Here is a 57,671-nt window from a genome sequence, read left to right as displayed (position 1 = left end):
GGATTGAGAATGGCCGACACATCGCGAACTTTGGTGAGTGTTTCTTCGAGGATTTCGCACAGAACGGAACACTGGCCCTGCAAGTCGTCGGGCAGGCGTCGTTTCAGCCATTCGCTTTGAAGTTTGGCGGCGGTCAGCAGTTGACCGATGTCGTCGTGCAGCTCGCGGCTGAGGCGATGACGTTCGTTCTCCTGGACTTCAAGCAAGCGATCGGCCAGTTCCTGAGGCTGGAACTTGATGGATTTACCCGAGCGTAAATATTGAATCCAGACGCAGATCATTGCCGCCAGATTCACCAGCACAAGCACCAATGGTAATTGGCGGGTCATGCAATAGGCCAGCAAGCAACCGAGTGCCGAAAGGGTGCACAGCAACAGCGTGAACTGACGTGCTTTTTTTCGGGAGGGTGGCCAGGTGGCGAAGGACTTGAGGCTGGCGTACATAGCGGATGGAGCCAATGGGTGTTCGCTGCGGGTAGACCGGTCTGGCAACTGACAGGTCTCTGTCTGGAAAACGGTGATTTGAATAGTTGGCCTGAGTCACGTGCAGATTTTTACCGGAATCGAATGCTTGGGATGTGCAATCTGAAATCACGGTGCCACTAAGTGCATCAACTAACAGGCGGCATACTACCACTTAAGATACCGTTGGTCGCGCTCGGTATATATGTCCTAAGAGTCAGGAAATGAGTAGCAGTTTGGACGCGGGTTCCAGTTTTTCGGTTTCTATGTTTATCGTCATCATGAGCAAAGTGTTTTTGGAAAATGTCCCTGTTTTTGCAATGCATAATTTGCCGGATACTGAGGGGAAATTATTAGTTACCAGTTAATTCAAAGCTGTCGCTATTGGATATGAGGTATTCAATTACGACCGGTTCAACGCAAGGCCCATTGTCCTGAGATCGCATTCGATCTTGGCTGTCGAGTTGCACAACTCAGGCTTGTCGCAGTGAAAAGCTATGCCGGGTGAATGATCGCGAGGGGGACGGCAACCGGGGCTGGTTCAGCCCGACCTGAGAAGCAAAGGCTTCGATCAGCGAGGTTTGCTCGCTTTCGTCCAGGCTCAGTTGGCCTGTGTTTGGGTCAATCAGCTCAAGTTGCCAGGCCATCAGTGTGAAGCAGTCCTTCAAGGCACCCAGTGCCTCTTCATGCAGGTCCATCTGGGGCGGCGCATGGCTCAGCAGGCCATGAATATGCCGCGAGAATTCGGATACGGCCCGCAATGCCAGTGCATCTGCCTTGCTGGCAAGCTTGAGTAACGTACTCAGCAGGCAATCGACGGCGTCCTTGTCGTTGCTGATGAGTTGCAGATGACACAGGCACTCTTCGGATTTGGCCAGTAATGTTTCGGCCTCGAGCAGGAACCCGGGAAGTCTGTGCTGCCAGTCATTACCGTCTTTCAGCATGCTTTTCTCCGCAACGTCATGTCGGGTGAGGGAATGTCGCGTGTGGCGAGTGACCCTGAGGCAGCGCCGAGGGTTGACCGGATGGTTTCGCGGGAGTTCGCGAGGGTCAAAGAGGCGTGATGCAGTTTGTTTGCAGTGCGCGCAGGGCCGGAAGTGGCGAGCGAGTGTGCGCAGCCTGTATCGAGCAAGCCGTGAATGGCCAGCCGCAAGGCTTGAATTGCGGAGGCTGGTAGGCTTGGGAAGGCGCCTGGCCACGATCCTGCGAGTACAAACAAAAGCCTGACTCCATTCATGCAATGAGAATGGCGTCACATTAATGGCTATTGGATATTGCGAACATCAGGTTGGACCTGATTGTGGGTAGGGGAATCCCTTACACAGAGGAACCTTGTGCTGCGACAGAGGTCGCGCAACGAGGGGATGCAGCTGATGAAATGACGTGGCCAGTAAACCATGATGTTAATGTGACATCAATGCCTTTGCGTGGCATTTTGTATGAGGGTCAAGGTCCGGCGATCACCGCCGATAACTTCTATTAGTGAATTCATCAGAACAAGCCCAGGAGTCATTAATGGCCGGCATTCTCGACACGGTAGATCAACGCACGCAGCTGGTGGGTGAGAATCGCCTGGAAATTCTCATGTTTCGCCTGGCGGGACGGCAGCTGTTCGCGATCAACGTCTTCAAGGTGCAGGAAGTCCTGCAACTGCCAAAGTTGACCCTGATGCCGCAGCGTCACCCGTTCGTGTGCGGCGTGGTGAACCTGCGCGGCCAGACCTTGCCGGTGATCGACCTGTCCCAGGCCATCGGCATGCGTCCGCTGGTGCCCAGCCCTACCAGCACCATCATCGTGACCGAGTACAACCGGTCGGTGCAGGCGTTTCTGGTGGGCGGTGTCGACCGCATCGTCAACATGAACTGGGAAGCGATTCTGCCGCCACCGACCAGCGCCGGTCGCCAGCATTACCTGACGGCCATCAGCAAGGTCGACGATCAACTGGTGGAAATCATCGACGTCGAGAAGGTCCTGGCCGAGATCGTTCCGTACAACGCCAAGGTGTCCCGCGACAAACTCGACGATCCGGTGCTGGAACGCGCCCGTGGTCGCGAAGTGCTGCTGGTGGACGACTCCAATGTGGCCCTGTCCCAACTGCGCGACACCCTGGGTCAGCTCGGGGTGAAAATGCACATCGCCAGCGACGGTCTGAAAGCGCTGAACATGCTCAAGGCCTGGGCCGATACCGGCGTGGTCATGACCGACAAGCTGCTGATGATCTTCACCGACGCGGAAATGCCGGAAATGGACGGCTATCGCCTGACCACCGAAATTCGCAACGACCCACGCCTGCGCGGACTCTACGTGGTGCTGCACACTTCGCTGTCCGGCAGCTTCAACGACTCGATGGTGAAGAAGGTCGGCTGCGACAACTTCCTCTCCAAATTCCAGCCGGACAAACTGGTCGATGTGGTGCGCCAGCGTTTGATGCTCGACGAAGTCCCGGCCTGACGGGACGCCTGAGGCCGGTATCAGACTTGCCCATCAGGTGCTTCTTTGATTCGTCGGCCGGCTCGTATATCGTGGCGTTTTTTGCCCACCAGGGAGCTGGCCATGTTGCGTCTGAGTGCGCTGTATCGATACCCGTTGAAGTCGGGCAAGGGTGAAACCTTGCAGCAGGTCAATCTTGACCGGTTGGGGCTGGACGGGGATCGACGCTGGATGCTGGTGGATGAGGCCAGCGGGCGTTTCCTGACGCAACGTGCGGTGGCGCAGATGAGTCAGTTGTCGGCGCTGTGGAACGCCGCAGGCGGCCTGACGCTCAGCGCGCCGGGCCACGGGCCGATTGACGTGGCGTTGCCCGCCGCCGATGCGCAACTGCGCGGCGTGACCATCTGGCGTGACACCTTGCGCGTACCCGACGCGGGTGACGCGGCAGGGGCGTGGGTCAGCCAGTTCATTGGCAAACCGACGCGTCTGGTGCAAGTGCCCGAGGCGCTGGCCCGAACCACTCAGGCCGGTTATGGCAAAGACGACGATAAAGTGGCGTTTGCCGACGGTTTTCCATTGTTGCTGATCGGTCAGGCGTCCCTTGAGGACTTGTCGCAGCGAGTGGGTCGGCCGTTGGAAATGTTGCGGTTTCGGCCCAATCTGGTCATTGAAGGCAGCACCGCGTTTGCCGAGGATGGCTGGAAGCGGGTGCGGATTGGCGATGTCGAGTTCCGTGTCGTCAAACCCTGCTCACGCTGTATCCTGACCACCATCGACCCGCAGACTGGCGAGCGCAGTGAAGACCGCGAACCCCTGGCCACGTTGCAGCAGTACCGGGCGCAAGAGGATGGCGCGATGTTTGGCCAGAACCTGGTGAACGACAGCAATGGCCGCCTCGAAGTCGGCATGCCGGTGACGATTCTCGAATGAACCAGGCGTATGCCTGAACGAAAAATGCCCGTGTCCATGGACACGGGCATTTTTTTGCATCGGTGAAACCCTTAGCCGCGGTATTCGCACAGGTAAGCGGTATCGACGGCAACCTTGAGCTGGAACTTGCTGTTGGCAGGCACATTGAACTGGCTGCCGGCGGCGAAGGTTTCCCAGTCGCTGCTGTCAGGCAGTTTGACGGTCAGGGCGCCGGAGACCACGTGCATGATTTCACGCTGGCTGGTGCCGAATTCGTATTCGCCCGGTGCCATGACACCAATCGTGGCCGGACCTTCAGCGGTGCCGAAGGCAATCGATTTGACGGTGCCGTCGAAGTACTCGTTGACTTTAAACATGGGCGATTCCTCGAAATGGGCTAAAAAGGCCGGCCAGTATGCACAAGGGGCTTTCAGTCGTCACCTCTGTGAACCGGAAGAATCAGCGGCAACAGGCGCGCTGTATTACGGGCATCTTCAAGAGCCCGGTGCTGCTGACCGTTGAATTGCATGCCGGCCAATTGCAGCGCGCCATTGAGCCCCAGCGGCCGCTCTAGCCTGCGGGCCTTGGCGAATCGTTGCTTGAGGTTCATGTGCGGGACGTGGTTCAAGGCACTGTGCAGGGCATGGCGTTGCCATTCCTGTTCCAGTTGCTTGCGGTCGTAATCTCCCCAACTGGCCCAGCCTTCAAGGCGTGGCTGATGTTGCGCGAGCCAGCGCTCGAACGACGCCCAGACGTCGGTCAACGGCTGGGCCGTGTCGATGCTGGCCTGGGTGATGCGCGTCAGTTCTCGGCAAAACGGTGTCAACAGCGGTCGTCGCAGGGGGCGAACGAAGCGCTGAAAGTGGTCCTGCTCGCGGCCTTCACGGTTGACCAGTGTGGCGCCGATTTCGATGATTTCCATCTCGGCCACTGGCCAGCCGCCTTCATCGGTTGTGGCTTCCAGATCAATTACCAGCCAGTGGGGCATCGCCGCTTTCCTGATTTGCACCTCTCAATGAGGCTGAGCGTAGCCAAACCCGGCGAATCCGCCTAGCGGCTTATTCAACCTCCAGGAGAATCTGGCGGTTTTTCACCTGATCGCCTGCGCCGACCTGCAAGCGTTTGATCACACCGTCAATACCGGCCTTGAGCGGATGCTCCATTTTCATCGCTTCGAGTACCACCAGCAGTTGGCCTTTGCTGACCTGGCTGCCTTCGCGGACCAGCACCTGGACGATGGCGCCATCCATCGGCGCTTTGAGGGTGCCGCCGTGCAGGCTGGCCTGGGCGGCGACCGGCGCCTGGGTCTGGTCTTCCAGCAGCAGACCGCCGGGACGGGTGAACAACCATAGCTGCCCGGCGTCGAGGTGGTAGGCGTAACGTCGGCAGATACCGTTGATCTCCAGCGTGGCGTGGCGGTCGTCCAGTTGCAGCGACTTGAGTTGCAGGGTTTGCCCGGCCACTTCAATTCGCAGGTGCCCATCGGGGTGGGCGGTCAATTCGCTGCTCCAGCGATCATCGCCACGGCCAAGGTGCTGGCGCAGCGGCACGCTGGCGTTGTTGCGCCAACCGGCCAGTGCCGTTGGGTGGGCCTGGGCTGCCTGCTGATAGAAGAGGGCGGCGGCAATGGCCAGTTCAGTAGGCGTGGGTATTTGCGGGTGCAGGCTGGGGTGATCGGCAAAGTACCGGGCAATGAACCCGGTGCTGAAATCCCCGGCGATGAATTGCGGGTGCTCAAGCAGGCCTGCCAGCAGCCGCTGATTGCTCTGCAAACCCAGCAACACGCTGTCTTCGACGGCGCGCAGCAACTTGCGCCGGGCCTCTTCACGCGTGGCGCCGTGGGCAATGATTTTGCCGAGCATTGGGTCGTAAAACGGGCTGACCGATTGGCCTTCCAGTAACCCGTGGTCGATCCGCACACCGTCCTGCAAGGCCGGTTCCCAGCAAGTCACGCGGCCGGTCTGGGGCAAAAAGCCTTGCGCTGGGTCCTCGGCGTACAAACGCACTTCGATGGCATGCCCGTTGAGCTGGACCTGGTCCTGGCGCAGCGGCAATGGCAACCCGGCCGCGACGTCCAGTTGCCAGGCCACCAGGTCCAGGCCGGTGATCAGTTCGGTGACCGGGTGCTCGACCTGCAAGCGGGTGTTCATCTCCAGAAAGTAGAACTGCCCCCGTGAATCGAGCAGGAACTCCACGGTCCCCGCGCCCACATAGTTGACTGCGCGGCCGGCCTTCAACGCCGCTTCGCCCATGGCTTGGCGCAATTGGGCCGTCATGACCGGGCAGGGCGCTTCTTCGATGACTTTCTGGTGGCGGCGCTGGATCGAACAGTCGCGCTCGCCGAGGTAGATCAGGTGCCCGTGCTGGTCGCCGAACAGCTGGATTTCGACGTGGCGCGGGTCGATCAGCGCTTGCTCGAGAATCAGCTCGTCGCTGCCAAAGGCGTGCAAGGCTTCGGAGCGGGCGGTACGGAGCTGTTCAGGCAGCTCGCTGGCGGAGTGCACGAGCCGCATGCCGCGTCCACCGCCACCGGCGCTGGCCTTGATCATCAGCGGATAGCCGAGGCGTTCGGCCTCGCGGCTCAGGGTGGCATCGTCCTGTTCGGCGCCCTGGTAGCCACCAATGCACGGCACACCGGCGGCAAGCATGGCGATTTTCGACAGGCGTTTGCTGCCCATCAGTTCAATGGCTTCGGGGCTTGGGCCGATGAAGGTCAGGCCGGCCCGGGCGCAGGCCGTGGCGAACTCGGCGTTTTCCGAGAGAAAGCCGTAGCCGGGATGGATGGCATCGGCCCCGGTGCGTAGCGCCGCGTCAATGATCGCGGCGCTGTTGAGGTAGGACTGTTGAACCGCAGCGGGGCCGATGTTGACTGCCTCATCGGCCATGCGCACATGCAGGGCACCGACGTCGGCGTCGCTGAACACCGCCACGGTGCGGTAGCCCAGGGCCTGAGCCGTGCGCTGGATGCGGCAGGCGATTTCACCGCGGTTGGCGATGAGGATTTTGCGCAGGGTGGGCATGATGTGATCCTTGGTGTTGTGCGGTGTTTTTGAGGGCCTCTTCGCGAGCAAGCCCGCTCCCACATTGGATTGCATTTCAACTGTGGGGGAGGGCCGGTCGACGCTCGATTGCTCGCGATGCTTTTAAGGCGCCCACCCCGGTTTGCGTTTTTGCACAAACGCCATCGTCCCTTCGACGCCTTCCGCGCCTGTCACCGCTTCGCTGAACCACTCGGCTGCCTGGTCCAGCAGCGGTCCCAGAGGCTGTTCGGCACTGGCCAGCAACAAGGCTTTGGTCGCGGCATTGGCGCCGGGCGCGCAACACATAACATGGGCGAGCACTCCATCCAGGCGTTCGGCCAGGGCCTGTGGGTCGTGTTCGACAAAATGCACCAGCCCCAGGCGCCGCGCTTCATGCCCGTCAAAACGCGCTGCGGTCAGGGCCAGGCGCCGGGCCTGAGTCAGGCCAATGCGCTGGACCACGAACGGCGCGATTTGCGCCGGCAACACGCCGAGGCTGGTTTCCGGCAAACCGAACTGAGCGTTGTGTTCTGCCAGGGCGATATCGCTGACACAGGCCAAGCCGAATCCGCCACCGAGCACCGCGCCTTGCAGCACCGTGATCAGTACTTGCGGCGCATGTTGGGCTTCTTCGAGCAGGGCGCCGAAGGTGCGGTTCAGTTCGCGGTAAGCCTCGGGTCCTTGAGCCCGGGCATTGGCCATGTCTTTCACATCGCCGCCCGCGCAAAAATGCCCACCGGCACCGCCGAGCACCAATGCCCGGATGCTTCGGTCATCGCGCACCGCCGCCAACACGGCGCGTAACTCGGCAACCATCTGCAAGCTCATGGCGTTGCGGCTGTCCGGGCGGTTCAGGGTGATGTGCAGAACGCCGTTGTGGGTTTCCAGCAACAGGGTTTCGCAAGCAGGCAGGCTGTTCATTTCTTTTTCCCCGGCAGGATGCCCATCAGTTTGCAGATGATCCCCAGCATGATTTCGTCGGCGCCGCCGCCAATCGACACCAGTCGCACATCGCGGTAAGCGCGGGCTACCGGGTTGTCCCACATGAAACCCATGCCGCCCCAATATTGCAGGCAACTGTCGCTGACTTCCCGGCCCAGCCGTCCGGCCTTGAGTTTGGCCATGGACGCCAGGCGCGTGACGTCCTGGCCTTTGACGTATTGCTCGGTCGCCTGGTAGACCAGCGCCCGCAGGCATTCGATCTCGGTGGACAGTTCAGCGAGGCGGAAGTGGATCACCTGATTGTCGATCAACGCGTTGCCGAAGGTCTGGCGTTCCTTGCAGTACTCGATGGTGCTGTCGACGCAGTACTCAAGGCCCTTGATCATGTTCGCCGCGCCGAACAGCCGCTCTTCCTGAAATTGCAGCATTTGCATCATGAAGCCGGCGCCTTCATGGCCGATGCGGTTGCGCTGTGGCACGCGCACGTTGTCGAAAAACACCTGGGCGGTTTCCGAGCTGCGCATGCCGAGCTTGTCCAGGTGCGAGCCGAGGCTGATGCCGGGGCTGTTCATCGGCACGATGATCAGCGACTTGTTGATGTGCGCCTTGTCGTCCGAAGTGTTGGCCAGCAGGCAGATGAAGTCGGCGCTTGGCGAGTTGGTGATCCACATCTTGCTGCCGTTGATTACGTAGTCGTCGCCGTCCTTGCGCGCCGTGGTTTTCAGCCCGGCGACGTCAGACCCCGCGCCGACCTCCGAGACGCCGATGCAGCCGACCCATTCACCGCTGATCGCCGGGCGCAAGAACTCTTCACGCAGCTCATCGGAACCGAATCGCGCCAGCGCCGGGGTGCACATGTCGGTCTGGACACCGATCGACATCGGGATGCCGCCGCAATGGATGGTGCCGAACTCTTCGGCGGCGACAATCGAATAGCTGTAGTCGAGGCCCATGCCGCCGAACTTTTCCGGTTTGGAGATGCCCAGCAGGCCCAGCTCGCCGGCCTTGCGGAAGATCTCGTGAATGGGAAAGCGCCCGGCCTTTTCCCATTCATCGACGTACGGATTGATTTCGCGGTCGACAAAATTACGGATGGTACGGCGCAGTTCTTCGTGTTCCTGGGTGAAGATCATTTTTATTGTTCTCCCTAAACCTGGTGGTAATCAGAGCCTCAAAAACGTGCGACCCCAAAACTGTTGGGTTGTAGCTGACGAACCTCGGCCTCGCGACAAATGTCCAGCAAATAACCGAGTAGCGTGCGGGTATCCCGTGGGTCGATCAGCCCGTCGTCCCACAGGTTGGCGCTGCCGTACAGCGCGGTGGACTGGCTGTCGAGTTTTTGTGCGGTGACCTGTTCAAGCATGTCGAGCATTTTCGGGTCGGGCACCAGGCCGTCCTTGAGCTGCTTGGCTTCGGTGACGATACGCAGCACTTTGCCGGCCTGGGCGCCGCCCATCACGGCCGTGTGGCTGTTGGGCCAGGCGAAGATGAAACGCGGGTCCAGGCCCCGCCCGCACATCGCGTAGTTACCGGCCCCGTAGGAACCACCGACCACGATGGTCAGCTTCGGCACCCGCGCATTGGCCACGGCCCTGGATCATCTTCGCGCCGTGTTTGATCACCCCGTGCTGTTCGGCTTCGGTGCCCACCATGAAACCGGTGGTGTTGTGGAAAAACAGCAGCGGGGTTTGGCTCTGATCGCAGAGCTGGATGAACTGCGCAGCCTTGCTTGCGCCTTGCGGGGTGATCGGGCCGTTGTTGCCGATGAATCCGCAGGGCTGACCCTGGAGATGCAGATGGCCGCAGATCGTTTGTTGATCGAACTCGCCCTTGAACTCAAGAAAACGTGAGCCATCGGCGATGTGGGCAATGATTTCGCGCACGTCGTAGGGCTTTTTGGGGTCAGCGGGGATCAGCCCCAGCAGTTCGTCGATGGGGTACAGCGGCTCGTCCCAATGTGGCGCCGTGCGCAGCGGTAACCGTGCATTCCACGGCAACAGGCTGACGATCTCGCGCACCAGCCGCACACCGTCGGCATCGTTCTCGGCCAGGTACTCGGCGGTGCCGGCAACTTGCGCGTGCATTTGCGCGCCACCGAGTTGTTCATCCGTGGCGACTTCGCCGGTAGCCGCCTTGAGCAGCGGCGGGCCGGCCAGAAACAGCTTGGCTTTGCCGCGCACCACCACCACGTAATCCGACAGCCCTGGCTGATAGGCGCCGCCCGCCGTGGCCGAACCGTGGACCACGGTGATTTGCGGCAGGCCCATGGCCGACATCCGTGCCTGATTGGCAAAGCTGCGGGCACCCTCGATGAAAATCTCCGCCGCGTAGTTGAGGTTGGCTCCACCGCTTTCGGCGAGGGTGATCACCGGCAGTTTGTTTTCCATGGCGATCTGTTGCAGGCGCAGGGATTTTTTCAGGCCGCTGGGGGAAATGGTCCCGCCCTTGATCGCGCTGTTGTTGGCCACCACCAGCACCCGCACGCCGGACACGTAGCCAATGCCGGCAATCAGGCCGCCACCGGCCTGACTGCCGTCCTTGTCGTCGTGCAGTTTGTAGCCGGCCAGGCTCGCCAGTTCGAGAAACGGCGCGCCGGGGTCGAGCAGCAGGTTCAGGCGTTCGCGCGGCAACAACTGCCCGCGTTGCTCGAATTTGGCTTTGGCCTCCGCAGCCTTGGCCAACAGTTGCTGCTCCAACTGGCTCAGGTGTTCGACTGACGCGAGCATCGCCTCGCGGTTCAGGGCAAACTGCGGGTGGTGCGGGTCGAGCTCGGATTCAATCACTGGCATGGGTTACTCCTTGTCCTTGAGCACGTCCGGCAGGTAAGCGCGGTGGAATCCGTTGAAGGGTTCGCTGCGTTGCGCCTTGTGGATCGGCCATGCGCGCCCGCCGAGGCTGGCCGCGCCGTCGATGCGCAAGGTGCTGCCGCTGATGAAGGCTGCTGCCGGGCTGAGCAGAAAAACAATGGCCGCGCTGACTTCCGACTCGGTGCCGATACGCTTGAGTGGCACATGCTCGCGCAGGGTCGGGATCACGGCTTTGAACGCACCTTCGTAAGTGTCCATGCCGCTGGAGGCGATCCAGCCTGGCGCCACCGCGTTGACCCGCACACCGGCATAACCCCATTCGAAGGCGGCGGTCTTGGTGAAGTTGTCCATGCCCGAGCGTGCGGCGCCGGAGTGACCCATGCCCGGCATCCCGCCCCACATGTCGGCGAGCATGTTGACGATGGCCCCGCCATGTTGGCTCATGGACTGGTTGAACACTTCCCGGGCCATCAGGAAACCGCCGACCAGGTTGGTCCGCAGCACGGTTTCAAATCCCTTCTGATTGATCGCCGACAGCGGTGACGGGTACTGGCCACCGGCATTGTTGACCAGTCCGTGGATGGGGCCGTGTTGGCTGATCAGTTGCCGGATCAGCGTGGTCACCGCATCTTCGTCGCGGATGTCGCAGGTCTGGTAGCTGGCGGTGCCGCCGTCCTGACGGATTTCCGCCGTGACGGTTTTGAGTTTGTCGACCCGGCGTCCGACCAACAGGACGTGGGCGCCAAGGGCGGCGAGTTCGTGGGCGGTGCAGCGGCCGATACCGCTGCCGCCACCGGTGACAATGATGGTCTGGCCGGCGAACAGGTCAGGCTTGAAAATGGAGTCATAGGCCATGGCGATACTCCTCTAGTTGACGTGGTCGGCGATGCCTTGCGGCACCGGGATCTGGATCTCCAGCAACTGCTGGGCGAACGCCTTGCCTTGCGGGTCGATCCGCAGGCTCGCAACGCCGCCGCCCCCCAGAGCATTCTCCAGCAGAAAGTTCAGGCTGTGGCTGCCCGGTAGATACCAACGCTCGACGCGCCCATGAATCGGGTCCAGGACGTGGCTCATCCAGTCGACGATGACCTCGGGCGTCAAGGCTTCGGCGATCCACGGCAGGTACTCGGGCGCGCGGGCCATGACGCCGATGTTGCTGTGATTGCCCTTGTCGCCGGAGCGCGCCACTGCCAGTTTCACCAGCGCCACACTGGCGTCGGCGCGGCCGTGGGGTTTGGGCAGGTCATGAGGACGGGGCAGGGTGGCGCTGTCGAGACGGTCGAGGGCCGGCAGGGTGCAGCGGTGGCGCTGGCCGAGCAGGTCGATGTCCAGGGTGCAGGTCGCCTTGTCGATCAGGAACGAAAACAGCCGGATCAATGGGTACACCGTCGGGCGTCCGCCGACGATGCCGGTCAGGCCCCGGCGCCATGCCGGTGGCGGCCTGGGCGATTTCACGGGAGAACAGAATCAGCGCGCGTTTGTCCGGATGACGCACCGCCAGTTTGATCACCACTTCACGGCTGTCCTGGCGCTGACCGTGAGGGCCATACGTGGCCTCGCTGCCCAGCAGTTCGATGTTCACTTCGCTGTAAGGCGCCCAGCCGCGCTGGCCGAACATTTCCGAGGTTTTGTCGATGATCGCCTGGCTGACGCGCCGGGCCTTGGCCACGGCGTCGATGCCGGCGATCAGGCAACTGGCGGTGCAGCGAAAACCGTCCGGGTAAGTGGCGCTGACCTTGTAGTGGTCGGTGGGCGGCAGGCCTTTGGCGCCATGGACCCGCACCGCATTTTTGCCCTGTTGCTGGAGTTTGACCTGACTGAAATCGCAAACCACGTCGGGCAACAGGTACGCGCGCGGGTCGCCGATTTCATAGAGCAGTTGTTCGCCGACCGTCAACGGCGTGACCAGCCCGCCGCTGCCTGGCGGCTTGGTGACGATGAACTGGCCGTCGGCACTGACTTCGACGATCGGGAAGCCGATGTGTTCATAGTCCGGCACGTCGCGCCAATCGGTGAAGTTGCCGCCGGTGCACTGGGCGCCGCATTCAATGATGTGCCCGGCCAGTGCAGCCTGGGCCAGTTTGTCGTAGTCCTGCCAGGACCAGCCGAATTCATGCACCAGTGCCGCGCTGACCACCGCACTGTCGACCACTCGCCCGGTGATGACGATGTCGGCGCCCAGGCGCAGGGCTTCGACGATGCCCGGTGCGCCCAGGTAGGCGTTGGTCGACACGCACAGGGGCGGTAATGGCGCGCCGCTGAACATTTCGGTCACGCCCGCGCTGCTCAGTTCCTTGAATCGCGGTTGCAGGTCATCGCCCAGCAGTACGGCGATTTTCAACGGCAGGGCGGCTTTATCGCAGGCCGCTTGCAGGGCGGCAGCGCAGGCCAGCGGGTTGATGCCGCCCGCGTTGCTGATAACGCGTATTCGTTGTTCGGCGATTTTCCCCAGCAGCGGGCTGAGGGTTTCAACGAAATCGGTGGCGTAACCGGCCTGAGGGTCCTTCATGCGGGCGCCGGCCAGCAGGGACATGGTGATTTCGGCCAGGTAGTCGAACACCAGGTAATCCAGACGTGCGCCGTCTACCAACTGCGCGGCGGCGGTCGAGGTGTCGCCCCAGAATGCACTGGCGCAACCGATGCGCAGGGTTGTGTTCATGGCGGGCCTTTCTCCTGAAAGCACTGCGGCGAGACTACCAAGCAAGCGCTTGGTTTGTAAACGCTGCAAATACTTCCGTCCAAGCGCTTGCTTGGTTCACCTCACCAGCATAAATTGCGCGCGCAAGCACCCGGTTGCCGGGCGCCAGACGGTAATCGTTTCAGGCAAGTGAAGGAGAGCGGCGTGGACGAGCAAAAAGCCCTGCAAGTGATGCGCGAGTTGGTGGACAGCGGGCGTATCACCGACCCCGACAGCGCCCGTGGCAAGTTGCTGCAAATGGCCGCTCACCTGTTTCGTAACAAGGGTTACGAGCGCACCACGGTGCGTGACCTGGCCAGTGCGGTGGGGATCCAGTCCGGGAGCATTTTTCATCACTTCAAGAGCAAGGATGAAATCCTCCGGGCGGTCATGGAGGAAACCATTCACTACAACACTGCGCTGATGCGCGCTGCACTGGCGGACGCCCACGATGTGCGCGAACGCGTGCTGGCGCTGATTCGTTGCGAATTGCAATCGATCATGGGCGGCAGCGGCGAGGCGATGGCGGTGCTGGTTTACGAATGGCGTTCGCTGTCGGTGGAAGGGCAGGTTCAGGTACTGGCCCTGCGCGATGTCTATGAGCAGATCTGGTTGCAGGTTTTGGGTGAAGCCAAGGAGGCCGGGTTTATCCGCGGCGATGTGTTTATCACCCGACGTTTCCTGACGGGCGCCTTGTCCTGGACCACCACCTGGTTTCGTGCCGAAGGCAGCCTGAGCCTGGACCAATTGGCGGATGAGGCCTTGATATTGGTCCTCGAAGAAAAATAGCGCGGGCGGCGCGATGGATTAAATAGCCAGTACCAAGTTGTCTAAGTGGGCGAAACCGCCTAGCTTAGAAGTAATGAATGTCTTTGCAGGGGTGGGTTTTGCTAATGGGTTCGCCAATTCGGACGATTTCGCGGGTATGGCTGATAGCGCTGGGAGCGTTGTTCGTTTTACCCGTGTCGGCCGCGCAACGGGTACAGGTCGGAGCCGCGCATTTCCCACCCTACACCGTCCGCCCGGAATCCGGTGCCGACACCGGGCTGCTGCCGCAGTTGGTCGAGGCGCTGAATAAGCTCCAGACCGAGTATGAATTTGTCCTGGTGCCGACTTCGCTACCTCGGCGTTTCGGTGACTTCAAGGAAGGCCGGGTCGACATGGCGATCTTCGAGAACCCGGAGTGGGGCTGGAAGGACATTGCGCACACCTCTGTCGACATGGGCCTGGAAGACGCAGAGATCTTTGTCGCGCAGAGCAAGCCCGATCGCCAGCAAAGCTATTTCGCCGATTTGAAAGGCAAACGCCTGGCGCTGTACAGCGGTTACCACTATGAGTTTGCCAACTTCAACGCCGACCCGAAATTCCTCGCCGATAACTACAACGCCACGCTTACGTATTCCCACGACAGCAATATCCTGATGGTGCTGCGCGACCGTGCGGACATTGCCCTGGTGACCCGCTCCTACTTGAGCGATTACCTGCTGCGCAATGACAAGATCGGGGAGCAGTTGCTGGTGTCCCAGCGCATCGATCAGGTCTATCACCATTACGCATTGATCCGCCCGCAAGCGCCCATCAGCGGCGAGGCATTCGGCAAATTGCTGCAAGGCCTGCGGGACAATGGCCAGATGCTGAAGATCTTCGACCCGTACAAAATTGCCATCGTGCCGGTGCCCAAAGGCTGAAATCGGCTGATCCGCCCCTGATTTCAATACGGCGCCTAAATTTCCCGCCCCGGCTCACGTCACATCGTTGAACTGTCGACGATTACGTGAGCCCGACCCATGTCCCATCTGAATGACCTGTCTTCCCTCGCGTTACCGCAGGGACGCCTGCTTGCAGGCGATGAAACCGAGCGTTACCTGAGCCTGAGCCTGGAAGGCCAACCGCTGATTCGCCTGCGCTTGACGCGTGAGCCGGCGCTACGTCTGCAAGTGGAGGCGTTTCACCGTCGTCCCGTCGGTCCGGCGCTATGGGCGGCGTGTTACTGGCTGTTTGCGCGAGACACCCAATGCCAGCGCCTGACCTGGCAGCTCGACGAATCGCCGACCGAAGCCTTGCTCAGCGGCTTACTGGTGGCGACGGAGGTGGCGGGGCAGTACGTTTGCGAACGCACGTTGTTCTGGCAGCAGCCGCAACCCTGGTTGGGCGAATCTGTCGGTAACGTCTACCCGCAGCAAATGATCATCAGCGCCGGCAAGCGTCATCCACGGCGCCCGATCAAACCTCGCGGCGAAGTCTATCGGCGATTTGATGCACGTCTTGGGGCGTGGATTTCATTGCGCACGGTTGAAATCGATCATGACCTTGAGCGTTTTCATCGCTGGCAAAACAGCCCGCGCGTGGCGAATTTCTGGGAAGAGAGCGGCAGCCTCGAAAAGCATCGCGCGTACTTGAATACCCTTGAAACCGACCCCCACACCCTGACGCTGATCGGCTGTTTCAATGATCAGCCGTTCGCGTATTTCGAAGCCTATTGGGCCAAGGAAGACCGCATCGCACCGTTCTGCGAGGCGGGCGACTACGACCGCGGGATTCACATGCTGGTGGGCGAGGAAGACCATCGCGGCCCGCACAAGGTTGCCAGTTGGTTATCGGCGCTGGTGCATTACCTGTTTCTCGACGATCCGCGTACCCAGCGGGTGGTGGTGGAGCCGCGTGCCGATAACGCGAAGATGATCGGCCACCTGCACAACCAGTGTTTCCACTGCGAGAAAGAGTTTGATTTTCCCCACAAGCGGGCGGCTTTGATGATCCTGGGGCGCGAGCGCTTTTTCGATCATTGCACCCTGGCTTGAGAGGGAGATATCGGGCAGGGCGGGGTGATCCCCTGGCCTGCCGGCTCGATACGTCGAGGGTCAGCGGCGGGCGAAGGTATCGCTGCGGCTGCCCGAGACTTTGCGGCAGTGAATCAGGGCATCGCGAATCATGAAGTTCACCAGGGTTGGCGAGACGCCGAGTTCCTTGGCGATGTCCTTTTGCGGGACGCCGTGCAGGCGGTACATCTCGAACGCATAACGTGTCCGGCTCGGCAGCTCGGTCAACGCGTCGGCGATGTTTTCCAGCGTCGAGAAGTTGATATGCGAGGTTTCCGGGGAAGCACCGTGGATAACCACGTTCAAACCCTCCTCTTCGGTGCCCGAGTACTTTTGTTCCAGCGCCTGCTTGCGGTAGTGGTCGATCGCCAGGTTGCGCACGATCTGGAACAGATAACTGAGTTGAGCCTTGAACGAGGACGTGATCTGCGGCGCCGATTGCAGCCGGAAGAACGCATCCTGAACCACGTCTTCGGCGCGCGACCGGCAACCGGTGATGCGTGCGGCAATCTTGACCAGAATCAGCCGGTTGTCGACGAAGGCCTGGAGTAACGGTGAGTCGCACCTGCTTGTGGATACTTGTTCCGTCATGGAAATCACCTTGCTACTAAAAGTTAGTCGGACGACAAGTGGTTCGGAGCCGTCCTACCTATCGAGCGACAAATTATGTTGAATGATAATGATTGTCAATTGAGAAAGAGAATTAATGATCCAAAAAAGTGCACTTTGCGAGCGGTGCCACACCGGGCGCCTAGCGTGGCTGCGGAGCGGGGCGGCAGAAGACTAATTATTTCAAGACGTCATCCGTTCTCATTGGTGAATGGTAGCGGCTGACAGCCCCCGCCAACCCAGCATTCCCAACGCCTTGCGCGGTCGGCCAAGACCGTGCCCAGCACGCGGCGTGACGCGTGTGACGTTTGAAAAACCGATTCCATTTGCAAGCCGAACTCAGGCAGGAAACCTCATGATCGACGCGTTCGAACTCCCCAGCACCCTGGTCCAAGCCCTCCAGCGCCGCGCGGCCCTGACGCCGGATCGGGTCGCCTTGCGCTTTCTTGCCGAAACCCGGGAACAGGGTTGCGTGCTGAGTTATCGCGATCTGGACCTTCGAGCACGCACCATCGCCGCAGCTTTGCAGGCCGAGGCGGGTCTGGGTGATCGCGCGGTGTTGCTGTTTCCCAGTGGCCCGGATTACGTCGCGGCGTTTTTTGGTTGCCTGTATGCGGGCGTCATTGCGGTGCCGGCCCTACCCGCCAGAGTCGACCCGTCGGCATCACCAGGAGCGGCTGTTGTCGATCATTGCCGACGCCGAGCCACGGCTGCTGCTGACCAGTGCCGGCCTGCGCGACGCGCTGCTGCAAATGAACGAACTCAACGCCGAACACGCCCCGCAACTGCTCTGCGTCGACAACCTGGACAGCGCCATCGCCCAGCGTTGGGTCGCGCCCGATCTGCGTGACGACGACATCGCATTTCTGCAGTACACCTCCGGTTCCACCGCGTTGCCCAAAGGCGTGCAAGTCAGCCACGGCAACCTGGTGGCCAATGAACTGCTGATCCGTCGCGGCTTTGGCATCGACCTCAACCCCGACGACGTGATCGTCAGCTGGCTGCCGCTGTACCACGACATGGGCCTGATCGGCGGCCTGCTGCAACCGATTTTCAGTGGCGTGCCGTGCGTGCTGATGTCGCCGGCGTACTTCCTCGGCCGGCCATTGCGCTGGCTGGAAGCGATCAGTGAATACGGCGGCACCATCAGCGGCGGGCCGGATTTTGCCTATCGCCTGTGCAGTGAACGCGTGAGCGAGACCGCCATGGAGCGCCTCGACCTGAGCGGCTGGCGCGTGGCGTATTCCGGTTCCGAGCCGATTCGTCTCGATACCCTGGAGCGCTTTGCCGACAAGTTTGCGAGTTGCGGTTTCAGCGCGAGCAGTTACATGGCGTCCTATGGCCTGGCCGAGGCCACACTTTTTGTTGCGGGCACCCCGCGTGGTCAGGGCATCCCGGCCTTGCAACTGGACGAACAGGCGTTGATGCAAAACCGCGCCGAGCCGGGCGAGGGCAGTTCGATCATGAGCTGCGGCATCAGCCAGCCGGAACACGCGGTGCTGATGGTCGACCCGCAGACACTCATGCCCGTGGCCGACAATCAGGTCGGCGAAGTCTGGGCGGCCGGGCCGAGCATCGCCCACGGCTACTGGCGCAACCCCGAAGCCACGGCCAAAACCTTCGTCGAACACGCTGGCCGTACCTGGTTGCGCACCGGCGATCTGGGCTTTGTGCGCAACGGTGAACTGTTCATCACCGGGCGCCTGAAAGACATGCTGATCGTGCGCGGGCACAACCTCTACCCGCAGGACATCGAGCAAACCATCGAACGCGAAGTGGAAGTGGTGCGCAAGGGGCGGGTGGCGGCTTTCGCGGTGACCGATCAGGGCCAGGAAGGCATTGGCATCGCGGCGGAAATCAGCCGTAGCGTGCAGAAAATCCTCCCGCCCGAAGCGCTGATCAAAGCCATTCGCCAAGCGGTGGCCGAGGCCTGTCAGGAAGCGCCGTGCGTGGTGGTGTTGCTCAACCCCGGCGCGTTGCCGAAGACGTCCAGCGGCAAATTGCAGCGCTCGGCGTGCCGCAATCGGCTGGCCGACGGCAGCCTCGACAGCTACGCGATGTTCCCGAGCCAGACTGAATCGTCGCAAGACAGCGCAGCATCAGCTTCCGAGCTTGAGGGGCTGATCGCAGGCGTCTGGTGCGAGCTGCTTGAGGTCAAGCAAGTGGCGGCACACGATCACTTCTTCCTGCTGGGCGGTAACTCCATTGCGGCCACCCAAGTGGTGGCGCGCCTGCGCGAAACACTGGGCCTGGAGTTGAATCTGCGGCTGTTGTTCGAAGCGCCGACCCTTGGTGCATTCGCCGCTGCGGTGGCCCTGCAACAACAGGACGGCGGCCTGGCCCAGGGCGCGATCAGCACCTTGTCACGCAGCGAAGCATTGCCGCAGTCGCTGGCGCAAAACCGTTTGTGGATCACCTGGCAACTGGACCCGCACAGCAGCGCCTACACCATTCCCGGTGCGTTGCGCCTGCGCGGTGAGCTGGATCAAGACGCCTTGCGCGCCAGTTTCCAGCAACTGATCGAACGCCATGAATCCCTGCGCACGCGGTTCTTCGAACGCGACGGTCAGGCCCTGCAACAGGTCGACAAAGCAGGCGAATTCAACCTGCAATTGATCGACATCAGCGACCTGCCGCTGGCCGAGCGTGAAGCCCGTGCGGTGCAGATTCGCGAAGACGAAGCGCGCACCCAGTTCGACCTCGAGAAAGGTCCGCTGCTGTGGGTGACGCTGGTGCGTCTGGATGATGAAGACCATCAACTGCTGGTGACTATGCACCACATCATCGCTGACGGCTGGTCGCTGAATGTGTTGATCGACGAGTTTTCGCGGCTGTACGCGGCGGCGTCCCAGGGGCAAGTCGCTGCGTTGCCGCCGCTGGCATTGCAATACGCCGACTACGGCAGCTGGCAGCGCCAATGGCTGGCGCAGGGTGAAAGTGAGCGGCAACTGGCGTACTGGAAAGATCGCTTGGGTGACGAGCACCCAAGCCTGGAACTGGCGACCGACCACCCGCGTTCGGCGCAACAACAGCGCAGCGCGGCCCGGCATACCCTGCGGCTGGAAGCGAGCCTGAGCGATGCGATTCGCCAGACCGCCCAGGCCCATGACGCGACCACGTTCATGCTGTTGCTGGCGGCGTTCCAATGCCTGTTGCATCGCTACAGCGGTCAGCGCGACATCCGCATCGGCGTGCCCAACGCCAACCGTCCGCGCCTGGAAACCCAAGGGCTGATAGGCTTCTTCATCAACACCCAAGTGTTGCGTGCGCAAGTCGACTCGCGCCAGTCCTTCGTTGAGTTGCTGGCCCACACCCGCGAAGCGGCATTGGGCGCCCAGGCCCATCAGGACCTGCCGTTCGAGCAACTGCTGGAAGCTTTCCCGCAAGCGCGTGAACAGGGTCTGTTCCAGGTCATGTTCAACCACCAGCAACGCGACCTCAGTGCCTTGCGTCGCCTGCCGGGGCTGCTCGCCGAGGAACTGCCGTGGCACAGCCGCGAGGCCAAGTTCGACCTGCAATTGCACAGCGAAGAAGACCGTAACGGTCGCCTGAGCCTGTCGTTCGACTACGCCGATGAGCTGTTCGACGTGGCCACTGTCGAGCGTCTGGCGGGACATTTTGTCAACCTGCTGCGGGGCATTTGCGAGCGCCCGCAGCACGCCATCGCGGACCTGCCGCTGCTCAGCGTCAACGAGCAGGACGCGCAGCAGGCATGGAGCGTTGCACCGTGCGTGGCGGCCAGCCAATGGTTGCCGGAACAGCTTGACCGGCAAGCCTGCCTGACCCCGGAGCGCACCGCGCTGATCTGGGAGGGTGGCCAACTCGACTACGCCGAACTGCACGCCCAGGCCAACCGTTTGGCGCATTACCTGCGTGACAAAGGCGTCGGCCCGGACGTGTGCGTGGCGATTGCCGCCGAGCGTTCGCCGCAATTGCTGATCGGTCTGTTGGCAATCATCAAGGCTGGCGGTGCCTACGTGCCGCTGGACCCGGATTACCCGGCCGATCGCCTGGCTTACATGCTGAGCGACAGCGGCGTCGAACTGCTGCTGACCCAGAGCCATTTGCTGGAGCGATTGCCGGCGGCCGAGGGCGTCAGCGCCATTGCCATGGACACCCTCAACCTCGACAGTTGGTCGAGCCATGCGCCGGGGCCTGCACCTGCACGGCGACAACCTTGCATATGTGATTTACACCTCCGGCTCCACCGGCCAGCCCAAAGGCGTCGGCAACACCCACGCCGCGTTAAGCGAGCGCCTGCAATGGATGCAGGCGACCTATTGTCTCGACGAAAGCGATGTGTTGATGCAGAAGGCGCCGATCAGTTTTGACGTGTCGGTCTGGGAGTGTTTCTGGCCGCTGATCATCGGTTGCCGGTTGTTGATCGCAGGCCCCGGCGAGCACCGTGATCCCCATCGCATCGCTCAACTGGTGCAAGCGTTTGGGGTGACCACGCTGCACTTCGTGCCGCCGCTGCTGCACTTGTTTATCGACGAACCGTTGGCGGCCGAATGCACCAGCCTGCGCCGCCTGTTCTCCGGTGGTGAAGCCTTGCCCGCCGAACTACGCAGCCGCGTGCTGGAACAGCTGCCGGCGGTGCAACTGCATAACCGTTATGGCCCGACCGAAACCGCGATCAACGTGACCCACTGGCAGTGCAGCCTCGGTGATGGCGAACGTTCGCCGATTGGCCGACCCTTGGGTAACGTGGTTTGCCGGGTGCTGGACAGCGAGCTGAATCCGCTGCCGGCCGGCGTGCCGGGTGAATTGTGCATCAGTGGTATCGGCCTGGCCCGTGGCTACCTCGGGCGTCCGGCGCTGACAGCCGAGCGTTTTGTCGTCGACCCGCTGGGTGAAAACGGTGCGCGGTTGTACCGCACCGGCGACCGCGTTCGCTGGACCGCCGACGGCGTGCTGGAGTATCTCGGGCGCCTCGATCAGCAGGTGAAGTTGCGCGGCTTTCGGGTCGAACCCGAGGAAATCGAAGCGCGCCTGCTGGCGCAGGACGGCGTTGCCCAAGCGGTGGTGCTGGTGCGCGAGACGGCGGCCGGTGCGCAGTTGATCGGCTACTACACCGCCACCCAAACCGATGAAGACGAAGGCGCCCAGACCGCACGCCTGAACACCGCGCTGGCAGCTGAACTGCCGGAGTACATGGTCCCGGCGCAGTTGATGCGCCTGGACGAAATGCCCCTGAGCCCAAGCGGCAAACTCGACCGCCGCGCCTTGCCCGAGCCGCACTGGCAGGTGCGTGAACACGTCGAGCCGGTCACCGCGCTGGAGCAGCAGATCGCCGGCATCTGGCGCGAAGTGCTGGGCCAGTCTCGTATCGGTCTGCGCGATGACTTTTTCGCCCTCGGCGGACACTCGTTGCTGGCCACTCAAATCATCTCCCGCACCCGTCAGGCCTGCGACGTCGAACTGCCGCTGCGCGCGTTGTTCGAGGCCAGCGAGTTGGGCGCGTTCGCCGAGCAAGTACGGCTGATTCAGGTCAGCGGCAACACCAACAAGCAGCCGCCGATCGAGAAGGTCGACCGCCGCCAACCGGTGCCGTTGTCTTATTCCCAGCAGCGCATGTGGTTCCTCTGGCAGATGGAACCGGACAGCCCGGCCTACAACGTGGGCGGCATGGCGCGGTTGCGCGGCTTGCTGGATGTCGGGCGTTTTGAAGCGGCGCTGCAAGCGCTGATCCTGCGCCACGAGACGTTGCGCACCACGTTCCCGAGCGTCGACGGCGTGGCCCGGCAACAGGTTCACCCGGAAACAGGCCTGCGCATGGCCTGGAAAGATTTTTCTGCGCTGAGTGCTGACGTCCGTGAACAACGGGTTCAGCAACTGGCCGACAGCGAAGCCCACACGCCATTCGACCTGGAAACGGGTCCATTGCTGCGGGCGTGTCTGGTCAAGACGGCTGAACACGAACACTACCTGGTGCTGACCCTGCACCACATCGTCACCGAAGGCTGGGCGATGGACATCTTTGCCCGTGAATTGGGCGCGTTGTACGAAGCCTTTCTCGACGACCGCGAATCGCCGCTTGAACCGCTGCCGGTGCAGTACCTGGATTACAGCGTCTGGCAGCGCCAATGGCTGGAGTCCGGCGAGCGTCAGCGCCAGCTCGACTACTGGACCGCGCAACTGGGCCGCGAACATCCGTTGCTGGAGCTGCCGGGCGACCGTCCACGGCCGTCGGTGCAGAGCCATCAGGGCGAGTTGTTCCGGTTTGACCTGAGCGATGAGCTCGCCGCACAGGTGCGTGCCTTCAACGCGCAACACGGTCTGACCCTGTTCATGACCATGACTGCTGCGCTGGCCGTGCTGCTTTACCGCTACAGCGGCCAGACCGACCTGCGCATCGGCGCACCGGTGGCCAACCGGATTCGCCCGGAAAGCGAAGGGCTGATCGGGGCGTTCCTCAACACCCAGGTGCTGCGTTGCCAGCTCGATGGGCAGATGAGCGTGGGCGAACTGTTCGAACAGGTGCGCCATACCGTGATCGAGGGCCAGTCTCATCAGGACCTGCCGTTCGATCACTTGGTGGAAGCCTTGCAGCCACCGCGCAGCGCGGCTTACAACCCATTGTTCCAGGTGATGTGCAACGTCCAGCGCTGGGAGTTCCAGCAAAGCCGTGAACTGGCCGGCATGACCGTCGAGTACCTGGCCAACGATGCACGCGCCACCAAGTTCGACCTGAACCTGGAAGTCACCGACCTCGATCACCGACTGGGTTGCTGCCTGACCTACAGCACCGACCTGTTCGACGAACCGCGCATTGCACGCATGGCCGGTCACTGGCGCAACTTGCTGCAAGCCTTGCTCGCTGACCCGCAACAACGCTTGAGCGAATTGCCGCTGCTGGACACCCTCGAGCAGCAAACCCTGCTCGACAGTCTGGGCGTCGAGCCTGGCGAGCATCGCCTCGACCAGTGCATTCATCACCTGTTCAGCGAACAGGCGTTGGCCCGCCCTGATGCGCCAGCCCTGACCTTTGCTGGCCAGACGTTGACCTACGCCGAACTCGACAGCCGCGCCAATCGCCTGGCCTGGATGCTCCGTGAACGTGGGGTTGGCCCGCAGGTGCGGGTCGGCCTGGCGCTGGAGCGCTCGTTGGAAATGGTCGTCGGCCTGCTGGCGATCCTCAAGGCCGGTGGCGCCTACGTGCCGCTGGACCCGGAATACCCGCTGGACCGTTTGCACTACATGATCGAAGACAGCGCCATCGGTTTGCTGCTCAGTGACGCGGCGATGTTTGAGGCGCTGGGTGAGTTGCCCGCCAACGTGGCCCGCTGGTGCCTGGAGGATGACGCCGCTGCAATGGCCCATTATCCAGCGGTCGAGTTGCCATTCATCAGTCTGCCCCAGCATCAGGCGTACCTGATTTACACCTCGGGCTCCACCGGCAAGCCGAAAGGCGTGGTGGTGTCCCACGGTGAAATCGCCATGCACTGCCGCGCAGTGATCGAGCGGTTTGGCATGCGCCCCGATGACTGTGAACTGCACTTCTATTCCATCAACTTCGACGCCGCCACCGAGCGTCTGCTGGTGCCGTTGCTCTGCGGTGCGCAGGTCGTGTTGCGTGCTCAGGGCCAGTGGGACGCTGAAGAGATCTGCCAACTGATTCGTCAGCACCGGATCAACATTCTCGGGTTCACACCCAGCTACGGCAGCCAGTTGGCGCAGTGGCTGGCGACCCAGGGTGAAACCTTGCCGGTGCGCATGTGTATCACCGGTGGCGAAGCGTTGACCGGCGAACACCTGCAACGGATTCGCGCAGCGTTCACCCCGAGCCTGTTCTTCAACGCTTATGGCCCGACCGAAACCGTGGTCATGCCGTTGGCGAGTCTTGCTCCGGAGTCTCTGGAAGAGGGTGCCGGCAGCGTGCCGATCGGCCGTGTGATCGGTGCTCGCGTGGCCTACATCCTCGACGCCGATCTGGCGCTGGTGCCACAAGGCGCGACCGGTGAGCTGTACGTCGGCGGCGCGGGCCTGGCCCAGGGTTACCATCAACGTCCGGGCATGACCGCCGAACGGTTTGTCGCGGACCCGTTCGCCACTCACGGCGGGCGCTTGTACCGCACCGGCGACCTGGTGCGCCAACGCGCCGATGGCCTGGTGGAATACCTGGGCCGGATCGACCATCAGGTGAAAATTCGCGGATTCCGCATCGAACTCGGTGAAATCGAAACCCGCCTGCTGGAACACCCGTCGGTGCGCGAAGCGGTGGTGCTGGCGCTCGATATGCCGGGCGGCAAGCAACTGGCGGCGTACCTCGCCAGCGACGTGGCCGAGCAGGATGACGCCCAACAAGCGGCCCTGCGCGAAGCACTCAAGGCTCACCTGAAAACCCAACTGCCGGACTACATGGTGCCGACGCACTTGATCCTGCTGGCAAGCATGCCGCTGACCGCCAACGGCAAACTCGACCGCCGCGCACTGCCGGCGCCGGACCCCGAGCTCAATCGCCAGCAGTACATCGCCCCGCGCAATGAACTGGAACTGGCCTTGGCCGGTATCTGGTGCGAGGTGTTGAACGTTGCGCAGGTCGGCCTCAACGACAATTTCTTCGAACTGGGCGGTGACTCGATTCTGTCGATCCAGGTGGTCAGCCGCGCCCGGCAGCAAGGCATTCACTTCAGCCCGCGGGACCTGTTCCAGCACCAGACCGTACAGACCCTGGCCACTGTGGCCACGCGCACGGAACAGATCACGGCCGAACAAGGCTTGCTCACGGGTGAGTCGGCCCTGACGCCGATTCAGCACTGGTTCTTCGACACCGAGATTCCTGAGCGTCAGCACTGGAACCAGGCGTTGTTGCTGGAACCGACCATGACCCTGGAGCCCCATCGTCTGGAGCAGGCCTTGCTGGCAGTCATGGAGCAGCACGACGCCCTGCGCTTGAACTTCACGATGCACGATTGCCAGTGGCGCGCCGAGCACTTGCCGGTGTCGGAGGTGGCATTGCTCTGGCAAGTGCGCGTGCCGTCGATGGACGCCTGCACCGCGTTGTTCGCCGATGCCCAGCGCAGCCTCGACCTGCGTCAGGGGCCGCTGATGCGCGCCTTGTTGGTCGACGGCCCGCAGGGTCAGCAACGGCTGTTTATCGCCATTCACCACCTGGTGGTCGATGGTGTGTCGTGGCGCGTACTGCTGGATGATCTGCAAACCGTTTACCGTCAACTCGACGCGGAGCAGGCCGTGCGCCTGCCGGCGAAAACCAGTGCGTTCCGCGACTGGGCGGCGCGCTTGCAGGCCTATGCCGGCAGCGAGTCCCTGCGCGAAGAACTGAGCTGGTGGCAGACCCAACTGGCCGGTCCGAGCGGCGATCTGCCGTGCGAGCATCCGCAGGGCGGGCAGCAGAATCGGCATGCCGAAACCGTCAGCGTGCGCCTCAACGCCGAACACACCCGCCAACTGCTGCAACAGGCACCGAGCGCTTATCGCACCCAGGTCAACGACCTGTTGCTGACGGCATTGGCCCGTGTGTTGTGCCGCTGGAGCGGTCACGAATCCGCGTTGATTCAGCTCGAAGGCCACGGTCGCGAAACCCTGTTCGACGAGATCGACCTGACCCGCACCGTCGGCTGGTTCACCAGCGCTTACCCGCTGCGCCTGACCCCGCTGCACATCGAGGAAGCTGCCGGGCAGGGCGCCTCGATCAAGGCAATCAAGGAACAACTGCGCGGCGTGCCTCACAAAGGTCTGGGCTACGGCGTGCTGCGCTACCTGGCCGACGACCTGAGTCGTCAGCGCATGGCCGCCTTGCCGGTGGCGCCGATCACCTTCAACTACCTGGGGCAGTTCGACCAGAGCTTCGGCGCGCAGGCGCTGTTCCGTCCACTGGACGAGCCGGTGGGCGCGGCCCACGACCCTGACGCGCCGCTGCCCAATGAGCTGAGCGTCGACAGTCGGGTCTACGGCGGTGAGCTGGTGTTGCGCTGGACGTTCAGCCGCGAACGCCATGACCCGCAGACCATCGCCGAACTGGCGGATGCCTACCTCGGTGAATTGCAGAGCCTGATCGCGCACTGCCTGCGTGACGAGGCCGGTGGCCTGACGCCGTCGGACTTCCCGTTGGCACGCTTGACGCAACCTCAGCTCGACGCGCTGCCGGTGCCAGCGGCGGCTATCGAAGACGTGTTTGCGCTGACGCCGATGCAAGAGGGCATGTTGCTGCATACCCTGCTGGAACCGGGCACCGGCCTGTATTACATGCAGGACCGCTACCGCATCAACAGCGAACTCGACCCGCAGCGTTTCGCCCAGGCCTGGCAAGCGGTGGTGGCTCGTCACGAAGCCCTGCGCGCCTCGTTCTGCTGGAACGTCGGCGAAGACATGCTGCAAATCATTCACAAGCCGGGCAGCACGCCCATCGAGTTTCTCGACTGGAGCGCGGTGGCCGAGCCCGAGCAAGAACCCAAGCTGCAAGCGTTGCTCAAAAGCGAGCGCGAGGCCGGGTTCGATCTGCTGAATCAGGCACCGTTCCACCTGCGCCTGATCCGCGTTGGCGCGGCGCGTTACTGGTTCATGATGAGCAACCACCACATCCTGATCGATGCCTGGTGCCGTTCGTTGCTGATGAACGATTTCTTCGAAATCTACACCGCCCTCGGTGAAGGTCGCGAGGCGCAACTGGCGGTGCCGAGCCGCTATCGCGACTACATCGGCTGGCTGCAACGCCAGAGCCTGACCGAGGCGCGCCAGTGGTGGAAAAACAACCTGCAAGGCTTCGAGCGGACCACGCCGATCCCAAGCGACCGTCCGTTCCTGCGTGAACACGCCGGTGCCAGCGGCGGGATGATCGTGGGCGACCGTTATACCCGCCTCGATGCTCGCGACGGTGCGCACTTGCGTGAACTGGCGCAGGCCCATCAACTGACCATCAACACCTTCGCCCAGGCGGCGTGGGCGCTGGTACTGCGCCGTTTGAGCGGTGATCGCGATGTATTGTTCGGTGTCACCGTGGCCGGGCGTCCGGTGGAAATGCCCGAGATGCAGCGCACGGTGGGGCTGTTCATCAACAGCATCGCCTTGCGGGTGAAACTGCCGGAAGACGATCAGCCGTGCAGCGTGCGCCAGTGGCTCAGCGAGCTGCTGGACAGCAACATGCAACTGCGCGAGTACGAATACCTGCCGCTGGTGACGATCCAGGAAAACAGCGAACTGCCCAAAGGCCAGCCGTTGTTCGACAGCCTGTTCGTGTTCGAAAACGCCCCGGTGGAAGTCTCGGTGCTGGACCGCGCGCAAAGCCTCAATGCCACGTCGGACTCGGGCCGTACCCACACCAACTTCCCGCTGACGGCGGTCTGCTATCCGGGCGATGACCTCGGTTTGCACCTGTCCTATGACCAGCGTTATTTCGACGAGTCGACGGTGGAGCGCATGCTCGCCGAGTTCAAGCGCCTGTTGCTGGCGCTGGTCGATGGCTTCCACGGCAACATGGCGGACCTGCCGCTGCTCGGTGAGCCGGAGCAGGACTTCCTGATCCACGGCTGCAACCAGAGCGAGCGCGATTATCCGCTGGAGCAGAGCTACGTTTCGCTGTTCGAAGCCCAGGTCGCGGCGCATCCGCAGCGGATCGCCGCCAGTTGCCTCGATCAGCAGCACAGCTATGCCGAGTTGAACCAGCGCAGTAACCGTCTCGGGCATGCGTTGATTGCGGCCGGTGTCGGGCTGGATCAGCCGGTGGCGCTGTTGGCCGAGCGCAACCTGGACTTGCTCGGGATGATCATCGGCAGCTTCAAGGCCGGCGCCGGTTACCTGCCGCTGGACCCTGGCCTGCCGAGCCAGCGCCTGAGCCGGATCATCGACCTGAGTCGCACGCCATTGCTGGTGTGCAGCGAGGCCAGTCGCGATCAGGCGCTGGCGTTGCTCGATGAGTTTGCTTGTGCCAATCGCCCTCGATTGCTGGTGTGGGAGGACGTTCAGGCCAGCGCGGCGTCGGTTGAGAATCCGGGGATTTACAGCGCCCCCGATAACCTCGCCTACGTGATCTACACCTCGGGCTCCACCGGTTTGCCGAAGGGCGTGATGGTCGAGCAGCGCGGCATGCTCAATAACCAGTTGAGCAAGGTGCCGTACCTGAGCCTCGGCGACACCGATGTAATCGCGCAAACGGCTTCGCAAAGCTTTGATATTTCGGTCTGGCAGTTCCTCACCGCACCGCTGTTCGGGGCGCGGGTGGACATCGTGCCGAACACCATTGCCCACGATCCGCAAGGCTTGCTTGAACACGTTCAGGCGCAGGGCATCACGGTGCTAGAGAGTGTGCCGTCGCTGATTCAGGGCATGCTTGCCCAGGAACGCATCGGTCTGGACGGTTTGCGCTGGATGCTGCCGACCGGTGAAGCCATGCCGCCGGAACTGGCTCAGCAATGGTTGCTGCGTTACCCGGACATCGGCCTGGTGAATGCCTATGGCCCGGCCGAGTGTTCCGACGATGTGGCGTTCTTCCGTGTCGACCTGGCGTCGACCCGTGGCAGTTACCTGCCGATTGGCACGCCGACCGACAACAATCGTTTGTACCTGCTCGACGGCGCGCTGGAACTGGTGCCGCTGGGTGCGGTGGGTGAGTTGTGCGTGGCTGGGACCGGTGTGGGTCGTGGTTATGTCAGCGATCCGTTGCGCACCGCCCAGGTGTTTGTGCCGAATCCGTTCGGTGCTCCGGGTGATCGTTTGTATCGCACTGGCGACCTGGCGCGTCGGCGCAGTGACGGCGTGCTGGAATACGTCGGCCGGATCGATCATCAGGTGAAAATCCGTGGTTACCGGATCGAACTGGGTGAAATCGAAGCACGCTTGCACGAACAACCGCAGATCCGCGACGCGGCGGTCGGGGTGCAGGAGGGCGTCAATGGCAAGCATCTGGTCGGGTATCTGGTGGCCAGTGACCCGGCGCTGAACCCGGGCGAGGCATTGGAGCTGATCAAGCAGCGCCTGCGTGCCGAACTGCCGGAATACATGGTGCCGCTGCACTGGTTGTGGCTGGAACGGATGCCGCTCAACGCCAACGGCAAACTCGATCGCAAAGCGTTGCCGGCGCTGGAGATCGGGCAGTTGCAGAGCCAGGACTATCAGGCGCCACGTTCGGCGCTTGAGCAAACCCTGGCCGACATCTGGGCCGAGGTGCTGAAGGTCGAGAAGGTCGGTATCCGCGATAACTTCTTCGAACTGGGCGGTCACTCGCTGCTGGCCACGCAAATTGCCTCGCGGGTGCAAAAAGCCCTGCAACGCAACGTGCCGCTGCGGGCGATGTTTGAGTGCAGCACCGTGGAAGAACTGGCCGAGTACATCGAGGGTCTGGCGGCCACCGACCTCACGGAGGAAAAAGTCGACCGCCTGAATGACTTGATGGCCGAGCTGGAGGGCTTCTGAGCAGGGCGCCGGGCAGTCTGCTGCCCAGAATGCCTCTGGTATAGTCGCGCCGGATTAACCGAGGCCCGACAACGCGGTTGACACGCGTTGTCGGGCCTCGCGGTTTACGGCATGAATCAAGGGACTATCGTGGAACAATTCTTCTGGCGCGATCTTGAAGATCGACAGGGACAGTGGGGCGGGCTGGGCATTGACGTCAGCCGCCCGAGGCAGGGCAAGCCGCCGCTGCATTTGCTGACCGGCAACAACAGCCGGCTGAAGTTGATGCTCAATGACGTCCCGTTACTCTGGGGGACCATCGCCACCTCGTATTACGGTGCCTGGCTGGTGCGAAACCATCAGCCTGCGCAACGGGATTTTCTGCCGGTGCCAGCGATTGGCTCAGCGGATGTCGAACACCACGCCAGCTTGCCGCCCGAGCAGCGCATCAAGGCCTGGAGCCGCTACTTCATCCAGCAGTTGATGGACCACCAGCCGGATTTCCTCTATCCCGGGTACTGGGTGGCGCGGCCGATGCTGTCTACCGCGACACGCTGGAAACGTGACGAGGGCGTGAGCGGTTGGTATTTCTCGACGCAGGAGGAAATCTCCAGTCATTTGCCGCAGTGGTCGCTGTACAGCGAAGGCATTCTTGATAACGTGCAGCCGCAACCGGTGCAGTGGCTCGATTGGAGCCTGGGGCCGGTGATCGGCCTGCATTCGGTAGACCCGCTCGCCGGGCGCCTGAAGTGGTGGCGCAAGAAAGCGCGCGAAGGCAGCTTGCCGCCGATCCTGCTGTGGTACGTCGGTGGGTTGTGTTCCTGCGTGATTATCGACGGGCACTACCGGTTGCAGGCCGCCATGGCCGAGAACGTCCAGCCGTCGTTTATTGTCTTGAGTTCCACCAAGGCCCAGCAGGTGCGGCGCAACGGCGATGCGCAGCAGAAGGTGTTCAGCTCATTGATGGTGCAAAGCGACAAGAACCCGAACTTTGATGTGAAGGTGCTGAATCAGGCGCTGATCAACACCTTCGATGATCGCCCGTATCACTGGGCCGGCACCCACACCTGGGCCGGCATTGCGTCGGACCGCGAGTGGCGCGACGAAGTCACCCGGTTCTTGCACGAGCAGGGGGCAACGGACGATCTGCAAGACATCCTCGAGCGCTGTCAGCCGTGTGAGTGCTGAGCACTCCCACGCACCTGCGCGGGAGCATCGGGCTGAGGGTCAGGCCGGCCCGAGAATCTTCGTCAGGGCTTGGGGCGACGGCGCACCTTGCTGCTGTTGCAGCTCACCTTTGTCGTCCATGTAGAAAATCGCCGGGGTGGCGGACAACTCGAGTTCTTCCATCAACTTCATGTTGGCGTCGAGTTTGGCCTTGATGTCGGCGGGAATGGTTTTCAGGGGCTTGAGCGAGCTGCCCTTGCCGGCCTGCTCGTGTTCCTGAAGAGCCTTTTGCGGGTCTTTGCTGGCCAGCAGGGCCGCCGATTTGCCGGGGCTGTCTTCACGGATGATGCCGACCATGATGTGCCGCAACTGCACTTTGCCAGCCTTGACCCACGGCCGCGCCTGTTCCCAGAACATGTTGCAGTAAGGGCAGTTCGGGTCGCTGAACAGGTACACCACCCGTGGCGCGTCTTTATTGCCGTCTGCGATCCAGTTGCTCGCTTCCATCTTCGACCAGACTGCCTTGGCCATCGGTGCGTACACCAGTTTTTGCAACGGTGCGGCGCTCAGGTCCTTGCCCTCGGCGTCGTACAGGCTGCCGAGCAGCACATGCTTGCCGTCGGGCGTCAGGTACAGGGTCATGCCTCGGTTCTGGTACTGCGCCGCATAACCGCGCAGACCATCCGGGGCGTCGAAACTGCCGACGATTTTCGCGCCCTTGGCTTCTATCTTGCGGATCGCGGCAGGCAGTTCTTCGGCCTGCACCACGGGGATTTGCAGCAGCGCAGCGCCGAGCGCAAGGCTCAGCAGGTGGCGGATGAAGGGCATGGCAGTTTCCTTGAAGGGGCGGCCTGCGTGGCCGAGGTCGGGGAATCAAAGTTTTCCAGGGCGCGGGCCAGGCTGGCTTCCGACAACTCGCCCAAGTGGCTGCCGAGCAGACGACCCTCGGCGCTGTAGAACAGCGTAGTCGGTAATGCCATGGAGCCGACAGCCTGACCCAATCGGCCGCCGCCATCGAACAGCACGTTGGAAAGGCTCAGGCCCTGGGTGGCGAGGAACGTGCTGACGCTTTGCATGCTTTCGGCCTGGTTGACGAACAGGAAGGTCAGGTCCGGGCGTTCTTGCTGGGCGTTTTCCAGCACCGGCATTTCCCGTCGGCACGGCGGGCACCAGGTGGCCCACAGGTTGATGACCAACGGCCCGCCCTGATAATCGGCCAGTTGCACGGTTTCGCCGGCCGCATTGCGCAGGGCAATCTCCGGCAGGCGCGTACCTCTTTCATAGACGCTCAACGACAGGCTGGCCAGCAGCCAGAACAGCAAACCGCTGGCGACCCCGAACCCCAGCGGCTTGCGCACCGCCGGGCGGCGCCAGCCCCAGAGCACGGTGCCGAGCAGCAACACGATGACCCCGGCCCACGGCAGGAAACCGCCGTCGCGCAGGTCGATGATTTGCCATGGGTCATCGCGGTAGTGGGTCCAGTAGGCGAATACAAAACCGACCCGTGCGGCGAGCATGCCCAGCAGGAACAGGCCGAACAGCACCGACTCGGGGTTCTCGCCACCGCGCTTGGCGACCCGCCAGCCGACGAACGTCGCCAACGCCAGCGCACTGATCAGCAGCAAGTGATTCAAGGCGATGGCAAAGGTGCCGAGGGTAAAGGTCAGCATTAACGGGCATCCCGGGTGACGGTCCAGCGTTGGAGGAAAGTCTTGGCATCCACCTCGCCGGTGATGCGTTGACTGCGGCGCTCGATGCCGTCGCCACCAATCCACAACAGACTCGGTGGCCCCGGCACTTGATAGCGCCCGAGCAGCTCACGGCTGGCGGCATTGTCGGCGGTGACGTCCAGGCGCAGCAAGCGTACATCGCTTAATGCCGCCAAAACCTGAGCGTTGCCGAACACCTGTTTCTCCATGATCTTGCACGACACGCACCAGTCGGCGTAGTAGTCCAGCAACACCCACTGGCCCTGGGCGCGGGCGGTGTCGAGCTCACGTTGCAGCGCGGCCGGGTCCTTGACGGTGATGAAGGCATCGTGAGCGGTCGGGGCGGCGGTATTCATCGAACCGGTTGCGCGGTACACCTGCAACGGTTTGAGCAGGTCATCGCTGCCCCCCGCTGCGCCGATGACCAACAGGCTGCCCCACAGTCCGGATAGCAACGCCGTGGCGCCGAACAGATGGGCCGAGCGGCCGAAACCGGCGGTCTGGCGCCAGGCGCTGTAGGCGATGATCAGCAACAGCGCGCCCCATAAGCCGACCCACAACGATTCGTCGAGCACCGGCCGCACCATCACCAGTGCCGTGCCGAGGAAGAGGAAACCGAACACGCCCTTGAGCAGGTTCATCCACGTTCCCGGTTTGGGCAGGAAACGATTGCCGACAGTCACCAGCAGCAACAAGGGCAAGCCGATACCGATGCCCATGGCGAACAGGATCAAGCCGCCGTGCAGCGCATTGCCGCTTTGGGCGATGTAGAGCAAAGCGCCGGCGAGCGGGGCGGTCATGCACGGGCCGACCAGCAACCCGGACAAGGCCCCGAGTGCGCCGGCCCCCAGCAGGCTGCCACCGCGCTGCTGGCGGCTGACGTTTTCCAGCCGATCACGTAGCGCGACCGGCAATTGCATTTCGAAGAAACCGAACATCGGCAACGACAACAGCACAAACACCAGGGCGAAGCTGCCGAGCAGCCAGGCGTTTTGCAGCAACGCCGCCAGGTTGGCCCCGAGCAGCGCGGCCAGTACGCCCAGCGCCGCATACACCAGCGCCATACTCACCACATAGCTGCCGGCCAGGGCAAAACCACGTCTTGCGCTGGCACCGCTGCCGACGATCAAGCCACCGAGAATCGGCAGCATGGGCAAGGAGCAGGGAGCGAAGGCCAGCAACAGCCCCAGGCCAAAGAACACCAGCAGGCTCCAGCCCAGCGCCCGTTGTTGCAAGCCACTGGCCAATGCCTGATCGGGTGCTTCATCGGGGTTGGACGCTGCCGTTATGCCCCCCAGATCGATGACTTGGGTTTGCGGCGGGTAACACAAACCGGCGTCGGCACAGCCTTGAAACCCCACCTTGATCTGACCGTTGGCACCTGCGGGAATCTTCAGTTCCAGGCCCTGGCGATAAACCTGCTGTTCACCGAAAAACTCGTCACTGTGGGCTTCGCCGTCAGGCAACGGCGGAGTGTGAGGCTGGCTCAGGCCGTCGAATCTCAGCCGTTGCTGGTACAGGTAGTAACCGTCGGCGATCTGCCAGAAGAGCTGGTGTTCACCTGACGCCAGGCGTTCGGACGTCAACACGAACGCTTTGCCGACCGGCAGAAACTCGGGTTTGGATTCGAACGGATTGGACCCCGCCTGGGCCGCGCTGGCGATGAAAAATACAAACAGCAGAAACAGTCGACGCATGGGGGGGAGCCTTATCCCGGTACAAGTGAGGTGCACAATGGCGGGCGGCGATTAACCGATGATTAACCGCCGCCTGGCTATACGATTGAGCGTTTTTGACCCGGCTCTTCAGAGACGGGCACCCACGAATGCTTAGTCTCGCAACAATCCAGGCCAAGTGGTGTTGTTGATTTTTAATGGACCGTATTCGATCCGTTTCTCCGGGAGGTTGTAGGTGATGTATTCGTTGTCGGTGAGGAAAATGTACCAGTAGTTATCATTCAAGATTCGATCGTTTTGCACGGCCGTGATTATTCGGTTTTTGTAAGGCGTCATGCCCGGCCAGGTAGCCTCTGTAATGGGTTCGATCCGTGTTTTTGTGTCTCCGGTATATACTCTTACACTTTGCTGGCCTGACTCGACATGCATCGTTTTCCACTGTAGGTCAAGTAATTTTCCATCATTCAAGATAAAGCTGAATCGCTTGTCGGACAGGTCTTCCCGCCATGTTCCCGCGATGATGCGGTCGTAGTATGGCGCTATTGATTTCCATATCGAACTCTCAACGGAGGTGTATGAGATCGGCTTGTCATTATCTTGGTCGTACGCGCAAACAAAGGGTGTGCCGTCCTTGTCATAGAACAGCCAAAGAATATCCAGTTCAAAGTCAGAATTTCCATCTATGCCCATGCCAGTCGTGGTGAACCCAAAGCGCAGGTTTTTTGCATGCTCGTGAAAGCTTTTCCAGTTGCTATTGGTTACAGCGGTCGGATATCCCGCGGGAACCTCATTGTCACTGATGTTGAAGCGGGAAAATCTGTTGGAGTCTTTGAAGAAAAAATACAAACGGTCTTTGCTTGAGCGCCAGTCGACGGCGACAAAATTGTTCATTGCAGGCATTAGCTAATTCCTTTTGGCTTAATGGGTGTTGTCCGAGCGTCAGGTGTGTGTTGTTCGACTTGCGTCATCAGGGCTTTCAGCGTGCTGAATGGTCAAGATTTGTGTGAGTGGATAAATTGAGGGTGCACACACAGAGTAGGGAGGCGCGCGGAGCGCTGTGCGGTGCATATGTACATGGACGCAAATACTCGCGCAGGGAATAATCCTGTGTTAATCAGGGATCGGTTTAATTCACATTTTTGCGAAGGTCCCCCATGCACGTACTGGTTTGCGAAGACGATGAACTGATCGCCAGCGGTATCGTTGCCGGTCTCACGGCCCAGGGCCTGACGGTGGAACATGTCGCCACGGCGTCGGCTGCACGGGCGATGCTCAAGGTTGCCGAATTCGATGTGATGGTGCTCGACCTGGGGTTGCCCGACGAGGACGGTCTGAAGCTGCTTCAGCAGTTGCGCCATCATGGCCTGGAGATTCCAGTGCTGATCCTCACGGCGCGGGACTCGGTGACTGACCGGGTCGACGGCCTGCAATCCGGCGCCGACGATTACCTGCTCAAGCCCTTCGACCTGCGTGAACTCGCGGCGCGCCTGCATACGCTGTTGCGACGGGTCGCGGGGCGCAGCGTGAACCTGATCGAACACGGCGCGCTGACCTACGATCCCAGCAGCCGGGAAACGTTGCTCGGTGGCCAGCCGGTCGATCTGTCGCGGCGTGAGCAATCACTGTTGCAGGCGTTGCTGCATAACCGTGGTCGGGTGCTGTCGACCGAACAACTCAAGGACAGCGTCTACGGTTTCAACGATGAACTGGAGAGCAACGCCCTCAACGTCCACATCCATCACTTGCGGCGCAAACTCGGCAACGGCATCGTCGAAACGGTGCGCGGCCTGGGTTACCGTCTCGGGCCGGCTGACGATGGAGAACACTCGAAGTGATGAGTTTGCGTTTGCGCCTGAGCCTGACGCTGGGCGCCGCGTTTGCGCTGATCTGGGCGCTGGCGGCGGCCTGGATGCTCAGCGACTTGCGCAATCAAATGATGTTTTCCCTCGACCAGCGGTTGGTGGCATCGGCACGGATGGTCGCCGGGTTGCTGGAGCAATTGCCAGCGTTGCCGAGCAAGGGCGAGGGCACGCATTTCAGTGCCGAACAACTGAACATTCCAGGGGGTATGGCCTGTCAGGTCAGTTCCTTGCGTGGCGAGATTCTGGCGCGTAGCCACAGCACGCCAGAGCAAACCCTGGAAGCCGAAAAAATGGGCTTCCACGACCAGATGATCGACGGCGCGCGCTGGCGCAGTTTCACCCTGGCGCGTGGCGATCTGCGCATTACCACCGCCGACCGGCAAGTGGAGCGTGAAGCCTTGAACATGTCGGTGTTACTGGCCGCCTCGGTGCCGGTGGGTGTGGCGCTGCTCGGTTGCCTGTGGCTGTTGTGGCTGGGCATCGGCCAGGGGCTGGCGCCGCTCAATCGCATGCGTGACGCCTTGATGCGCCGCAGCGCCGACTCCCTTGAGCCGCTTCAGATCCAGCCGCTGCCGAGTGAGTTGAAGCCGTTGCTGGAAACCCAGAATCAACTGCTCCAGCGCATTGGCCGGACCCTTGAACGCGAACGGCGCCTGACCGGTGATGCCGCCCATGAGCTGCGCAGCCCCTTGACGGCGATCAAGACCCATTTACAAGTGGCCCGCATGACCGACGGCGCGGCCCGCGATCAGTCGCTGGCGCGGGCCGAGGAGGGCGCCGACCGCATGCACCGCACACTGGAGCAATTGCTGTTGCTGGCGCGGGTAGAGGGCAGCCTGTCGTTCGACGACGGTGTGCAATGCAGCGCTGAGCAAGTGGCGCGGCTGGCGATTCAGGATGCCGCCAGTGGCGACCGCCAGCGGATCAAGTTGCACCTGCCGGCGAATGTTTCCCAGGCACCGGTGCAGATGCCTGCCGTGTTGTCGATTGCCGCGTTGCGCAACCTGCTGGACAACGCCCTGCGCCATACGCCAGCGGATGCGGCGGTCGAATTGACGCTGGAAACCGTCGGCAACCGGGTGCGTTTCGAGGTTCGCGACCACGGGCCGGGGATTCCCGAAAGTGACCTGCAACACCTGACCCAGCGTTTCTGGCGCAATGGCTCCAGCACCGGTTGTGGTTTGGGCCTGGCGATTGTGCAGGCGATTGTTCAGCGTTGCGGTTGCGCACTGCACTTCGACAGTCGGGCCGATGGCTTGCGGGTGGAGTTGAGCATGCCGTTGCAGTCGGTTTAAACCGGCGCACCGTTGCGTGCTGCACACTAAATGTAACGTCTCTTCATTGGCTATCGCCGCCCGCAGGACGCTATTGTCCGTGCGGGCTGACTCAATGGATTGAGGTGATAGCGCAATGGACTCATCGATACACACCTGCAAGGCCGTGCCGGCGGACGCCGGGATTATCAGCCGGATCGTCGAGCGTTCGATCAGGCTCGGTTGTGCGGCCGAACACCGCAATAATCCGACAGTCGTCACCGCCTGGACCCACAATAAAACCGTTGATCATGTACAGCCCTGGCTGTCGGATTCACGCTTCTACCTGAACCTGGCGTTATTGCACGACAAACCGGTGGGCGTTGCCATGGCGGCGACGACGGGCAAGATTGCCTTTTGCTACGTCCAGCCGGAATGGTTTCGTCGCGGTGCCGGGCAGGCACTGGTTCGCGACCTTGAAGCCTGGTTGAAAGGTCAGGGCTTGAACCATTCACAACTCAACAGCACCGGGACCAGCGAAGATTTTTTCCAGCGCCTGGGGTATCTGCGATGCGCTGAAACTTTCAGCGTGGCCGGGCTTACGGCTATCCCCATGAACAAATCGCTGACCCTTGCCCCTTAGAAAGCCGCGCCTGGGTGTAAATCCTTGCCCCGCTGGTGCGTTTCCAGAACAGGAAAACCTGCATGTGCGCGCCGTAACCGGAATGCGCACCTGCCCGGTGTGCAGTTTTGGTCAATATTTTCAGCGTATTGAGGGGTCGAGAGATGTCAGTTGCTAGCAGTCTTGTCGAAGATCAGGCAGTTCGGGGCAGCCCCGCACCTGCGGAAACGCTTTATCAGTTCAACGAATCGCCGCTGCTGGCCCGCCAGAGCAGCCAGGAATCCAACGCCCGCAGCTATCCGCGACGTATTCCCCTGGCACTCAAGCGTGCACGCGGGATTCACGTCGAGGATGTCGAAGGTCGCAGTTTCATTGACTGCCTGGCCGGTGCTGGCACATTGGCCCTGGGGCATAACCATCCGGTGGTGATCGAGGCGATTCAGCAGGTGCTTATTGATGAGCTGCCGCTGCACACCCTGGACCTGACCACGCCGGTCAAGGATCAGTTCGTCCAGGACCTGTTCGGTCTGCTGCCACCGGCCTTGGCCAGCGAAGCGAAAATCCAGTTCTGCGGCCCGACCGGCACCGACGCGGTCGAAGCCGCGTTGAAACTGGTGCGCACGGCCACGGGGCGCAGCACGGTGCTGTCGTTCCAGGGCGGTTACCACGGCATGAGCCAGGGCGCGTTGAGCCTGATGGGCAGCCTGGGACCGAAAAAACCCTTGGGCGCGCTGCTTAGCAGCGGTGTGCAGTTCATGCCATACCCGTACGACTACCGTTGCCCGTTCGGGCTGGGTGGCGCCGAAGGCGTGAAGGTCAACCTGCATTACCTGGAAAACCTGCTCAACGATCCGGAAGCGGGCGTGCAATTGCCAGCGGCGGTGATCGTCGAGGTGGTTCAGGGCGAAGGCGGAGTGATCCCGGCCGATCTCGACTGGTTGCGCGGGTTGCGTCGCATCACCGAAAAGGCGGGCGTGGCGTTGATCGTCGACGAAATCCAGAGCGGATTTGGCCGCACGGGCAAGATGTTTGCCTTTGAACACGCTGGCATCATCCCTGACGTGGTGGTGTTGTCCAAAGCCATCGGCGGCAGCCTGCCGTTGGCGGTGGTGGTTTACCGTGACTGGCTCGACAGCTGGCTGCCGGGGGCTCACGCCGGCACCTTCCGTGGCAACCAGATGGCCATGGCCGCAGGTTCCGCCGTGATGCGTTACCTGGTGGAGCACAACGTGCCCGAACACGCCGCCGCCATGGGCGAGCGCCTGGGCGAACACCTGCGAATCCTGCAGCGTGATTTCCCGCAGTTGGGCGATATCCGGGGTCGCGGGCTGATGCTGGGCGTCGAACTGGTCGACCCGGCCGGTACGCCGGACGTGCAGGGTCATCCACCGGCCTTTGGCAAACTGGCGCCGCTGGTGCAGCGCGAATGCCTCAAGCGTGGGTTGATTCTGGAACTGGGCGGGCGTCACGGTTGTGTGGTGCGCTTCCTGCCACCGCTGGTGATTACCGCCGCCGAGATTGACCGTGTTGCCGAAATTTTCGGCAGGGCGCTGGCCGCTGCCGTCGCCAGCGTTTAATTTTTTCAGGCGCTGGTACGTTCCTTCTACACAACGGCTGTGCGTGCAGCGCAGCCTGACCTTATAGCGACGGAGAGACACCATGACTTCAGTATTCGACCGCGAGGACATCCTCTTTCAGGTCGTGGTCAACCACGAAGAACAGTACTCGATCTGGCCCGACTACAAAGCTGTGCCGCAAGGCTGGCGCACCGTCGGCAAAAGCGGTTTGAAGAAAGACTGCCTGGCCTACATCGAAGAAACCTGGACGGACATGCGTCCGTTGAGCCTGCGTCAGAAGATGGAAGAACAAGCGACAGTGGCTCACTAAGCCACCGTCCAAAAAGAAACCCGCTGAACCGGTAACGGTCAGCGGGTTTCTTTTTGGGTCTGGCGTTTGTGTTGCCTGTCAGATTGCCATCGCGAGCGGGCTACCTCCCACAATGGATTTGGATACGCCGCATAGCCACTGTGGGAGCGAGCTCGCTCGCGATGAACGATGACGCGGATTACCTGACCTTACGCACCCGGCAACGCCTTGAGCACCTGATCGACGTTCCCCTCAAGCTCGGCCACCGGGTCGGCAGCGTCGGTGCTCAATACAATCAACTGGCTGCCCGACTCGGCAATCACGGCTTTGAGCGCCTCCGATGGCTGGCGATGATGCAGCACCAGCGCCACATCGTTACTTTTGAGGGTCTGACCCAACTGCTTCAGCGCCTCGGGCGTCCACTCGTTGTCGGCGCGGGCGTCGAGACCGACCAGCTCCAGGTTGAGGCCGCTGACCAGATACGCGAAGTGATCGCTCAGGCTGACCACGCTGAGGTTGTCGGCCTCGGCCAGCCGCGCTTCGCTGCTGGCGGTGAGCTTGAGCAGACGCTGTTTGAGCGCGGCCAGGTTGGCGTCGATTTTCGGTTTGTCCGCAGGGGCCAGGCGCGCGAGGTCGGCGGCCATCACGTCGGCCATGCGCCCCATGTTGTTGCTGGCCATCCACGGCTGGCTGTTGAGGCCATCGACCTTGCCCGGCTGAGTGGCGATGCCGGGCAGGGCGCCGTCCACCGGGCGTGCGGCGTCGACTTCGATGATGCGGATGTTGCTGCGACGGGCCACCGGGTACAGCGGATCGTCTGGCCACAGCGAGCGCAGGCCGATCACGGCGTCTGCGTCGAGGGCGAGTTTTTGCAGCGCCTCGGCGCCGCGACCGGTGAAGTAAGCGGTCTGGCGCGAGCCGGGCAGGTTGGCCGGTGCGGCGCGCTCAAGCGTGATCGACGTGCCGTCGAGCAGAATCCGGGCCAGGCCATAGGTAATCGGCAGCGCGGTCAGCACGCGCAACGCTGGCTGGGACTTGGCGGCGAACAGCGCGGTATTGCCGACGCCGTTATTGGCCACCAGCCGCATCGGCTCGAAGCGGTCGGTGGCAAACGCTGTCGGGGTGCCGAGGCCACACAGGGCCAGGGCGAGGGTCAGTTGACGCAAGGAAGGAGACATTTATCCGAGATTCCCTTTCAGGCTGGGGACGATACCGCGCGCGATGGCGGCCAGGGCGAAGGCCATGCCGGCCACCAGGATGATCGCCGCACCGGAGGGGATGGGCAGGTCGAAGACGATGGGCGCGAGGATCCCGCACAGAGTGCTGACCGTGGCGATCAACACCGAGATCCAGAAAAAACCCTTCAGCGACTGGCTCAACAAGCGCGCCGCCGCCGCTGGAATCACCAGCAAGGCCCCGACCAGAATCGCGCCGATAACTTTGACGGCGGCCACGGTGATCAATGTCACCAGCACCACGAACAGGTAGTCGAGGGTTTTCACCGCGACCCCGCGTACCGCTGCCAGTTGCGGGTTGAAACTGGCCAGCATGATGCGGTTGTACAGCGGCAGGCTCAGGCCCATCACCAGCGATCCGACGATGGCCAGTACCAGCAGGTCATTGCCGTTGACGGTCAATACCGAGCCGAACAGCACGTTTTCCAGGATGTGCACGTTGATCTTGCCCGCCAGAATCAACAGCAGGCTGGCGCCCAGGGCCAGCGACACCGAGAGGAACACGCCGATCAGGGTGTCCGGCGCCAGACCTGTGCGGTTACGCAGGTAATTGAGCAGGATGCCGAACAGCAAACAGTAGCCGAACAAGCTGCCGTAAGGGCCGGTGTAGGGCTCGCCGAGCAGAATGCCGATGGCGACCCCGGTCAGGGCGGCGTGGCCGACCGCTTCGGAGAAAAACGCGAAGCGCTTGACCACCACCAGTGTGCCCAAACCGCCCAGTACCGGGCCGATCAACAACCCGGCCAGCAGCGCGTTGACCACAAAACCGTAGGCCAGTGCTTCGGGCAGGTAACCCGAGGATGCCCAGCCCTGAATCATCAAACGAAAGGCTTCGTAACTCATCAAGCGGCACTCCCGTTGGCCCGAGGGTGAGTGGAGAACAGCGTCAGCAAGCGCTCCGGGGTCAGGGCCTGTTTCGGTGTGGCGTCAAACAACACCCGGCGATTGAGGCCGGTGACGCGGTCTGCGAGACGGCCGACGGCTTCCAGATCGTGCTCGATCCACAGCACGGTGATTCCGGCGGTACGCCAGTCACCCAGCAGGCGTTCGAAAACCTGAATGCCAGCCTCGTCGAGGGCCGACATCGGTTCATCGAGCACCAGCAATTGCGGCGCGGGGATCAGCCCTTGGGCCAGCAGCACCCGCTGGCGCTCACCACCGGACAACGCGCCCATGCGTCGCTTGCGTTTGTCCTGCATGCCGACGCGCTCCAGCGCCTCGCCAATCGCCGCAGCGTAGTGCCGGCTCAGGCCGAGAAACGCCGGGCGACGCTGACACATCGCGGCCATGAAATCGTCGACGGTCATCGGCAACCCACGGTCGAATTCCAGAGCTTGCGGCACGTAGCCGATGGTTCCGGGCTCGCCCGGCCATTGCAGGCTCAGGCGCCCCTGATGGGGCATTTGCCCGAGCAGGGTCTTGATCAACGAGCTTTTGCCGCCACCGTTGGGGCCAACCAATGCGTGCACGCTGCCGGGTTGGACCTGGAACGTCACCGTGTCGAGAATCGTCGTGCGCCCCAGCGTCAGGCTGACCTCGGTGAAATCGAGGGTCGGGCCGCAAGGTTTCACCGTCAGGGATTCGTGGGCCGTCATGCTCCCGCCTCCTGAATGGCCCGGACCACGGTGTTCAGGTTGCCGGTCATTTCCTTTTCGTACTTTTCGGCGCTGTAGTCGCCGTAGGAAATGTGCGACAGCGGGTAGAGTTTTACCCCTGACTCACGCTGGATGGTTTCGACGTAGGTCGAGGGAAAGTCCATCTCCGAGAAGATCACTTTCACGTCCAGTTCACGCAACTGATCGATGGTTTTCTTCAACTGGCTCGGGCTCGGCTCGATGCCGTGGGCCGGTTCGACCACGGCCGTGACTTCCAGGCCGAACTCGCGCAGCAGGTAGTCATACGCGGCATGGACAGTGGCCACTCGCAGGTCGGCATTCGGCGCGCTGGTCAGTTTGGCCAGCGCATCGGCACGCATCTGCCGCAGGCGTTTGCCGTAGGTGCGGGCGTTCTGGGTGTAGGTTTTGGCGTTGTCCGGGTCGAGCTTGCCCAGTTCCCGGGCGATGTTATTGACCTGGGCGATGGAAGCGCTGATGGACAGGAATGTGTGCGGGTTCACCACTTTACCGGCGCCGCGCGCCGCGACACCGGTGGCGGCCAGCAGTGGCACGTTCTCGTTGGCTTCGATGACCTTGATGTTCGGGGTCTCGCTGGCAGCGATCATGCGGTCGGCGAAATCGTCATGGCCGACGCCGTTGAGCACGATCACGTCCAGCCCGCCAATGCGCTTGATGTCTTCGGCGCGTGGCTCGTAGGCGTGCGGGTTGAAGCCGGCCGGGATCAGTGGCACCACCTCGGCCTTGTCGCCGACGATGTTCGCCACATAGCTGTAATACGGGTGCAGGGTGATGCCGATGCGCAGGCGCTTGGCCTGATCGGCGCTGGCCATTGGCGCGAGGAGGGTGGTCAGCAGGCCGATGAGCAGCAGCCGCAGGAAGGGCCGGCGTTGAGATGAAATAGGCATGGGCAAGCGGTCTTCTCTCAGAGGAATGCGAAGGTTCAGTGCCGATGCTGGCGGGTCACCCCGGCATCGAATTGCGCGATGACTTGCTGCCAGCCGGCACCGGTCAATGCGGCGTCACTCAGGTCGGTCGGCGCGGCGAGCGCGGCGCTGCGGTTGAGCCAGATGTCCGGGGCGCTGTCGTCTTCTGCACCCAGGCGCATCAGAAACGAGCCGGCGACACTCGGCACCTGGCTGTGGCCGAAGTAGGCCGCTGCTGTCAGCAATTGCCAGGCATGACCGCCGCGGCTGACGGAGCTGGCGTCCTGGGCGAACGGCGCAAAGCCTTCATCAGCCAGGGTTTGCGGGGCAGGCAGGGCCTGTTGTTCCACGCGCAGCAGGTGAATCTCGTCCAGCGTCACCCGCAGGTCGGCGTAGATGCCTTGTTCGGCAGCGCTGAGGTCCCGTCGCGCATCCAGTTGATGGCTCTGCACGCTGGCGACTTCCTTGGGCTCGCCGCGCCAGGCGACGACAGAGCCGGCCACCGCGAGAATGGCCAGGCACAACAGCAGCACGTAGAGGGTTTCATGACCGGCGCCTGCCGGGCGGACAACCTGAGTGGTAGGCGTGCTCATGGGGCCTCGATATCCGCTTGGTCGATCTCGACCACGTGACCTGGGCCTGCGTCGAACAGCACATAGAACTCGGCACCGGGCTTTTTGAAGGTCAGTGTCGAATCGGCGCCGAGCTTGCCCGGCACCAGAATGGTCTCGTCGTAACCGATCACGTCCAGGGTCACGCCCGGTGCGCCGCTGCCATCGGAGAAACCGCCGGTGCAACGGATTTGCTCGGCATCGATGGCTTTGCACTCGCACATCGGGTTGTGGGCGAGTGCGGGGGCGCTGAACCCTGCGCACAGGGTCAGGCCAAGGAGCGCGCCGCTCAGGCGCACACGGGTAAAGCGGTGGGCAACGGTCATGGTTTGCCTCCTTGTTTATGCAGCCAGGCGAGGGTGGCGGGGGATGCGCTGCTCAGGGGAATGGCGGCCTGATGCATGGCGCCGTCCCAGCCTTCCATGGTGATCCACAGTTCGGCGTCGTCCTTGGTCTTTTCCGGAATCGGCAGGGTGGCGCCCATGCGATACGGCGTGCCGAAGAAAATCACCCCGGCGGCGCGCAGGCTGCGGGGTTTGCCGATGCGCAGGTACGTGGCCTTGACCTGGCCGATGCAGGCCTCGCACAGCGCGGCGTTGAAGCTTTTCATGTGGCCGGCCGGGCCGTCGCGGCGCGGTGCTTCGTTACGTAACTCGGCCAGGCGCAGGCTCCAGGGGCCGACCTGAATCTCGCCGATCTCCCGCTCGCCCAGGCCGCTGTCGCCACGGAACAGCGCGGCGTCGGCGAAATACTTGGGCATGAACCCCAGCGGAATCAGCAGCAACAGAATGTTCAGGTGGAAGCGCCATTTATGCCAAAAGCGGCTTAGCGGCGAAGGTGTGACGGCGGCCTGGCTCATCGCGAACCCTCCGAAGCTTCAGACTGCAATACCGCCGCCGGTGCAGGGGCGGCGACAGGGCGTGCGGGTTTATGGCTGCGCTTGAGGGCATTGGCCGTGGCCAGTGCGGTGCGCTTGGTCCAGATCAGCAGGCCGCTGAGGACCATCATGCTCAGCAGCAACCCGAAGAAGAACCAGATCAGCTTGATCCACAATCCACCGAAGTCGCCGGTGTGCAGCGGACGCATGGATTCGGTCACAAACTCCAGCGCCGAACGGTCGGCCAGCAGGCGCGAGGCGGCGATGTCGCCGTTGTACGGGTTGATGTCGGCAGTCTGGTACATCAATGGATACCAGCCCCGCCCGCCAATGCCCAAGTGGCTGTAGGCGTTACTCGGCAGGCTGACGAAACTGGCGTCGAAACCGGGGATTTTCTGGGACGCGATCTTCACCGCTTCGTCCAGGCCGATCATTGGCGCCGGGGTGGCGTCTGCAGTCACCGGCACATTTTCGCGGGCAACCACCGGCAGGATAGGGGCGGTGGAAATGGTGATCTGGTTATCCGACAGCGTGGCCTCGATCAAAAACCAGGTGCCGGTGACTGAAATCACCGCGATGAACCAGATCGACCAGATGCCGCTCAGGCGATGGAAGTCGCCCCAGAAAATGCGTGCGCCGTGCTTGAAACGCAGGGTCGGCTTGAGAAATCCTTTCCAGAAGCGCTTGTAGACCACCAGCCCCGTGACCAGGGAGGCGAGCAACGGCAAACCGAGGAACGACACCAAATACCAACCCCAACTGTAGCCATTGGTGAAGGGCACCAGCCACCAGCCATGCAGGGCGCGGGTGAACGCCTGGAAGTTGAACGCCGGGCTGATCCCCTGAATCGCCCCGGTGTACGGGTTGACGTAGACCGTGACCGAGCGCCCGTCGGGATAGGCGACGTCGACATCCAGGGCAAAGTGCGATTCATCGGGACGTACGATCTGCTCGACGATGAGCTGCGGTTGTGCCTGCTTGATGGCAGCCACCACTTGGTCATAACTGAGCAGTTGAGCCTCGTCCGACGGTTTGCTCGCCCGTATTTCGGGGTTGGCCAGCCAGACGATCTCCTGGCTGACCACCGCCAGTGTGCCGGTGACGCACACAATCAGCACAAAGAACCAAATGGGCAATGCCAACCAACTGTGGACCAGAAACCAGAGCTTTGAACGGGATTTCTTCGACATGGATAAAGGTCTTGAACTCAAGGAATGAAGCGCCAGGACGGGGAGTGCCGCGTCGTGATCGATAAAAAGCCGGCCGTGGCTTTTGCCTACGCGGCCTGCTGCATCTAATTAAGACGAATGAGAATCGTAAATCCCGAATGTCGATATGAAAGTAAATGTTTCTGCGGGCAAGTCATTGCAGCCAGAACAGGCTGGGGAGGGTGCGAGCGGGTGCGTATTAGCGGCGTGAAGCGAGCCCGTGGACACGGCGCCCGCTCACCTTCAACGGTTTATCCCTCGTGGGTCATCTCCCGGGCGCGTTTTTCGATCTGCTCCTGGGTCAGGTCCTCCTTGCGGCTGGCCAGGAACCACACATGACCGTACGGATCTTTCAAGGTGCCCGAGCGGTCGCCGTAGAACTGATCCTTGGGTTCGGAGACCACGCTGGCGCCAGCCTTGATCGCCTGGGCGTATTGCGCGTCGACATCTTTCACATACAGGTGCAGGCCGACGGCAGGTGATTTGTCCGGATTGCTCAACGGGCCTTGATCACACGGCGTGCCCAGCATGATGGCGCAGTCGCCGATCCGCAGTTCGGCGTGGCCGATGCTGCCGTCGGGCATCGCCAGACGCATGGTTTCAGTGGCGCCAAAGGCTTTTTTGTAAAACTCGATGGCCTCGGCGGCTTTCTGGATGCCCAGGTAAGGCGTGATGCTGTGATAACCCTCGGGGATGGGCTTGACGCTCATGACCGTGCTCCTTGTTTTGGGTGGGGAAAAACGCGAATCCTGCGCCGATTGGCGGTCGGTACACTATAGGTCACGGAGTCAAAACCGCTTGAAGTGCCGACGGGAAGCACGTTTGCTGTGAACCCGCCCCGGCCGGCCAAGGCTCAGGGCTGAGCTGAATGCGGCTCCAGTAACTGCGGCCCCGGGCCTTGCTCACCGAGCACATCGCCATAATTGCGCAACGGGCAGGCTTGCATCGACAAACACCCGCAACCAATGCAGCCGTTGAGTTTGTCGCGCAGCCGGGTCAACTGATTGATCCGCTCATCCAGGTCCCGACTCCATTGCGCAGACAGGTGCTTCCAGTCCGCGGCGGTCGGCGCGCGATGATCCGGCAACGACTTGAGCGCCTCGCCGATCTCCGCCAGTGGAACACCCAGCCGCTGAGCCACCTTGATCAATGCCACCCGCCGCAGGACTTCTCGCGGGTAACGCCGTTGGTTGCCCTGGTTGCGATTGCTTTTGATCAGCCCCTTGGACTCATAGAAGTGCAGGGCAGTGACGGCCACACCGCTGCGCTGAGCGAGTTGGCCGACGGTCAGTTCTTTGGTGACCTGCTCTTGATCGATCATGGAAATTATCGCTTGACCTTAAGTTAACTCGAGGTTTTACCCTGCACACCTTCGGATCGCAAGACGCGACTTACACATGAGGGGAGTTTTTCATGCAGTCGGACGAGAAAAATCGCAGCTTCACCCAATTGATCGAATTCGAGATCGAACCCCATCAGCAGCAGGGGCTGGTGTCGGCGTTATCCGCGCAGACCGAACGCCTGGCCCAAGGCTACAGCGGTTTTCTCAGCGCCAGTGTGCAGGCCAGTGATGATGGCCGACGCGTCCTCAACTACCTGCAATGGCAAACACGGGAAGCGGGGGAGGCGGCGTTCCGGGATTTCGAGAACGGCAAGGAGGACTTCTGGACGCTGATCCGCGCCTATCAGGCCAAAGGCGTCACGTTCGGTTCCTTCCAGGTGCTGCGCAGCATCGAACGCAGCCATGACAACGCGTTGCAGTGCGCCCTGGTGAGCTAAGAGTCGGCAATGACGGTCGGTTGTTGCCAAGGTCGATAGCCACTATCGAGAGCGATGATTTTTGTCACTTGAGGGGCGCGCGTAGCCTGTGTCCATTGCCCAAGCTCAGGACTGCGGGAGTTTCCCATGAATCACTTGCTCGTCACTTCACTGCTGTTGGTCGCCTCGGTGCTGGCCGGTTGCGCGAACCAGCCATCGCCCGAATTGCGTCCCTACACCGCTGAGGAATCCAGGGAGCTGGCGCTGGAGGCATTGAGTCGTCGTGGCCTTTCGTTCGATGAGTACCAACAGAAAAAGGCCGAATTGCTCGGCCAGCCACAGAAAGCCTTCGCGTTCGACCAGCACGGCGAAATGAACGCCGAGCGTGGGCTGATCCAGCACGGCCACTCCAGTTAAGCGACTGTACTGCTCGAAGTTTCACCCAACTGTCCGTGGGTTTCGTCGAGGCGCTGGGATAGGGTCAACACCTGACCGACCCTGATGGAAAACGCCCATGACCCTCTCGCTGGATTTGCTGTTGGGCTTTGCCCTGTTTGCTCTTGTCACCTCGATCACACCGGGCCCGAATAACACCATGTTGCTGGCCTCCGGCGTGAACTTTGGTTTTAACCGCTCCATCCCCCATATGCTGGGCATCACCTGCGGCTTCTTCGTCCTGGTGGTTGCGGTCGGGTTTGGCCTGGGCGCGGTGTTTCAAGCCTATCCGTTGCTCTACACCGCGTTGCGTTATGTCGGTGCGGCGTACTTGCTGTACCTGGCGTGGAAAATCGCCCACTCCGGCCCTGTCTCGGAATCTGAGCAAGGCCAGGCCAAACCCATCAGCTATCTGGGTGCCGCGGCGTTCCAATGGGTCAACCCCAAGGCCTGGATCATGGCCATCGGCGCCATCAGTACCTACACACCCTTGCAGGGCTACTTCACCAATGTGATCGTCATCGCCGCAGTCTTTGCCGTGATCAACCTGCCGAGCGTCAGCGTGTGGGTGGTTTGCGGCAGCCTGTTGCGCAATGTCCTGCGGGATCGGCGCTGGTTGCGGGTGTTCAACTGGGGCATGGCGCTGCTGTTGGTGGCTTCGATGTATCCGATGCTGCACGAAAGCTTCAGCTGACCGGCTTCAACCCGGCGCCCGATGCCTGTTAAGCTCACTTCCAGGAGCGTTCCTACGCACTTTTAATGAAGTGGTACTTCTTTAACGGCATCCGATCAGGTATTGCTGACCTGCGCTGTTGGCGCGCTGTCCGTAAGACGGCGTTGCCCAGTGGGTTTATGGTGCGTACCTGATCCCGGAACAAGCTCTGCGGGTTTTTTATGAATAAACGTCCTTTGTATTTCGACTACGCCGCCACCACGCCGGTGGATGAGCGGGTCATCCAGGTGATGGTCGATTGTCTGGGGTTTGACGGTAACTTCGGCAACCCGGCTTCCAGCTCCCACGCTTTCGGCCAGCAGGCCAGGCTTTCGGTCGAGCAGGCCCGCCAGCAGGTTGCAGGGCCTGGTCGGTGCGCAAGCCGAGCAAATCGTCTGGACCTCTGGCGCCACCGAATCCAACAACCTTGCCCTCAAGGGGGTCGCCCAGGCACGCGGCGTGACGGGCGGGCACATCATCACCAGTCAGATCGAGCACAAGGCGATCCTGGATACCGCCAAGCAATTGCAGGACGCGGGCGTTGCCGTGACCTGGCTGGTGCCGGATGCCGAAGGCCTGATCAGCCCGCAAGCCGTCAGCGAAGCGTTGCGTGAGGATACGTTCCTGGTGTCGCTGATGCTGGTCAACAACGAACTGGGCACCGTCAACGACATCCCGGCCATCGGCCAGCGGGTGCGTGAACATGGCGCACTGTTCCACGTCGACGCCGCGCAAGGCGCAGGCAAAGTAGCGATAGACCTGGCGCAATGGCCGGTCGACCTGATGTCCTTTTCCGCACACAAAATCTATGGCCCCAAAGGCATCGGCGCGCTGTACGTCGGGCCGCGTGCCCGGCAGCACGTGCAGGCGCAGATTCATGGCGGGGGTCATGAAGGCGGGTTGCGCTCAGGCACCCTGGCGACGCACCAGATTGCCGCCATGGGCGCCGCGTTTGCGCTGGCGGCGGAACATTTTGATGAAGAGGCTGCCACCATCCTGCATTTGCGCGAGCGTTTGCTCCAGCAGCTCCAGGGTATTGCAGGCCTCAGGTTGAACGGCAGCGTAACCCGACGCATTCCTCACACCTTGAGCCTGACCTTCAGCGAGGGCGAGTTCAATTCGTCGGCCTTGAGTGCGTCTATCGCGTTCTCGGCCACGTCGGCCTGTAACTCTGCGAGCAATGCGCCGTCCCATGTACTGCTGGCGCTGGGGCATGATGCGCGCAGTGCGAGTCGAACGATTCGACTGAGCCTGGGGCGTTTTACCACCGAGCAGGACATCGATCAGGCCGCACAATTGATCAAGGCAACATGCGCCAGCGCTCCGGCGTTCTGGGCAACAACACCGTCTTAAAACGCTGAGTGACATCAGCACCCAATAACAATGATGACTGGTTAGCAGGAGATTCGATGAGTACGCAGCCTTCGACCAATGGAATGGTCCCCCAGCGCCTGGCGCAAACCCGTGAACGGATGAGCCGCGAAGGCATTCATGCCTTGTTGGTGCCATCGGCCGACCCGCACCTGTCGGAATACCTGCCGGGTTACTGGCAAGGGCGTCAATGGCTGTCGGGTTTTCACGGTTCGGTCGGCACGTTGATCGTGACCCGGGATTTCGCCGGTGTCTGGGCTGACAGTCGTTACTGGGAACAGGCAACCAAGGAACTCAAAGGCAGCGGTATCGAACTGGTCAAGCTGCAACCTGGGCAGCCCGGCCCACTGGAGTGGCTGGCCGAGCAAACGCCGGAAGGTGGCGTGGTCGCGGTTGATGGCGCGGTAATGGCGGTGGCCTCGGCTCGGACCCTGGGCAGCAAGTTGGAGGAACGTGGCGCACGCCTGCGGACCGACATCGATGTGTTGGATGACGTCTGGAAGGACCGCCCAAGCCTGCCGGATCAACCGATTTACCCGCACTTGCCGCCGCAAGCCACCGTCAGCCGTGGCGAGAAACTGGCCAAGCTGCGCGAAACGCTCAAGGCACGTGGCGCCGATTGGCACTTCATCGCAACCCTGGACGACATCGCCTGGCTGTTCAATCTGCGTGGTGGCGATGTCTCGTTCAACCCGGTGTTCGTCTCATTTGCCCTGATCAGTCAGCAACAGGCCACGTTGTTCGTTGCGCTGAGCAAGGTTAATGCGCAGCTGCGTGCGACGCTTGAGCAGGACGGCGTGACCTTGCGCGACTACAGCGAAGTCGCCGCTGCACTGGCTGCCATACCCAACGGCGCGAGCCTGCAAATCGACCCGGCGCGCGTTACGGCCGGTTTGCTCGATAACGTGGGAAGCGGGGTGAAACGGGTTGAAGGCTTGAACCCGACCACCCTGGCCAAGTCGCAGAAAAGCCTGGCCGACGCCGAACACATTCGTCAGGCCATGGAGCAGGACGGCGCCGCGTTGTGCGAGTTCTTCGCCTGGCTGGAAACGGCCCTGGGTCGTGAACGTGTCACCGAACTGACCATTGACGAACACCTGACGGCTGCGCGGACTCGTCGCCCAGGTTATGTTTCGCTGAGCTTCAATACCATCGCCGCGTTCAACGCCAACGGGGCGATGCCGCACTATCACGCCACTGAAGAAGAGCATGCGGTCATCGAAGGCGACGGTCTGCTGCTGATCGACTCCGGTGGTCAGTACCTGGGCGGTACGACCGATATCACGCGGATGGTGCCGGTGGGCACGCCGACTGCAGAGCAGAAGCGTGACTGCACGCGGGTGCTCAAGGGTGTGATTGCGCTGTCGCGGGCGCAGTTTCCGAAGGGCATTCTGTCGCCTTTGCTGGATGCCATCGCACGGGCACCGATTTGGGCAGAAAGCGTCGATTATGGTCATGGCACCGGTCACGGTGTGGGGTATTTCCTGAACGTCCACGAAGGCCCGCAGGTCATTGCCTATCAGGCAGCAGCTGCGCCGCAAACCGCCATGCAGCCGGGGATGATCACCTCCATCGAGCCCGGCACTTATCGCCCGGGGCGCTGGGGTGTGCGGATCGAGAACCTGGTGTTGAACCGCGAGGCGGGCAGTAGCGAGTTTGGCGAGTTCCTCAAGTTTGAAACCTTGACGCTGTGCCCGATCGATACCCGCTGCCTCGAACCGTCGTTGCTGACCCAGGACGAACGTGAGTGGTTCAACGGTTATCACGCCGAGGTGCGTGCACGGCTGAGTCCACTGCTTGAGGGCGCGGCGCTTGAGTGGTTGCACACCCGAACTGCCGCTATCTGAGTCACGGTGCGCCGTCAGCGTTGGCTGGCGGCGCACACGTGCAACAGCGCTGGAGGCTAGCTCAATGCTTCCACGACAAACTCCAGCCGATCCTGGCCGAAGTACAACTGTTCATCGACAAACATGCTAGGTGCGCCAAATACGCCACGTTGTATGGCTTGCTCGGTTTTTTCCTTGAGGGCGTTTTTCACGGTTTCATCGCCCGTCAGTGCCAACACCTCATTAGGGTCAAAGCCTTCTTGCGTCAGTACCTGCGCAACGGTCGCCGGGTCGTTCAGGTTTTGACCGTCGACCCAAAGTGCGCGAAACAGACAATCGACAAACGCCAGAAAGCGTTCGGGGTGACGCAATTGCATGCCGGTGACGGCGCGCATGAGCATCAGCGTGTTGATCGGGAAGTGCGGGTTGAGCTTGAACGGAACGCCGTAGCGTTTTGCGTAGCGATTCAGGTCCTGGAACATGTAGCGCCCCTTGGCCGGAATGGTCACGGGTGAGGCGTTGCCAGTGGCTTTGAAGACCCCGCCCAGCAGCATCGGCTGATAGATCAACTCACTGCCGGTTTGCTCGCAAATGTTCGGCAGTTGGGTGTATGCCAGGTAAGTGGTGGGGCTGCCGAGGTCGAAGAAAAACTCTACGCGTTTGCTCATGGTCGATGCGCTCTGCTTATTGTTGGACTAGGGGGGAGGGCTTACCAGCGTTCGCTCCAGGGGCGCAGGTCCAGCTCGAACGTCCAGGCGTCCCGTGGCTGGCTGTGCAGGTACCAGTAGTTCTCGGCGATGTGTGCCGGGTTGAGGATGCCGTCCTGATCCTTTTGAGCGTATTTTTCCGGAAAGTTGTCACGGATAAAATCGGTATCGATGGCGCCGTCGACCACAACATGGGCGACATGGATGTTCATCGGGCCGAGTTCGCGGGCCATGCTTTGGGCCAGCGCCCGAATCCCGTGCTTGGCGCCGGCAAAGGCCGCGAATCCGGCTGCGCCACGCATGCCGGCGGTAGCGCCAGTGAACAGGATAGTGCCACGTTGGCGTATCGCCATGCGCTTGGCCACTTCGCGTGCATTGAGAAAACCCGAGAAGCAGGCCATCTCCCAGATCTTGAAGTACTTGCGTGCGGTTTCCTCAAGAATGCTGCAGGGCACATTGGCGCCGATGTTGAAGACGAATGCTTCGATGGGGCCGATCTGGCTTTCGATCTGCTCTACCAGCGCCTCCACCTCTTCTTCTTTGCGCGCATCACAGGCGAAACCATGGGCTTGCCCACCGGATGCCTTGATCGCGTCTACCAGTGGCTGGAGCTTGTCTGCGCTACGGCGTGTGACGCAGGCAATGAAACCTTCTTGAGCAAAACGCTTGGCGATGGCCCCGCCAGTGGCATCGCCTGCGCCGACAACCAGCACGACTTTGTTGTTATGAGTAGCTGTGGTCATGGATATTGTCCTTTGCTAAACGTTCGTTAAGTAAACGAACGTTATGCTACGATCCACGATGCGTCAAGGTGATGGATTTACAGGGGGGAAGCGATGCGTTACTCAGCCAGTCACAAGTTGGAAACCAAAGAGAAGTTGCTGCAAAGCAGTGCGGTGTCGGCCAAGACCCAGGGGTTTTCCACTGTGGGCGTCGACGCATTGATGAAAGCGATTGGCCTGAGTGGCGGGGCTTTCTATAGCCATTTCTCATCCAAGGACGAATTGTTCAGTTCGATCGTCGAGCGAGAACTGAGCCAGAGCCTGGAGCGCTTGAGTGGTGAAGGGGAGCAGAACCGTGCGCGGCTTGAGCGCTGTCTACAGCATTACCTGAGCATGGCGCATGTCGAGCATCCCGAGTCGGGCTGCGCATTGCCGGCCTTGGGGGCTGAAATAGCCCGCTCCAGTGATCAGGTGCGCGAGCACGCCGAGCATTGGATCTGCCGACTGCAACAGAATTGGGCGTGCATCCTGGAAAGCGAAAGCCTGGCCTGGGCGATCCTGTCGCAATGTGTGGGTGCATTGGTGGTCGCGCGCATGCTTGTCAGTCCGGACGTCCAGCGCAGTGTACTGACCGCTAGTGCCAAAGAAATAGGCCGCCAGATCGCAGGTCAGAACACTGAGTAAAGCGGCATCAGACTATTTGCAGATGACGATCATGCTTCGGCTGGTATAGCCGGCAGGGTTCAGGCCAAACGGATAGTCACCAGGATCCTCCACGGCGTCTCCAGACTTGGCGATCACCTTGTAGCCCTTCGGGCCACACGAGTTGGCTGCGCGCGTATTGCACTTTTCCCAGGAAGACGACAATCCCGAACAGTTGATATGCAGACCTTTCTTTCCACGTTTGACTTCGGTTTTCGACGTCGCGGCGCAGCCTGCGATGGCGAGTACGGCTATCAATACCAAAAATCGTTTCATTCCCGTCCTTTATAGCGGCCCGAGTCTGGTGCTCGGGTAAGACTGCATTGGCGCTCGCGTGTGGTGTCTGGATTTCCTGTCCGGAAAAGTCCATGCCTTACATTGAGTTGCGGGTCAAACATGGCCTAATTGAGCGGCAAATGCCAGACCTACGTCAAATCAGTTTTCAATCGGAAGCAACGATAGGCTTGGGGGCTCCGCGCATGGTCAGGGTGGCACCGACCGAGGCCAGAATGATGCAACTGATGGCCAGCCACTGCGCCAGCGACAGGTATTCATGCAGGAACAATAAGCCCGAGAGCGCGCCGAATGCGGGCTCGATGCTCATCAGCGTGCCAAAGGTGCGGGCGGGCATTCGGGTGAGGGCGACCATCTCGAGGGTGTAGGGGAGCGCGGTGGACAAAATAGCCACGCCAATTGCGACGGGAATCAATGACGGCGTCAACAGGGCTGCGCCGGCGTGCACGATGCCGATAGGTGCAACGAACAGAGCCGCAATCATCACGCCCAGTGCTGCAGTCGTCACCCCGTTGTCTGCCCCGGCTTTTTGTCCGAACAGAATGTACAGGGCCCAGCAAACACCGGCGCCCAACGCATATCCAGCGCCAACAAGGTCGATCCCGGCGCTGGTAGCTCCCGTTGGTATAAGCAGCAGCAAGCCAATGATCGCGAGGCCAATCCACAGGAAATCAATCGCCCGGCGCGAGGCATAGATGGCCACCGCCAAGGGGCCAGTAAACTCCAGGGCGACTGCGATTCCCAGGGGCACTGTCCTCAGGGACATATAGAAGAGGAAGTTCATCCCGCCTAATGCCATACCGTAGACAATAACTGTGCGTAAGGACTTGGCGGTAAGCTTTGCCCGCCAGGGACGTAGAAGCAGCAACATGATGACGCTGGCGAATATCAGTCTTAATGTCGTGGTCCCCTGTGCGCCGACAATGGGGAACATGCTTTTGGCCAGGGACGCCCCCGATTGGATGGAGGCCATTGCTATTAATAGCAGGCCGACTGGAAACAGGGTCGAGGCGAGACTGCGGGGCTGGTCAATCATTGTGAGGCGTCGTCCAAGGTGTCGGGCAGGAAGGCATGCAAGCGCGAGGGAATGCGGATTATCTAGTGCTGAGCAATATACTGCTCATTCTGTCAGCGCGCAGCTATATATAGCGGTGATTTGGCTGGCATTTAAGGTTTCTGATAGAAAAACTAAATTAGGAGTTGACGGCAGATTCTGGAAGTCTATAATTCGCCCCACTTCCGGCGCAGTCGAAACGGAAAACTCCTTGGTAAACAAAGAGTTACGCAGTTTTCGGCGGCGGGTTGCTTCAGTTCATCGAAGCCTGGAAGGAGTTGAAAGAGCGGTGTAGTTTGGCTCTTTTAACGGTTCGGTCTTCTCGATCGAAAGCGGAGAAAAAGAGGGGTTGACAACAGCTAGTAACGCTGTAGAATTCGCCTCCCGCTGACGAGAGATCGGAAGCGCAAGTGGTTGAAGTTGTTGAAGAATTCTTCGAAAGCTTCTGAAAATAATCACTTGACAGCAACAGAGGCTGCTGTAGAATGCGCGCCTCGGTTGAGACGAAAGGTCTTAACCAACCGCTCTTTAACAACTGAATCAAGCAATTCGTGTGGGTGCTTGTGCAGTCAGACTGATAGTCAACAAGATTATCAGCATCACAAGTTACTCCGCGAGAAATCAAAGATGTAACCAACGATTGCTGAGCCAAGTTTAGGGTTTCTTAAAAACCCAAAGATGTTTGAACTGAAGAGTTTGATCATGGCTCAGATTGAACGCTGGCGGCAGGCCTAACACATGCAAGTCGAGCGGCAGCACGGGTACTTGTACTTGGTGGCGAGCGGCGGACGGGTGAGTAATGCCTAGGAATCTGCCTGGTAGTGGGGGATAACGCTCGGAAACGGACGCTAATACCGCATACGTCCTACGGGAGAAAGCAGGGGACCTTCGGGCCTTGCGCTATCAGATGAGCCTAGGTCGGATTAGCTAGTTGGTGAGGTAATGGCTCACCAAGGCGACGATCCGTAACTGGTCTGAGAGGATGATCAGTCACACTGGAACTGAGACACGGTCCAGACTCCTACGGGAGGCAGCAGTGGGGAATATTGGACAATGGGCGAAAGCCTGATCCAGCCATGCCGCGTGTGTGAAGAAGGTCTTCGGATTGTAAAGCACTTTAAGTTGGGAGGAAGGGCAGTTACCTAATACGTAATTGTTTTGACGTTACCGACAGAATAAGCACCGGCTAACTCTGTGCCAGCAGCCGCGGTAATACAGAGGGTGCAAGCGTTAATCGGAATTACTGGGCGTAAAGCGCGCGTAGGTGGTTCGTTAAGTTGGATGTGAAATCCCCGGGCTCAACCTGGGAACTGCATTCAAAACTGTCGAGCTAGAGTATGGTAGAGGGTGGTGGAATTTCCTGTGTAGCGGTGAAATGCGTAGATATAGGAAGGAACACCAGTGGCGAAGGCGACCACCTGGACTGATACTGACACTGAGG

43 protein-coding genes, 1 rRNA gene and 4 pseudogenes (2 of these 48 cut by a window edge) are annotated in these 57,671 nt (G+C 61.4%); 19 read left to right on the top strand and 29 right to left on the bottom strand.

Features of this window, described 5'->3' with window-relative positions:
* A protein-coding gene (locus AABM54_RS17490; protein WP_347906237.1) for a sensor histidine kinase crosses the window boundary here: on the bottom strand, positions 1 to 443 show its 5' portion. 451 nt of this gene lie to the left of the window's left edge; the window shows 443 of its 894 coding nt (coding positions 1-443); its start codon is at positions 441 to 443; its stop codon lies beyond the left edge, outside the window.
* 491 nt (positions 444 to 934) lie between these two features.
* Positions 935 to 1,405: a hypothetical protein gene (locus AABM54_RS17485; RefSeq protein WP_347901253.1), complete on the bottom strand. Its 471-nt coding sequence runs from the start codon at positions 1,403 to 1,405 to the stop codon at positions 935 to 937.
* Positions 1,406 to 1,976: 571 nt separating this feature from the next.
* Here AABM54_RS17485 and AABM54_RS17480 point away from each other — a divergent pair.
* Positions 1,977 to 2,912, top strand: a complete 936-nt coding sequence (locus AABM54_RS17480; RefSeq protein WP_347901251.1) for a chemotaxis protein CheV — start codon at positions 1,977 to 1,979, stop codon at positions 2,910 to 2,912.
* Positions 2,913 to 3,014: 102 nt separating this feature from the next.
* The gene (locus AABM54_RS17475; protein WP_347901250.1) at positions 3,015 to 3,821 is read left to right on the top strand and encodes an MOSC domain-containing protein; all 807 of its coding nucleotides are present in this window, start codon (positions 3,015 to 3,017) and stop codon (positions 3,819 to 3,821) included.
* A 71-nt stretch (positions 3,822 to 3,892) separates the two neighbouring features.
* Here AABM54_RS17475 and AABM54_RS17470 read toward each other — a convergent pair whose 3' ends face one another.
* From AABM54_RS17470 to AABM54_RS17435, 8 genes and pseudogenes are all read right to left on the bottom strand, one after another.
* Complete coding sequence (locus AABM54_RS17470) at positions 3,893 to 4,177, bottom strand: pyrimidine/purine nucleoside phosphorylase (RefSeq protein ID WP_007940055.1); 285 nt, start codon at positions 4,175 to 4,177, stop codon at positions 3,893 to 3,895.
* 53 nt (positions 4,178 to 4,230) lie between these two features.
* Positions 4,231 to 4,788: an exonuclease domain-containing protein gene (locus AABM54_RS17465; RefSeq protein WP_347901249.1), complete on the bottom strand. Its 558-nt coding sequence runs from the start codon at positions 4,786 to 4,788 to the stop codon at positions 4,231 to 4,233.
* Between the two features lie 70 nt (positions 4,789 to 4,858).
* Positions 4,859 to 6,820 carry an acetyl/propionyl/methylcrotonyl-CoA carboxylase subunit alpha gene (locus tag AABM54_RS17460; protein ID WP_347901247.1) on the bottom strand — a complete coding sequence of 654 codons (1,962 nt, stop codon included), beginning with the start codon at positions 6,818 to 6,820 and terminating at the stop codon, positions 4,859 to 4,861.
* A gap of 123 nt (positions 6,821 to 6,943) precedes the next feature.
* On the bottom strand, positions 6,944 to 7,741 hold the full coding sequence (locus AABM54_RS17455; protein WP_347901246.1) for an enoyl-CoA hydratase-related protein: 798 nt from the start codon (positions 7,739 to 7,741) through the stop codon (positions 6,944 to 6,946).
* The gene (gene atuD / locus AABM54_RS17450) at positions 7,738 to 8,895 is read right to left on the bottom strand and encodes a citronellyl-CoA dehydrogenase (protein WP_347901245.1); all 1,158 of its coding nucleotides are present in this window, start codon (positions 8,893 to 8,895) and stop codon (positions 7,738 to 7,740) included. Before atuD ends, AABM54_RS17455 begins: the two co-directional genes overlap by 4 nt.
* 38 nt (positions 8,896 to 8,933) lie before the next feature.
* Positions 8,934 to 10,551 (bottom strand): annotated as a pseudogene (atuC, locus tag AABM54_RS17445) (geranyl-CoA carboxylase subunit beta).
* Between the two features lie 3 nt (positions 10,552 to 10,554).
* Complete coding sequence (locus AABM54_RS17440) at positions 10,555 to 11,424, bottom strand: SDR family oxidoreductase (protein WP_347901244.1); 870 nt, start codon at positions 11,422 to 11,424, stop codon at positions 10,555 to 10,557.
* Between the two features lie 12 nt (positions 11,425 to 11,436).
* Positions 11,437 to 13,228: pseudogene (locus AABM54_RS17435) on the bottom strand (acyclic terpene utilization AtuA family protein).
* A 183-nt stretch (positions 13,229 to 13,411) separates the two neighbouring features.
* On the opposite strand from AABM54_RS17435, the gene AABM54_RS17430 reads away from it, so the two are divergent.
* The 3 genes from AABM54_RS17430 (at position 13,412) to AABM54_RS17420 (ending at position 16,047) form a co-directional block, all read left to right on the top strand.
* Positions 13,412 to 14,035 carry a TetR/AcrR family transcriptional regulator gene (locus AABM54_RS17430; protein ID WP_347901243.1) on the top strand — a complete coding sequence of 208 codons (624 nt, stop codon included), beginning with the start codon at positions 13,412 to 13,414 and terminating at the stop codon, positions 14,033 to 14,035.
* 104 nt (positions 14,036 to 14,139) lie between these two features.
* On the top strand, positions 14,140 to 14,934 hold the full coding sequence (locus AABM54_RS17425) for an ABC transporter substrate-binding protein (protein WP_347901241.1): 795 nt from the start codon (positions 14,140 to 14,142) through the stop codon (positions 14,932 to 14,934).
* Between the two features lie 99 nt (positions 14,935 to 15,033).
* A complete protein-coding gene (locus tag AABM54_RS17420; protein WP_347901240.1) occupies positions 15,034 to 16,047 on the top strand; it encodes a GNAT family N-acetyltransferase in 1,014 nt (337 codons plus the stop codon).
* Positions 16,048 to 16,107: 60 nt separating this feature from the next.
* On the opposite strand, the gene AABM54_RS17415 is transcribed toward AABM54_RS17420, so the two are convergent.
* Positions 16,108 to 16,656: an RNA polymerase factor sigma-70 gene (locus AABM54_RS17415; protein ID WP_347901239.1), complete on the bottom strand. Its 549-nt coding sequence runs from the start codon at positions 16,654 to 16,656 to the stop codon at positions 16,108 to 16,110.
* Positions 16,657 to 17,029: 373 nt separating this feature from the next.
* On the opposite strand from AABM54_RS17415, the pseudogene AABM54_RS17410 reads away from it, so the two are divergent.
* Positions 17,030 to 30,045: pseudogene (locus tag AABM54_RS17410) on the top strand (non-ribosomal peptide synthetase).
* A 111-nt stretch (positions 30,046 to 30,156) separates the two neighbouring features.
* Positions 30,157 to 31,212 (top strand): hypothetical protein, encoded by a 1,056-nt coding sequence (locus AABM54_RS17405; RefSeq protein WP_347901238.1) that lies wholly within the window; start codon positions 30,157 to 30,159, stop codon positions 31,210 to 31,212.
* Positions 31,213 to 31,251: 39 nt separating this feature from the next.
* Here the strand turns inward: AABM54_RS17405 and dsbG are convergent, their stop codons facing one another.
* From dsbG to AABM54_RS17385, 4 genes are all read right to left on the bottom strand, one after another.
* The gene (gene dsbG, locus AABM54_RS17400; RefSeq protein WP_347901237.1) at positions 31,252 to 32,019 is read right to left on the bottom strand and encodes a thiol:disulfide interchange protein DsbG; all 768 of its coding nucleotides are present in this window, start codon (positions 32,017 to 32,019) and stop codon (positions 31,252 to 31,254) included.
* Positions 31,995 to 32,861 carry a TlpA disulfide reductase family protein gene (locus tag AABM54_RS17395; protein ID WP_347901235.1) on the bottom strand — a complete coding sequence of 289 codons (867 nt, stop codon included), beginning with the start codon at positions 32,859 to 32,861 and terminating at the stop codon, positions 31,995 to 31,997. Before AABM54_RS17395 ends, dsbG begins: the two co-directional genes overlap by 25 nt.
* Complete coding sequence (gene dsbD / locus AABM54_RS17390) at positions 32,861 to 34,597, bottom strand: protein-disulfide reductase DsbD (RefSeq protein WP_347901234.1); 1,737 nt, start codon at positions 34,595 to 34,597, stop codon at positions 32,861 to 32,863. Before dsbD ends, AABM54_RS17395 begins: the two co-directional genes overlap by 1 nt.
* A 132-nt stretch (positions 34,598 to 34,729) precedes the next feature.
* The gene (locus tag AABM54_RS17385; RefSeq protein WP_347901233.1) at positions 34,730 to 35,476 is read right to left on the bottom strand and encodes a hypothetical protein; all 747 of its coding nucleotides are present in this window, start codon (positions 35,474 to 35,476) and stop codon (positions 34,730 to 34,732) included.
* A 254-nt stretch (positions 35,477 to 35,730) separates the two neighbouring features.
* Between AABM54_RS17385 and AABM54_RS17380 the strand changes: the two genes are divergently transcribed.
* From AABM54_RS17380 to AABM54_RS17360, 5 genes are all read left to right on the top strand, one after another.
* On the top strand, positions 35,731 to 36,411 hold the full coding sequence (locus AABM54_RS17380) for a response regulator (protein ID WP_347901232.1): 681 nt from the start codon (positions 35,731 to 35,733) through the stop codon (positions 36,409 to 36,411).
* Positions 36,408 to 37,733: an ATP-binding protein gene (locus tag AABM54_RS17375; protein WP_347901231.1), complete on the top strand. Its 1,326-nt coding sequence runs from the start codon at positions 36,408 to 36,410 to the stop codon at positions 37,731 to 37,733. The genes AABM54_RS17380 and AABM54_RS17375 overlap by 4 nt, the downstream gene beginning before the upstream one ends.
* Before the next feature lie 115 nt (positions 37,734 to 37,848).
* On the top strand, positions 37,849 to 38,334 hold the full coding sequence (locus AABM54_RS17370; RefSeq protein WP_347901230.1) for a GNAT family N-acetyltransferase: 486 nt from the start codon (positions 37,849 to 37,851) through the stop codon (positions 38,332 to 38,334).
* 143 nt (positions 38,335 to 38,477) lie between these two features.
* On the top strand, positions 38,478 to 39,890 hold the full coding sequence (locus tag AABM54_RS17365) for an aspartate aminotransferase family protein (protein ID WP_347901228.1): 1,413 nt from the start codon (positions 38,478 to 38,480) through the stop codon (positions 39,888 to 39,890).
* An 82-nt stretch (positions 39,891 to 39,972) separates the two neighbouring features.
* Entirely contained in the window at positions 39,973 to 40,200 is a 228-nt protein-coding gene (locus AABM54_RS17360; protein WP_347901227.1) for an MbtH family protein, read from the top strand.
* A gap of 188 nt (positions 40,201 to 40,388) precedes the next feature.
* Here the strand turns inward: AABM54_RS17360 and AABM54_RS17355 are convergent, their stop codons facing one another.
* The 10 genes from AABM54_RS17355 to soxR form a co-directional block, all read right to left on the bottom strand.
* The gene (locus tag AABM54_RS17355) at positions 40,389 to 41,357 is read right to left on the bottom strand and encodes a zinc ABC transporter substrate-binding protein (protein WP_347901225.1); all 969 of its coding nucleotides are present in this window, start codon (positions 41,355 to 41,357) and stop codon (positions 40,389 to 40,391) included.
* Positions 41,358 to 42,257, bottom strand: a complete 900-nt coding sequence (locus AABM54_RS17350) for a metal ABC transporter permease (protein WP_347901223.1) — start codon at positions 42,255 to 42,257, stop codon at positions 41,358 to 41,360.
* Positions 42,257 to 43,009, bottom strand: coding sequence for a metal ABC transporter ATP-binding protein (locus tag AABM54_RS17345; RefSeq protein ID WP_347901222.1), 753 nt, complete (start codon positions 43,007 to 43,009; stop codon positions 42,257 to 42,259). Before AABM54_RS17345 ends, AABM54_RS17350 begins: the two co-directional genes overlap by 1 nt.
* On the bottom strand, positions 43,006 to 43,935 hold the full coding sequence (locus AABM54_RS17340; RefSeq protein ID WP_347901221.1) for a metal ABC transporter substrate-binding protein: 930 nt from the start codon (positions 43,933 to 43,935) through the stop codon (positions 43,006 to 43,008). The genes AABM54_RS17345 and AABM54_RS17340 overlap by 4 nt, the downstream gene beginning before the upstream one ends.
* A gap of 35 nt (positions 43,936 to 43,970) precedes the next feature.
* Positions 43,971 to 44,546, bottom strand: a complete 576-nt coding sequence (locus tag AABM54_RS17335) for a DUF6162 family protein (RefSeq protein WP_347901220.1) — start codon at positions 44,544 to 44,546, stop codon at positions 43,971 to 43,973.
* A complete protein-coding gene (locus AABM54_RS17330; RefSeq protein ID WP_347901218.1) occupies positions 44,543 to 44,890 on the bottom strand; it encodes a hypothetical protein in 348 nt (115 codons plus the stop codon). Before AABM54_RS17330 ends, AABM54_RS17335 begins: the two co-directional genes overlap by 4 nt.
* Entirely contained in the window at positions 44,887 to 45,423 is a 537-nt protein-coding gene (locus AABM54_RS17325; RefSeq protein ID WP_347901217.1) for a thiamine pyrophosphate-binding protein, read from the bottom strand. Before AABM54_RS17325 ends, AABM54_RS17330 begins: the two co-directional genes overlap by 4 nt.
* On the bottom strand, positions 45,420 to 46,631 hold the full coding sequence (locus AABM54_RS17320; protein WP_347901216.1) for a PepSY domain-containing protein: 1,212 nt from the start codon (positions 46,629 to 46,631) through the stop codon (positions 45,420 to 45,422). Before AABM54_RS17320 ends, AABM54_RS17325 begins: the two co-directional genes overlap by 4 nt.
* A gap of 269 nt (positions 46,632 to 46,900) precedes the next feature.
* Entirely contained in the window at positions 46,901 to 47,359 is a 459-nt protein-coding gene (locus tag AABM54_RS17315; RefSeq protein ID WP_347901214.1) for a VOC family protein, read from the bottom strand.
* A gap of 143 nt (positions 47,360 to 47,502) precedes the next feature.
* Positions 47,503 to 47,970: a redox-sensitive transcriptional activator SoxR gene (gene soxR / locus AABM54_RS17310; RefSeq protein WP_347901212.1), complete on the bottom strand. Its 468-nt coding sequence runs from the start codon at positions 47,968 to 47,970 to the stop codon at positions 47,503 to 47,505.
* A 92-nt stretch (positions 47,971 to 48,062) separates the two neighbouring features.
* Here soxR and AABM54_RS17305 point away from each other — a divergent pair, with 92 nt between their 5' ends.
* The 5 genes and pseudogenes from AABM54_RS17305 (at position 48,063) to AABM54_RS17285 (ending at position 52,772) form a co-directional block, all read left to right on the top strand.
* Entirely contained in the window at positions 48,063 to 48,428 is a 366-nt protein-coding gene (locus tag AABM54_RS17305) for an antibiotic biosynthesis monooxygenase (protein WP_347901210.1), read from the top strand.
* A gap of 126 nt (positions 48,429 to 48,554) precedes the next feature.
* Positions 48,555 to 48,824, top strand: coding sequence for a hypothetical protein (locus AABM54_RS17300; RefSeq protein WP_347901209.1), 270 nt, complete (start codon positions 48,555 to 48,557; stop codon positions 48,822 to 48,824).
* Between the two features lie 97 nt (positions 48,825 to 48,921).
* Positions 48,922 to 49,536 (top strand): LysE family translocator, encoded by a 615-nt coding sequence (locus AABM54_RS17295; RefSeq protein WP_347901207.1) that lies wholly within the window; start codon positions 48,922 to 48,924, stop codon positions 49,534 to 49,536.
* 200 nt (positions 49,537 to 49,736) lie between these two features.
* Positions 49,737 to 50,907 (top strand): annotated as a pseudogene (locus AABM54_RS17290) (cysteine desulfurase family protein).
* 56 nt (positions 50,908 to 50,963) lie between these two features.
* Positions 50,964 to 52,772, top strand: a complete 1,809-nt coding sequence (locus AABM54_RS17285) for an aminopeptidase P family protein (protein ID WP_347901205.1) — start codon at positions 50,964 to 50,966, stop codon at positions 52,770 to 52,772.
* 56 nt (positions 52,773 to 52,828) lie between these two features.
* Here the strand turns inward: AABM54_RS17285 and AABM54_RS17280 are convergent, their stop codons facing one another.
* Positions 52,829 to 53,419, bottom strand: coding sequence for a 2-hydroxychromene-2-carboxylate isomerase (locus AABM54_RS17280; RefSeq protein WP_347901204.1), 591 nt, complete (start codon positions 53,417 to 53,419; stop codon positions 52,829 to 52,831).
* A gap of 41 nt (positions 53,420 to 53,460) precedes the next feature.
* Complete coding sequence (locus tag AABM54_RS17275; RefSeq protein WP_347901203.1) at positions 53,461 to 54,201, bottom strand: SDR family oxidoreductase; 741 nt, start codon at positions 54,199 to 54,201, stop codon at positions 53,461 to 53,463.
* 93 nt (positions 54,202 to 54,294) lie between these two features.
* Here AABM54_RS17275 and AABM54_RS17270 point away from each other — a divergent pair, with 93 nt between their 5' ends.
* Positions 54,295 to 54,864, top strand: a complete 570-nt coding sequence (locus AABM54_RS17270; RefSeq protein ID WP_347901201.1) for a TetR/AcrR family transcriptional regulator — start codon at positions 54,295 to 54,297, stop codon at positions 54,862 to 54,864.
* 12 nt (positions 54,865 to 54,876) lie between these two features.
* Here the strand turns inward: AABM54_RS17270 and AABM54_RS17265 are convergent, their stop codons facing one another.
* Entirely contained in the window at positions 54,877 to 55,158 is a 282-nt protein-coding gene (locus tag AABM54_RS17265) for a hypothetical protein (protein ID WP_347901200.1), read from the bottom strand.
* Positions 55,159 to 55,324: 166 nt separating this feature from the next.
* A complete protein-coding gene (gene rhtA / locus AABM54_RS17260) occupies positions 55,325 to 56,212 on the bottom strand; it encodes a threonine/homoserine exporter RhtA (RefSeq protein ID WP_347901198.1) in 888 nt (295 codons plus the stop codon).
* 702 nt (positions 56,213 to 56,914) lie between these two features.
* On the opposite strand from rhtA, the gene AABM54_RS17255 reads away from it, so the two are divergent.
* Positions 56,915 to 57,671 (top strand): 16S ribosomal RNA (locus AABM54_RS17255) (it continues 782 nt past the right edge of the window).

Origin of the sequence: Pseudomonas purpurea (genome assembly GCF_039908635.1) — a bacterium.
Lineage (GTDB): Bacteria > Pseudomonadota > Gammaproteobacteria > Pseudomonadales > Pseudomonadaceae > Aquipseudomonas > Aquipseudomonas purpurea.
This window is presented reverse-complemented; position numbering and strand designations above follow the sequence as displayed.

What these genes read in the sequence shown, in the direction of transcription:
- AABM54_RS17350 (WP_347901223.1), bottom strand. Translation starts at nt 42,257, where the DNA reads ATGAGTTACGAAGCCTTTCGTTTGATGATTCAGGGCTGGGCATCCTCG.
- AABM54_RS17395 (WP_347901235.1), bottom strand. Translation starts at nt 32,861, where the DNA reads ATGCTGACCTTTACCCTCGGCACCTTTGCCATCGCCTTGAATCACTTG.
- AABM54_RS17420 (WP_347901240.1), top strand. Translation starts at nt 15,034, where the DNA reads ATGTCCCATCTGAATGACCTGTCTTCCCTCGCGTTACCGCAGGGACGC.
- AABM54_RS17270 (WP_347901201.1), top strand. Translation starts at nt 54,295, where the DNA reads ATGCGTTACTCAGCCAGTCACAAGTTGGAAACCAAAGAGAAGTTGCTG.
- soxR (WP_347901212.1), bottom strand. Translation starts at nt 47,970, where the DNA reads ATGATCGATCAAGAGCAGGTCACCAAAGAACTGACCGTCGGCCAACTC.
- AABM54_RS17475 (WP_347901250.1), top strand. Translation starts at nt 3,015, where the DNA reads ATGTTGCGTCTGAGTGCGCTGTATCGATACCCGTTGAAGTCGGGCAAG.
- AABM54_RS17285 (WP_347901205.1), top strand. Translation starts at nt 50,964, where the DNA reads ATGAGTACGCAGCCTTCGACCAATGGAATGGTCCCCCAGCGCCTGGCG.
- AABM54_RS17275 (WP_347901203.1), bottom strand. Translation starts at nt 54,201, where the DNA reads ATGACCACAGCTACTCATAACAACAAAGTCGTGCTGGTTGTCGGCGCA.
- AABM54_RS17365 (WP_347901228.1), top strand. Translation starts at nt 38,478, where the DNA reads ATGTCAGTTGCTAGCAGTCTTGTCGAAGATCAGGCAGTTCGGGGCAGC.
- atuD (WP_347901245.1), bottom strand. Translation starts at nt 8,895, where the DNA reads ATGATCTTCACCCAGGAACACGAAGAACTGCGCCGTACCATCCGTAAT.
- AABM54_RS17345 (WP_347901222.1), bottom strand. Translation starts at nt 43,009, where the DNA reads ATGACGGCCCACGAATCCCTGACGGTGAAACCTTGCGGCCCGACCCTC.
- AABM54_RS17360 (WP_347901227.1), top strand. Translation starts at nt 39,973, where the DNA reads ATGACTTCAGTATTCGACCGCGAGGACATCCTCTTTCAGGTCGTGGTC.
- AABM54_RS17455 (WP_347901246.1), bottom strand. Translation starts at nt 7,741, where the DNA reads ATGAACAGCCTGCCTGCTTGCGAAACCCTGTTGCTGGAAACCCACAAC.
- AABM54_RS17355 (WP_347901225.1), bottom strand. Translation starts at nt 41,357, where the DNA reads ATGTCTCCTTCCTTGCGTCAACTGACCCTCGCCCTGGCCCTGTGTGGC.
- AABM54_RS17405 (WP_347901238.1), top strand. Translation starts at nt 30,157, where the DNA reads ATGAATCAAGGGACTATCGTGGAACAATTCTTCTGGCGCGATCTTGAA.
- AABM54_RS17280 (WP_347901204.1), bottom strand. Translation starts at nt 53,419, where the DNA reads ATGAGCAAACGCGTAGAGTTTTTCTTCGACCTCGGCAGCCCCACCACT.
- AABM54_RS17440 (WP_347901244.1), bottom strand. Translation starts at nt 11,424, where the DNA reads ATGGCCTATGACTCCATTTTCAAGCCTGACCTGTTCGCCGGCCAGACC.
- dsbG (WP_347901237.1), bottom strand. Translation starts at nt 32,019, where the DNA reads ATGCCCTTCATCCGCCACCTGCTGAGCCTTGCGCTCGGCGCTGCGCTG.
- AABM54_RS17425 (WP_347901241.1), top strand. Translation starts at nt 14,140, where the DNA reads ATGGGTTCGCCAATTCGGACGATTTCGCGGGTATGGCTGATAGCGCTG.
- rhtA (WP_347901198.1), bottom strand. Translation starts at nt 56,212, where the DNA reads ATGATTGACCAGCCCCGCAGTCTCGCCTCGACCCTGTTTCCAGTCGGC.
- AABM54_RS17480 (WP_347901251.1), top strand. Translation starts at nt 1,977, where the DNA reads ATGGCCGGCATTCTCGACACGGTAGATCAACGCACGCAGCTGGTGGGT.
- AABM54_RS17380 (WP_347901232.1), top strand. Translation starts at nt 35,731, where the DNA reads ATGCACGTACTGGTTTGCGAAGACGATGAACTGATCGCCAGCGGTATC.
- AABM54_RS17320 (WP_347901216.1), bottom strand. Translation starts at nt 46,631, where the DNA reads ATGTCGAAGAAATCCCGTTCAAAGCTCTGGTTTCTGGTCCACAGTTGG.
- AABM54_RS17370 (WP_347901230.1), top strand. Translation starts at nt 37,849, where the DNA reads ATGGACTCATCGATACACACCTGCAAGGCCGTGCCGGCGGACGCCGGG.
- AABM54_RS17325 (WP_347901217.1), bottom strand. Translation starts at nt 45,423, where the DNA reads ATGAGCCAGGCCGCCGTCACACCTTCGCCGCTAAGCCGCTTTTGGCAT.
- AABM54_RS17295 (WP_347901207.1), top strand. Translation starts at nt 48,922, where the DNA reads ATGACCCTCTCGCTGGATTTGCTGTTGGGCTTTGCCCTGTTTGCTCTT.
- AABM54_RS17460 (WP_347901247.1), bottom strand. Translation starts at nt 6,820, where the DNA reads ATGCCCACCCTGCGCAAAATCCTCATCGCCAACCGCGGTGAAATCGCC.
- dsbD (WP_347901234.1), bottom strand. Translation starts at nt 34,597, where the DNA reads ATGCGTCGACTGTTTCTGCTGTTTGTATTTTTCATCGCCAGCGCGGCC.
- AABM54_RS17315 (WP_347901214.1), bottom strand. Translation starts at nt 47,359, where the DNA reads ATGAGCGTCAAGCCCATCCCCGAGGGTTATCACAGCATCACGCCTTAC.
- AABM54_RS17300 (WP_347901209.1), top strand. Translation starts at nt 48,555, where the DNA reads ATGAATCACTTGCTCGTCACTTCACTGCTGTTGGTCGCCTCGGTGCTG.
- AABM54_RS17330 (WP_347901218.1), bottom strand. Translation starts at nt 44,890, where the DNA reads ATGACCGTTGCCCACCGCTTTACCCGTGTGCGCCTGAGCGGCGCGCTC.
- AABM54_RS17485 (WP_347901253.1), bottom strand. Translation starts at nt 1,405, where the DNA reads ATGCTGAAAGACGGTAATGACTGGCAGCACAGACTTCCCGGGTTCCTG.
- AABM54_RS17465 (WP_347901249.1), bottom strand. Translation starts at nt 4,788, where the DNA reads ATGCCCCACTGGCTGGTAATTGATCTGGAAGCCACAACCGATGAAGGC.
- AABM54_RS17415 (WP_347901239.1), bottom strand. Translation starts at nt 16,656, where the DNA reads ATGACGGAACAAGTATCCACAAGCAGGTGCGACTCACCGTTACTCCAG.
- AABM54_RS17340 (WP_347901221.1), bottom strand. Translation starts at nt 43,935, where the DNA reads ATGCCTATTTCATCTCAACGCCGGCCCTTCCTGCGGCTGCTGCTCATC.
- AABM54_RS17305 (WP_347901210.1), top strand. Translation starts at nt 48,063, where the DNA reads ATGCAGTCGGACGAGAAAAATCGCAGCTTCACCCAATTGATCGAATTC.
- AABM54_RS17335 (WP_347901220.1), bottom strand. Translation starts at nt 44,546, where the DNA reads ATGAGCACGCCTACCACTCAGGTTGTCCGCCCGGCAGGCGCCGGTCAT.
- AABM54_RS17385 (WP_347901233.1), bottom strand. Translation starts at nt 35,476, where the DNA reads ATGCCTGCAATGAACAATTTTGTCGCCGTCGACTGGCGCTCAAGCAAA.
- AABM54_RS17265 (WP_347901200.1), bottom strand. Translation starts at nt 55,158, where the DNA reads ATGAAACGATTTTTGGTATTGATAGCCGTACTCGCCATCGCAGGCTGC.
- AABM54_RS17470 (WP_007940055.1), bottom strand. Translation starts at nt 4,177, where the DNA reads ATGTTTAAAGTCAACGAGTACTTCGACGGCACCGTCAAATCGATTGCC.